Annotated in this window: 51 protein-coding genes (2 of these 51 only partly in view); 16 read left to right on the top strand and 35 right to left on the bottom strand. The window is 66.3% G+C overall.

All coding sequences use genetic code 11. The features are described 5' to 3' along the window. From U5760_RS24910 to U5760_RS24885, 6 genes are all read right to left on the bottom strand, one after another. Window positions 1-200, bottom strand: partial view of a sn-glycerol-3-phosphate ABC transporter ATP-binding protein UgpC gene (locus tag U5760_RS24910; protein WP_322014978.1) — the 5' end (the start) only. The gene continues 910 nt to the left of window position 1, outside the view; only the first 200 of its 1,110 coding nucleotides appear in the window; it begins with the start codon at window positions 198-200; its stop codon lies beyond the left edge, outside the window. A gap of 86 nt (window positions 201-286) precedes the next feature. After that, complete coding sequence (locus tag U5760_RS24905; protein ID WP_322014977.1) at window positions 287-973, bottom strand: HAD family phosphatase; 687 nt, start codon at window positions 971-973, stop codon at window positions 287-289. After that, a complete protein-coding gene (locus U5760_RS24900) occupies window positions 970-1,848 on the bottom strand; it encodes a carbohydrate ABC transporter permease (RefSeq protein WP_322014976.1) in 879 nt (292 codons plus the stop codon). Before U5760_RS24900 ends, U5760_RS24905 begins: the two co-directional genes overlap by 4 nt. Further along, on the bottom strand, window positions 1,845-2,765 hold the full coding sequence (locus tag U5760_RS24895; protein ID WP_322014975.1) for a sugar ABC transporter permease: 921 nt from the start codon (window positions 2,763-2,765) through the stop codon (window positions 1,845-1,847). The genes U5760_RS24900 and U5760_RS24895 overlap by 4 nt, the downstream gene beginning before the upstream one ends. A 171-nt stretch (window positions 2,766-2,936) precedes the next feature. Further along, window positions 2,937-4,262, bottom strand: a complete 1,326-nt coding sequence (locus U5760_RS24890; protein WP_415914172.1) for an ABC transporter substrate-binding protein — start codon at window positions 4,260-4,262, stop codon at window positions 2,937-2,939. Window positions 4,263-4,387: 125 nt separating this feature from the next. After that, the gene (locus U5760_RS24885; protein ID WP_322014974.1) at window positions 4,388-5,191 is read right to left on the bottom strand and encodes an L-iditol 2-dehydrogenase; all 804 of its coding nucleotides are present in this window, start codon (window positions 5,189-5,191) and stop codon (window positions 4,388-4,390) included. 350 nt (window positions 5,192-5,541) lie between these two features. Here U5760_RS24885 and U5760_RS24880 point away from each other — a divergent pair, with 350 nt between their 5' ends. The 3 genes from U5760_RS24880 to U5760_RS24870 are packed head-to-tail and all read left to right on the top strand — an operon-like array spanning window position 5,542 to window position 8,249. Then, window positions 5,542-6,471: a metal ABC transporter solute-binding protein, Zn/Mn family gene (locus U5760_RS24880; protein ID WP_322014973.1), complete on the top strand. Its 930-nt coding sequence runs from the start codon at window positions 5,542-5,544 to the stop codon at window positions 6,469-6,471. Between the two features lie 34 nt (window positions 6,472-6,505). Continuing rightward, entirely contained in the window at window positions 6,506-7,468 is a 963-nt protein-coding gene (locus tag U5760_RS24875; RefSeq protein ID WP_322014972.1) for an ABC transporter ATP-binding protein, read from the top strand. After that, on the top strand, window positions 7,461-8,249 hold the full coding sequence (locus tag U5760_RS24870) for a metal ABC transporter permease (protein WP_322014971.1): 789 nt from the start codon (window positions 7,461-7,463) through the stop codon (window positions 8,247-8,249). Before U5760_RS24875 ends, U5760_RS24870 begins: the two co-directional genes overlap by 8 nt. A gap of 74 nt (window positions 8,250-8,323) precedes the next feature. On the opposite strand, the gene fghA is transcribed toward U5760_RS24870, so the two are convergent. From fghA to U5760_RS24855, 3 genes are all read right to left on the bottom strand, one after another. Beyond that, window positions 8,324-9,169, bottom strand: coding sequence for an S-formylglutathione hydrolase (fghA, locus tag U5760_RS24865; RefSeq protein WP_322014970.1), 846 nt, complete (start codon window positions 9,167-9,169; stop codon window positions 8,324-8,326). A gap of 14 nt (window positions 9,170-9,183) precedes the next feature. After that, a complete protein-coding gene (locus U5760_RS24860) occupies window positions 9,184-10,290 on the bottom strand; it encodes an S-(hydroxymethyl)glutathione dehydrogenase/class III alcohol dehydrogenase (protein WP_322014969.1) in 1,107 nt (368 codons plus the stop codon). A 117-nt stretch (window positions 10,291-10,407) separates the two neighbouring features. Beyond that, window positions 10,408-11,892: a xylulokinase gene (locus U5760_RS24855; protein ID WP_322014968.1), complete on the bottom strand. Its 1,485-nt coding sequence runs from the start codon at window positions 11,890-11,892 to the stop codon at window positions 10,408-10,410. Window positions 11,893-12,420: 528 nt separating this feature from the next. Here U5760_RS24855 and U5760_RS24850 point away from each other — a divergent pair. Next, complete coding sequence (locus U5760_RS24850) at window positions 12,421-13,845, top strand: nucleobase:cation symporter-2 family protein (RefSeq protein ID WP_322014967.1); 1,425 nt, start codon at window positions 12,421-12,423, stop codon at window positions 13,843-13,845. Window positions 13,846-14,093: 248 nt separating this feature from the next. Here U5760_RS24850 and U5760_RS24845 read toward each other — a convergent pair whose 3' ends face one another. Genes U5760_RS24845 through U5760_RS24835 form a run of 3 tightly spaced genes read right to left on the bottom strand, consistent with a single transcriptional unit; the run spans window position 14,094 to window position 20,193 of the window. Further along, entirely contained in the window at window positions 14,094-15,629 is a 1,536-nt protein-coding gene (locus U5760_RS24845; RefSeq protein ID WP_322014966.1) for an efflux transporter outer membrane subunit, read from the bottom strand. Window position 15,630: 1 nt separating this feature from the next. Beyond that, on the bottom strand, window positions 15,631-18,903 hold the full coding sequence (locus U5760_RS24840) for an efflux RND transporter permease subunit (protein WP_322014965.1): 3,273 nt from the start codon (window positions 18,901-18,903) through the stop codon (window positions 15,631-15,633). Between the two features lie 15 nt (window positions 18,904-18,918). Beyond that, window positions 18,919-20,193: an efflux RND transporter periplasmic adaptor subunit gene (locus U5760_RS24835; protein WP_322014964.1), complete on the bottom strand. Its 1,275-nt coding sequence runs from the start codon at window positions 20,191-20,193 to the stop codon at window positions 18,919-18,921. A gap of 434 nt (window positions 20,194-20,627) precedes the next feature. Between U5760_RS24835 and U5760_RS24830 the strand changes: the two genes are divergently transcribed. Beyond that, window positions 20,628-21,278, top strand: coding sequence for a TetR family transcriptional regulator (locus tag U5760_RS24830; RefSeq protein WP_322014963.1), 651 nt, complete (start codon window positions 20,628-20,630; stop codon window positions 21,276-21,278). A gap of 41 nt (window positions 21,279-21,319) precedes the next feature. On the opposite strand, the gene U5760_RS24825 is transcribed toward U5760_RS24830, so the two are convergent. Further along, window positions 21,320-21,952, bottom strand: a complete 633-nt coding sequence (locus tag U5760_RS24825; protein ID WP_322014962.1) for an isochorismatase family protein — start codon at window positions 21,950-21,952, stop codon at window positions 21,320-21,322. A 223-nt stretch (window positions 21,953-22,175) separates the two neighbouring features. On the opposite strand from U5760_RS24825, the gene U5760_RS24820 reads away from it, so the two are divergent. Beyond that, a complete protein-coding gene (locus tag U5760_RS24820) occupies window positions 22,176-23,198 on the top strand; it encodes a helix-turn-helix domain-containing protein (protein ID WP_322014961.1) in 1,023 nt (340 codons plus the stop codon). Window positions 23,199-23,247: 49 nt separating this feature from the next. Here U5760_RS24820 and U5760_RS24815 read toward each other — a convergent pair whose 3' ends face one another. The 6 genes from U5760_RS24815 to U5760_RS24790 all read right to left on the bottom strand — a co-directional run bounded on the left by U5760_RS24815 (window position 23,248) and on the right by U5760_RS24790 (window position 28,979). Then, window positions 23,248-23,991, bottom strand: a complete 744-nt coding sequence (locus U5760_RS24815; protein ID WP_322014960.1) for a CoxG family protein — start codon at window positions 23,989-23,991, stop codon at window positions 23,248-23,250. 33 nt (window positions 23,992-24,024) lie between these two features. Continuing rightward, a complete protein-coding gene (locus U5760_RS24810; RefSeq protein ID WP_322014959.1) occupies window positions 24,025-24,399 on the bottom strand; it encodes a DUF427 domain-containing protein in 375 nt (124 codons plus the stop codon). A 201-nt stretch (window positions 24,400-24,600) separates the two neighbouring features. After that, window positions 24,601-25,095 (bottom strand): carboxypeptidase-like regulatory domain-containing protein, encoded by a 495-nt coding sequence (locus U5760_RS24805; protein ID WP_322014958.1) that lies wholly within the window; start codon window positions 25,093-25,095, stop codon window positions 24,601-24,603. Window positions 25,096-25,349: 254 nt separating this feature from the next. Then, entirely contained in the window at window positions 25,350-26,849 is a 1,500-nt protein-coding gene (locus tag U5760_RS24800; protein WP_322014957.1) for a DegQ family serine endoprotease, read from the bottom strand. A gap of 131 nt (window positions 26,850-26,980) precedes the next feature. Further along, on the bottom strand, window positions 26,981-28,282 hold the full coding sequence (locus U5760_RS24795; protein ID WP_322014956.1) for an ATP-binding protein: 1,302 nt from the start codon (window positions 28,280-28,282) through the stop codon (window positions 26,981-26,983). 34 nt (window positions 28,283-28,316) lie between these two features. Further along, window positions 28,317-28,979 (bottom strand): response regulator, encoded by a 663-nt coding sequence (locus U5760_RS24790; protein WP_322014955.1) that lies wholly within the window; start codon window positions 28,977-28,979, stop codon window positions 28,317-28,319. Between the two features lie 330 nt (window positions 28,980-29,309). Here U5760_RS24790 and dacB point away from each other — a divergent pair, with 330 nt between their 5' ends. From dacB to U5760_RS24775, 3 genes are all read left to right on the top strand, one after another. Beyond that, window positions 29,310-31,022, top strand: a complete 1,713-nt coding sequence (gene dacB / locus U5760_RS24785) for a D-alanyl-D-alanine carboxypeptidase/D-alanyl-D-alanine-endopeptidase (protein WP_322014954.1) — start codon at window positions 29,310-29,312, stop codon at window positions 31,020-31,022. Between the two features lie 250 nt (window positions 31,023-31,272). Then, window positions 31,273-32,211: a sterol desaturase family protein gene (locus U5760_RS24780; protein ID WP_322014953.1), complete on the top strand. Its 939-nt coding sequence runs from the start codon at window positions 31,273-31,275 to the stop codon at window positions 32,209-32,211. A 90-nt stretch (window positions 32,212-32,301) separates the two neighbouring features. Next, window positions 32,302-33,681, top strand: a complete 1,380-nt coding sequence (locus U5760_RS24775; RefSeq protein WP_322014952.1) for an SGNH/GDSL hydrolase family protein — start codon at window positions 32,302-32,304, stop codon at window positions 33,679-33,681. 106 nt (window positions 33,682-33,787) lie between these two features. On the opposite strand, the gene U5760_RS24770 is transcribed toward U5760_RS24775, so the two are convergent. The 8 genes from U5760_RS24770 to U5760_RS24735 all read right to left on the bottom strand — a co-directional run bounded on the left by U5760_RS24770 (window position 33,788) and on the right by U5760_RS24735 (window position 43,953). Beyond that, on the bottom strand, window positions 33,788-35,017 hold the full coding sequence (locus tag U5760_RS24770) for a Fic family protein (RefSeq protein ID WP_322014951.1): 1,230 nt from the start codon (window positions 35,015-35,017) through the stop codon (window positions 33,788-33,790). Between the two features lie 201 nt (window positions 35,018-35,218). Further along, window positions 35,219-36,262, bottom strand: coding sequence for an L-threonylcarbamoyladenylate synthase (locus U5760_RS24765; RefSeq protein ID WP_322014950.1), 1,044 nt, complete (start codon window positions 36,260-36,262; stop codon window positions 35,219-35,221). Window positions 36,263-36,274: 12 nt separating this feature from the next. Continuing rightward, window positions 36,275-37,492: a 5-(carboxyamino)imidazole ribonucleotide synthase gene (locus U5760_RS24760; protein ID WP_322014949.1), complete on the bottom strand. Its 1,218-nt coding sequence runs from the start codon at window positions 37,490-37,492 to the stop codon at window positions 36,275-36,277. Between the two features lie 176 nt (window positions 37,493-37,668). Further along, the gene (gene purE / locus U5760_RS24755; protein WP_322014948.1) at window positions 37,669-38,187 is read right to left on the bottom strand and encodes a 5-(carboxyamino)imidazole ribonucleotide mutase; all 519 of its coding nucleotides are present in this window, start codon (window positions 38,185-38,187) and stop codon (window positions 37,669-37,671) included. Between the two features lie 89 nt (window positions 38,188-38,276). Then, window positions 38,277-39,167, bottom strand: coding sequence for a phosphoribosylaminoimidazolesuccinocarboxamide synthase (locus U5760_RS24750; RefSeq protein ID WP_322014947.1), 891 nt, complete (start codon window positions 39,165-39,167; stop codon window positions 38,277-38,279). A 166-nt stretch (window positions 39,168-39,333) separates the two neighbouring features. Further along, a complete protein-coding gene (fba, locus tag U5760_RS24745; RefSeq protein WP_322014946.1) occupies window positions 39,334-40,398 on the bottom strand; it encodes a class II fructose-bisphosphate aldolase in 1,065 nt (354 codons plus the stop codon). Window positions 40,399-40,872: 474 nt separating this feature from the next. Continuing rightward, window positions 40,873-42,309 carry a pyruvate kinase gene (gene pyk, locus U5760_RS24740; RefSeq protein ID WP_415914171.1) on the bottom strand — a complete coding sequence of 479 codons (1,437 nt, stop codon included), beginning with the start codon at window positions 42,307-42,309 and terminating at the stop codon, window positions 40,873-40,875. A gap of 444 nt (window positions 42,310-42,753) precedes the next feature. Continuing rightward, window positions 42,754-43,953 carry a phosphoglycerate kinase gene (locus U5760_RS24735; protein WP_322014945.1) on the bottom strand — a complete coding sequence of 400 codons (1,200 nt, stop codon included), beginning with the start codon at window positions 43,951-43,953 and terminating at the stop codon, window positions 42,754-42,756. Window positions 43,954-44,465: 512 nt separating this feature from the next. Here U5760_RS24735 and U5760_RS24730 point away from each other — a divergent pair. From U5760_RS24730 to U5760_RS24700, 7 genes are all read left to right on the top strand, one after another. Continuing rightward, window positions 44,466-44,660, top strand: a complete 195-nt coding sequence (locus U5760_RS24730; RefSeq protein ID WP_322014944.1) for a zinc-finger domain-containing protein — start codon at window positions 44,466-44,468, stop codon at window positions 44,658-44,660. 259 nt (window positions 44,661-44,919) lie between these two features. Beyond that, window positions 44,920-45,945 (top strand): lipopolysaccharide heptosyltransferase II, encoded by a 1,026-nt coding sequence (gene waaF, locus U5760_RS24725; protein ID WP_322014943.1) that lies wholly within the window; start codon window positions 44,920-44,922, stop codon window positions 45,943-45,945. A gap of 73 nt (window positions 45,946-46,018) precedes the next feature. Continuing rightward, complete coding sequence (locus U5760_RS24720) at window positions 46,019-46,465, top strand: nuclear transport factor 2 family protein (RefSeq protein WP_322014942.1); 447 nt, start codon at window positions 46,019-46,021, stop codon at window positions 46,463-46,465. Between the two features lie 41 nt (window positions 46,466-46,506). Next, a complete protein-coding gene (locus tag U5760_RS24715; protein ID WP_322014941.1) occupies window positions 46,507-47,562 on the top strand; it encodes a YheT family hydrolase in 1,056 nt (351 codons plus the stop codon). Further along, on the top strand, window positions 47,555-48,160 hold the full coding sequence (locus U5760_RS24710) for a DUF2946 family protein (protein ID WP_322014939.1): 606 nt from the start codon (window positions 47,555-47,557) through the stop codon (window positions 48,158-48,160). The genes U5760_RS24715 and U5760_RS24710 overlap by 8 nt, the downstream gene beginning before the upstream one ends. 66 nt (window positions 48,161-48,226) lie before the next feature. Beyond that, window positions 48,227-48,706: a cyclic pyranopterin monophosphate synthase MoaC gene (gene moaC, locus U5760_RS24705; RefSeq protein ID WP_322014938.1), complete on the top strand. Its 480-nt coding sequence runs from the start codon at window positions 48,227-48,229 to the stop codon at window positions 48,704-48,706. Window positions 48,707-48,743: 37 nt separating this feature from the next. Continuing rightward, window positions 48,744-49,094 (top strand): nucleotide pyrophosphohydrolase, encoded by a 351-nt coding sequence (locus U5760_RS24700; protein WP_322014937.1) that lies wholly within the window; start codon window positions 48,744-48,746, stop codon window positions 49,092-49,094. Between the two features lie 53 nt (window positions 49,095-49,147). On the opposite strand, the gene U5760_RS24695 is transcribed toward U5760_RS24700, so the two are convergent. From U5760_RS24695 to recA, 8 genes are all read right to left on the bottom strand, one after another. Continuing rightward, window positions 49,148-50,938 (bottom strand): PglL family O-oligosaccharyltransferase, encoded by a 1,791-nt coding sequence (locus U5760_RS24695; RefSeq protein WP_322014936.1) that lies wholly within the window; start codon window positions 50,936-50,938, stop codon window positions 49,148-49,150. Between the two features lie 253 nt (window positions 50,939-51,191). Continuing rightward, window positions 51,192-51,788, bottom strand: a complete 597-nt coding sequence (locus U5760_RS24690) for a pilin (RefSeq protein WP_415914175.1) — start codon at window positions 51,786-51,788, stop codon at window positions 51,192-51,194. Window positions 51,789-52,012: 224 nt separating this feature from the next. After that, entirely contained in the window at window positions 52,013-52,729 is a 717-nt protein-coding gene (locus U5760_RS24685) for a TerC family protein (RefSeq protein ID WP_322014934.1), read from the bottom strand. Window positions 52,730-52,907: 178 nt separating this feature from the next. Further along, on the bottom strand, window positions 52,908-53,789 hold the full coding sequence (gene sucD, locus U5760_RS24680; RefSeq protein WP_322014933.1) for a succinate--CoA ligase subunit alpha: 882 nt from the start codon (window positions 53,787-53,789) through the stop codon (window positions 52,908-52,910). Window positions 53,790-53,883: 94 nt separating this feature from the next. Further along, window positions 53,884-55,050: an ADP-forming succinate--CoA ligase subunit beta gene (sucC, locus tag U5760_RS24675; RefSeq protein WP_322014932.1), complete on the bottom strand. Its 1,167-nt coding sequence runs from the start codon at window positions 55,048-55,050 to the stop codon at window positions 53,884-53,886. Between the two features lie 51 nt (window positions 55,051-55,101). After that, window positions 55,102-55,794: a DUF2889 domain-containing protein gene (locus U5760_RS24670; protein WP_415914170.1), complete on the bottom strand. Its 693-nt coding sequence runs from the start codon at window positions 55,792-55,794 to the stop codon at window positions 55,102-55,104. A gap of 116 nt (window positions 55,795-55,910) precedes the next feature. After that, entirely contained in the window at window positions 55,911-56,654 is a 744-nt protein-coding gene (gene recX, locus U5760_RS24665) for a recombination regulator RecX (RefSeq protein WP_322014930.1), read from the bottom strand. 7 nt (window positions 56,655-56,661) lie between these two features. Further along, window positions 56,662-57,182: the 3' end of a recombinase RecA gene (recA, locus tag U5760_RS24660; protein WP_322014929.1), read on the bottom strand. The gene runs 559 nt beyond the window's last position; only the last 521 of its 1,080 coding nucleotides appear in the window; the start codon falls outside the window, past its right edge — the gene reads right to left on this strand; its stop codon occupies window positions 56,662-56,664.

The following is a 57,182-nucleotide window of genomic DNA, read 5'->3' as shown; positions in this document are numbered from 1 at the left end:
ATGCGCGTGCCGTCGATGGCAAGGTCGCCGGCGCTGATGTCCTCCAGCCCCGCGATCATCCGCATGAGCGTCGTCTTGCCGCAGCCGCTCGGGCCGACGAACACGACGAATTCGCCGTCGCCGATATCGAGGTTCACATTGCGCAGCACTTCGTTGTCGTCGTAGCGCTTTGCCACGTCCCGCAGGATCACGCTTGCCATGATGTGTCTCCGTTCATTGCTCATGTGGGAGGGCGCCTACCCGGCACCCGCCCGCCATCATCCGTTACCGGCGCAAGCCGCGCCGCTCAATGCGACGTGGCTTGCGCCTTTTGCACCCAGTACGCCACCCGCGCGGGCAGCGTGCTCATGTCGTCGAAAATCTCCACTGCGCCGGCTTCGCGCAGCTCCTGGTCGTGCGCCTCGCCCACATGCGTGCCGCCCACGAAACCCAGCACGGTCATGCCCGCCGCACGCGCGGCGGTGACGCCCGCGAGGCTGTCCTCGACGACGATGCACGCCTCGGGCGCCACGCCCATGCCGTGCGCCGCGGCCAGATAGACATCCGGCGCGGGCTTGGGCTTCGCCACCTGATCGGCGCAATACACGCGTTCGCCGAAGAACCGGTCGAGGTCGTTGCGCGCGAGCACCGCCCGCACCACGGCCGTGTAGCTGTTGCTCGCGCACGCCCGGGTGAGCGTGATGGCGGCGAGCGCCGCGGCCACGCCCGGAAAGAGCGGCGCGGCCTGGGCCTCGCGCTCGGCCGCCACGCCGATCGCCGCGACATCGGCCGCCGTGAGCGTGCGCCCGAGTGCTTCGCCGGCGCCGCCCAGCACGCGTTCGATGCGCTGGCCGAGCAGCGGCATCACGACCGGCGCGACGTCGGCGCCGGGCCAGCGTGCTTCGAGTTCGCGCACGAGCACGCGCGCCGCCACGGCTTCGCTGTCGATCAGCACGCCGTCGCAATCGCAGATCAGTGCGGCAATCCCCGTCATTTGACCGCCCCGAACGTGAGGCCACGCACGAGCTGCTTCTGCGAAAGCCAGCCGACGATCAGCACCGGCGCCACCGCCAGCAGCGAGGCCGCGGAAAGCTTGGCCCAGAAGAGCCCCTCGGGACTCGAATACGAGGCGATGAACACGGTGAGCGGCGCGGCGTTCGAACTCGACAGGTTGATGCTCCAGAATGCTTCGTTCCACGAAAGGATCACGAGTAGCAGCGCAGTCGAGGCGAGTCCCGGCACCGCCATCGGCATGAGCAGATAGACGATCTCCTGCCACGTCGCGGCGCCGTCCATGCGGCCCGCTTCGAGAATGTCGCGCGGAATCTCGTTGAAGTACGTGTAGGCCATCCACACCGCGATCGGCAGGTTGATGAGCGTATAGACGATGATGAGTCCGCTCACCGTGTCGAGCAGCCCCGTGTTCTTCCACAGCAGGTAGATCGGCACGAGCACGCCCACCGAAGGCATCATTTTCGTCGAGAGCATCCACAGCAGCACTTTCTGCGTGCGCTGGTTCGGGAAGAACGCCATCGCATAGGCCGCCGGCACGGCGAAGAGCAGGCACACCACCGTCACGCCGGCCGAGATCAGCACCGAGTTCCAGGCGAACGCGAAGTAGTTGCTGCGCGCGAACACTTCACGGAAGCTGTCGAGCGTCGGCATGAAGAAGATCGACGGCACATAGGCCTGCTGCTCGGTCTTGAACGCCGTGATGGCCATCCAGAAGATCGGGAAGAAGAGCGCGAGCGCGATGATCCATGCCAGCACACCCGGCACCACGCGGCCGATGAACTGCAGCGGCGAAGAGCGGTTGACCGCGTGCGGCGACTCGGGCGCGCGGGCGGAAGAAGCGGTGATTTGGCTCATTTTTCGTACTCCCCTTTGAGGTTGCGCGCGAGCATGCGCACGAGGAAGAACGACACGATGTTCGCCAGCACGACAGCCAGAATGCCGCCCGCCGAAGCGATGCCCACGTCGAACTGCTGCAGGCCCATCGAGTAGATCAGGTAAGTGAGGTTGGTGGTCGCGTTGCCGGGGCCGCCGCCGGTCGTGGTGTAGATCTCGGCGAAGATCGACAGCAGGAAGATGGTTTCCATCATCACCACCACGGCAATCGCGCGGCGCAGGTGCGGCAGCGTGATGTAGAAGAACAGCGAGATGGCGCCCGCGCCGTCGATCTTCGCGGCTTCCTTCTGCTCCTGGTCGAGCGACTGGATCGCCGTGAAGAGGATCAGGAACGCGAACGGCAGCCATTGCCACGCCACGATCATGATGACCGCGGTGAGCGGATAGTCGGCGAACCAGTCGATCGGCGTGAGGCCCACTGCGCGCATCGCGATGGCCACGAGCCCGTACACCGGGTGCAGGATCATGTTCTTCCAGATCAGCGCGGACACCGTCGGCATCACGAAGAACGGCGCGATCGCGAAGAGACGCGCCACGCCCTGGCCGTAGAACTTGCGGTCGAACAGCACGGCCATCAGTACGCCGCCCACCACGGTGATCACGAGCACCGACACGATCAGTTCGAGCGTGTGCGCAATCGAAGGCAGGAACGACGGATCGGTCGCGAGGAATTTGTAGTTGTCGAGACCGGCGAATCCCTTCAGGTCGGGATTGAGCAGGTTATAGCGCGTGAACGAATACCAGATCGTCATCGCGAGCGGTATCGTCATCCACAGCAGCAGTACGGCAACGGAAGGCGACACCAGCCAGCGCGAGGCCGATTTTCGCGACTCGACCTGCTGGGACTGGGGACCACGGGCTCGATGGAGAACTGGCATGGGGAGATGGAGATGACGCATGATCGTGACCACCCTTTGCTTGGGCGCCGCGGGGAGCGGCGCTACTTCGTGTGACGCGGGCCGGCCGCCCGGGTGAGCGGGGCGGGCGGCTCGGCTGTCGCGTCGCGTTACTGCAGAGGCTACGGACTGCTTGCTGAATCCGGTCCCGGCTTACTTCTGGTAGCCGGCCTGGGTCACGGCGCGGTCGGCAGCGGCGTTGCCGGCCGCGAGCGCCTGATCGACGCTCATCTGCCCGGCCAGCGCGCCGGCGATGCTCTGACCGACCACGGTACCGAACGACTGGAACTCAGGAATGCCGACGAACTGGATACCCGTGTACGGCACCGGCTTGGCCGTCGGATGGTTCGGGTCCGCCGTCGTGATGGCCTTCAGCACGAAGTCCGAGAACGGTGCGGCGGCCTTGTACTCGGGACGCTGATAGGTCGAGGTACGCGTACCCGACGGCACCGAACCCCAGCCCTCGTCCTTCGCCACCATTTCGATGTAGTCCTTCGAGGTCGCCCATTCGATGAACTTCTTCGCGGCGTCCTGCGACTTCGACGACTTCGGCACGGCCAGCGCCCACGACCACAGCCAGTGCGAGCCGTTCGGCGTGACTTCGGTCGGCGCGGCGGCGAAGCCGATCTTGTCGGCCACCTGCGACTGCTGCTTGTTGTACAGAATGCCCGCCGCCACGGTCGCGTCGATCCACATCGCGCACTTGCCCGAGGACATCAGCGTCAGGTTCTCGTTGAAGCCGTTCGAGCTCGCTCCCGGAGGGCCGTCCTTCTTGAGCATGTCCACGTAGAAGTTCACGGCCTTCTTCCACTCGGGCGTGGTGAGCTGCGCGTGCCACTTCTCGTCGAACCAGCGGCCGCCGAAGGTGTTCGCCACCGTCGTCACGTAGGCCATGTTTTCGCCCCAGCCGGCCTTGCCGCGCAGGCAGATGCCGTAGGTGCCGTTAGCCTTGTCGGTGAGCTTGTCGGCGAAGTCGCGGATCTGGTCGTAGGTCGGCTGCTCGGGCATCGTGAGGCCCTTCGCCGCGAACAGATCCTTGCGGTAATAGGTCATCGAGCTTTCGACGTAGAACGGCAGCGCGTAGAGCGTGCCGTTGTACGAGAGGCCGTCGCGCGCCGTCTTCACGACGTCGTCGAGGTCATAGCTCGCGGGCAGGTTCGTCATCGGCACGATCCAGCCGCGCTTGCCCCACTGCGGCGCCTCGTAGGTGCCGATCATCATCACGTCGAACTGGCCGCTATTGGTCGTGATGTCCGTGGTGGCGCGCTGGCGCAGCACGTTCTCTTCGAGAATCACCCAGTTCAGCTTGATGCCCGGATTGGCCTTTTCGAAGGCCGGTGAGAGCTTCTTCAGCTCGATCATGTCCGGGTTGTTCAACATCGCGATCGTCACGGTCTGTGCGTGAACGGCGCTTGCGCCCGCGGCGGCGATGGCGCCCGCGCCAAGCATGCGCAATGCGGTGCGGAAGGCTGGTTTCATGACTTGTCTCCTGTGTTTGTTGCGTTGTTTGCTGCGTGGGTTATGGCTTCGTTGCTGCGTCGCGATTACATCTAGTCGCGGTTACATCTATATAGGCACTGCCGGTCGAAACGCGTCGTATCGCCTTAACTCATCCAGTTGCCGCCATCGACGTTGAGCGTCTGCGCGGTGATGTAATCGGCATCCGCCGACGCGAGAAAGAGCGCGGCGCCGGTGAGGTCGCCGGGCAGCCCCATGCGCCCGAGCGGCACAGCCTCGCCCACGAGCCGTTTCTTTTCGCCGAGCGGCCGGTTTTCGTAGCGCGCGAACAGCGCATCGACCTCCGCCCACATCGGCGTATCGACCACGCCCGGCGCGATGCCGTTCACATTGATCTTGTGATGCGCGAGCGCGAGCGCCGCCGACTGCGTGTAGCTCAGCACCGCCGCCTTGGTCGCGCAGTAATGGGAAACGAGGGCTTCGCCGCGGCGCCCGGCCTGCGACGACATATTGATGATCTTGCCGCCCTGGCCCTGCTCGACCATACGGCGCGCCACGGCTTGCATGAGGAAGAACATGCCCTTCACGTTGACGGCGAAGAGGCGGTCGTACACATCCCAGGATTCGTCGAGGATCGGGCGCATGTCGAACAGCGCCGCGTTGTTGAAGAGGATGTCGATGCGGCCGAACTGCTCGAGCGTCTGCGTCACGATGCGCTCGATGTCCTCGCGGCGGGTCACATCCGCGCAAACCGCATGCACGCGGCCCGGGTAGTCGCTGGCGAGTTGCGGCGCGATGGCGTCCACAGGTTTCACATCGACCAGCACACAGCGCGCACCCTCTTCCAGATAACGGCGCGCCACCGCCTCGCCGATGCCGCTCGCCGCACCGGTCAGCACCGCCACCTTGTCCTGCAAACGTCCTGCCGCCGGATTCGCGGTATGTGCCACAGGGTTGTCTCCCATATCGTTCGTGCCGTCGCTCGGGCCGCTGCTCCCAGGGTCAAGTGAGCGAACGCCCAACGTGTGAGCATTTGCTCTGTCGGTGGTCGAATGATCGGACACGCATGGGCGCATGTCAAGGCGGGCAAACGCGATTTAACGAGATTTCGATGGTGCAACGCGCAAGCTCCGACCACGCATACGGCTACGCACGGCGGAACAGCGCTGGGCGCGAGCGCTGACCCGGCTCGCCATCAATTGCGATACGTTATATCATTGCGCCTTCGCCTCATCCGGACCCGGCCGTCCCTGGGGCCAGAATGCTCCCGCCGTTCCCTTCCCTATCAAGGATAGAACTCATGATCACGTTGAACCCGGCGCGTGCGCGCCTGACGCAGAGGTCCGCGCGCGCCGTCGTCCGCCTCGCGGCCACGCTGACCGCCGCCTTCGGCTTCGCCCACGCGGCCTTCGCCGCAGACGCGGCCATCCCCGTCGTCGCCGCCGAGAACTTCTATGGCGACGTGGTCAAGCAGATCGGCGGCTCGCACGTGGACGTCACGAGCATCATGAGCAACCCCGACCAGGACCCGCACCTCTTCGAAGCCAGCCCGAAGACGGCCCGCGCGCTGCAGCACGCGCGCGTGGTGGTCTACAACGGCGCCGACTACGACCCGTGGATGGCGAAGCTGCTCGGCGCCACCCAGGGCGGCCAGCGCGTGACGATCGTCGCGGCGGATCTCGTCGGCAAGAAGGCCGGCGACAATCCGCACCTCTGGTACGACCCGCACACCATGCCGGCCGTCGCGCGTGCGGTGAACGCCGCGCTCGCCGCCGCAGACCCGGCGAACAAGAGCGTGTACGATGCGAACCTGGCCACGTTCCTCGGCTCGCTCAAGCCGATCGACGACAAGGTCGCGGCGCTGCGCGCGCGCTACCAGGGCCAGCCGGTGACGGCGACCGAACCGGTGTTCGGCTACATGTCGGACGCAATCGGCCTCGACATGCGCAACATGCCCTTCCAGATGGCCACGATGAACGATACCGAAGCGAGCGCCTCCGACATCGCCGCCTTCGAACGCGATCTGCGCGAGCGGCGCGTGCGCGTGCTGATCTACAACAGCCAGGCGACCGAGGCGCTCACGCGCCGCATGCTGGCGCTGGCGAAGCAGTCGAAGGTGCCGTCGATGAGCGTCACCGAAACCGAGCCGCCGGGCGCGACGTACCAGCAGTGGATGCTCAAGCAGCTCGACGCGCTGGATGCGGCGCTCGGCGCTTCGGCCCACAGCTGAATGGAGACTGGTTTGAGGCAGCAAGGATGACCCGATGACGATGGCAGTTCCCCCGGCCGGCTCCCCCGCCGGCCCGCACCCGGGCGCGTACCCGCATCAGCACGGACACGCGCAGCCGGTGCTCACGCTTGCCGGCGTATCGCTCGCGCTCGGCGAGCGCACGATCCTGCGCGACGCGAATTTCGCCATCCAGCAGGGCGAGTTCATCGGCGTGCTGGGGCCGAACGGGGCGGGCAAGACCACGCTCATGCGCGCGATCCTCGGTCTCGTGCCGGCCTCGCATGGCGCGATCCGCGTGCTGGGCGAACCGGTGGCGCGCGGCAATCCGTCGATCGGCTATATGCCGCAAACGCGCACCGCGCTCGCCAGCCGCCGCGTGCGCGGGCGCGACTTCGTCGCCATGGCCGCCGACGGCCACCGCTGGGGCCTGCCGCACACCAATGCGGCCACGCGCGCCGACGTCGCGCGCGTGCTCGATCTGGTCGGCGCAACGAAGCTCGCCGACCGCCCGCTTTCCGAACTCTCGGGCGGCGAGCGTCAGCGCCTCCTGCTCGCGCAATGTTTGCTGGGCGACCCCAAGCTGCTGCTGCTCGACGAGCCGCTCATCAGCCTCGATCCGCACCATCAGCGCGGCGTGGTCGAACTCGTGCGGCGCGTGCAGCGCGAGCTCGGCATCGCCGTGCTGTTCTCAGCGCACGAGCTCAACCCGCTCCTCAATGCGCTCGACCGCGTGCTCTATCTCGGCAACGGCGTGGCCGCGCTCGGCAGCGTCGATGAGGTCATCACGGGGCCCGTGCTCTCGCGGCTCTATGGCTCGCCCATCGAAGTGATGCGCATGAACGGACGCATCTTCGTGATGTCGGGCGACGTGGAGGTGGAGAAGCACGACCACGGCCACGAGCACGATCATGCGCACGAGCACGAGCACGAACACCCTCACCACGACCACGCCCCGGCGCGCGGCGGCAACGCACACGACCACACGCACGATGCTTGAATACGATTTCATGGTGAACGCCTTTGCGGCGTCGGGCATCGTTGCGGTGCTCGCGGGCATCGTCGGCTATTTCCTCGTGCTGCGCGGCCAGACCTTCGCGGGCCACGCGCTCTCGCACGTCGGCTTCACGGGCGCGACGGGCGCCGTGCTGCTCGGCGTTTCGCCGATGTGGGGGATGGTCGGCTTCACGCTCGCCGCCGGCGTTTCGATGGGCGCGCTCGGCGAAAAGCTCGCGGGCCGCGACGTGGCCATCGGCGTGATCCTCTCGCTGGCGCTCGGCTTCGGCCTGCTCTTCCTGCACTTCTTCACGGCCTATGCCACGCAGGTAACGTCGCTCCTGTTCGGCAACGTGCTGGGGGTGAACCGCGAGACCCTCGGCGCGCTCGCCGTGCTCGCCGCCGCCAGCCTCATCGCCCTCGGCGCGATCATGCGCCCCCTGCTGTTCGCCTCGCTGCAACCCGAGCTCGCGGAGGCCAAGGGCGTGTCGCTGCGACTCGTCTCGGTGCTGTTCCTCGCCATCGCCGCGCTCGCCGTGGCCGCGTGCACGCAGATCGTGGGTGTGCTGCTCGTCTTCACGCTGATGGTCGGGCCGGCCGCCGCCGCGCAGAATCTCACCACGCGGCTCGCGAGCGGCCTCGTGCTCGCCGCCGCGCTCGCGCTCGTTCAGGCGTGGCTCGGCGTGGCGCTCGCCTACTACACCGACTGGCCCACGAGCTTCTGGATCACCGCGCTTTCGGCGCTCGTGTATGGCGTGAGCCTGATCGGGCGGCGTCAGACCTGAAACGGCGTGCCTGATGTAAAAACGGCGTTGCACCGCGAGGCGCAACGCCGTTTTTCTTTCTCGCGCAGCCGGACTTACTTGAGCAGCACCCGCGCGTGATGCGCGATGTGATCCTCGATGAAGGTCTGGATAAAGAAGTAGCCGTGATCGTAGCCTTCGTGACGGCGCAGCGTCAGCGGCTGCCCCGCCGCGCGGCATGCGGCTTCGAACACGTCGGGGTTCAACTGGTTCGCGAGAAACGGGTCGGCCATGCCCTGATCGACCAGGATGCCCTCTTCGAACCGGTGCGCCGCGTGCGCTACGAGTTCGCTCGCGTCGTACGGCTTCCACGCCTCGCGATCGTCGCCCAGATAGCCGCTGAATGCCTTCTCGCCCCAAGGGCAACGCATGGGTGCGGCGATCGGCGCAAAGGCCGACACCGAGCGATAGATCGCCGGATTGCGCAGCGCGAGCACGAGCGCGCCATGCCCGCCCATCGAATGCCCGAAGATCCCCAGCCGCTCGCCATCGACCGGCAGACTGCCCGTGACCGCCTCGCGCAGCTCGTCGCGCACGTACGCGTGCATGCGCCAATGCTTCGACCACGGCTCGCGCGTCGCATCGACGTAAAAGCCCGCGCCGACGCCGAAGTCCCACGCCTCGGCTTCGCCCGGCACGTTGGCGCCGCGCGGGCTCGTGTCGGGCGAGATCAGCGCGAGGCCGTGCTTCGCCGCGTAGCGCTGCGCGCCCGCCTTGATCGGAAAGGTCTCTTCGGTCGAGGTGAGCCCCGCCAGATAAAACAGCCCCGGCACAGACTGCCTGCGCGCCTGCGGCGGGAGATACACGGAAAAACGCATCGGCAGGCCGATCGTCGCGGCGTCGTGCTGATAGATGCGCTGCACGCCGTCGCAGCACGCGTGTTCCTCGATCAGGGTCAGCATGGTGTCGCCCCGCTTCAGTAGAGCACGACCGAGCGGATCGACTCGCCCTGCTTCATCAGATCGAAGCCCTCGTTGATCTTTTCGAGCGGCAGCGTATGCGTGATGAGATCGTCGATATTGATCTTGCCTTCCATGTACCAGTCCACGATCTTCGGCACGTCGGTGCGGCCGCGCGCGCCACCGAACGCCGAGCCTTTCCACTGGCGCCCCGTCACGAGCTGGAACGGCCGCGTGCCGATCTCCTCGCCCGCGGCCGCCACGCCGATGATGAACGACTGGCCCCAGCCCTTGTGCGTGCATTCGAGCGCCTGGCGCATGAGCTTGACGTTGCCCACGCATTCGAACGAGTAGTCGGCGCCGCCATCGGTGAGCTGCACGATGTGATCGACCACGTTTTCGACTTCGTTGGGGTTGATGAAGTGGGTCATGCCGAACTGCTTCGCCAGCTCCACACGCTTGGGGTTGATATCGACGCCGATGATCTTGTCGGCGCCAATCATCTTCGCGCCCTGGATCACATTGAGGCCGATGCCGCCCAGCCCGAACACCACCACGTTCGCGCCCGCCTCCATCTTCGCCGAGTACACCACGGCGCCCACCCCCGTCGTCACGCCGCAGCCGATATAGCAGACCTTGTCGAAGGGCGCGTCCTCGCGGATCTTCGCCACCGCGATCTCGGGCACGACGATGTAGTTCGAGAACGTCGAGGTGCCCATGTAGTGAAAGAGCGGCTTGCCGTCGAGCGAGAAGCGCGAGGTCGAGTCGGGCATGAGCCCCTTGCCCTGGGTCGCGCGGATGGCCTGGCACAGATTGGTCTTGCGCGAGAGGCAGAACTTGCACTGGCGGCATTCGGGCGTATAGAGCGGAATGACGTGGTCGCCCTTCTTCAGCGTGCCGACGCCCGGCCCCACGTCCACGACGATGCCCGCGCCTTCATGGCCCAGGATCGCCGGGAAAATGCCTTCGGGGTCCGCGCCCGAGAGCGTGTAGTAGTCGGTGTGGCAGATGCCCGTCGCCTTCACCTCGATCAGCACCTCGCCCGCGCGCGGGCCTTCGAGATCCACTTCCTCGATCGTCAGCGGGGCACCCGCTTTCCATGCGACGGCGGCTTTGGTCTTCATGTGTTCTGCTCCTTGTGAAACGGTGTATCGGTATATCGGTGTGTCCATGCGCACTCTCGTGCGCTTCGCTGCGTTATGGCTGCGTTATGGCTGCGTTATGGCTGCGTTATGGCTGCGTTATGGCTGCGTTATGGCTGCGTTATGGTTGCGATGTGGCTGCGCCGCTGCGAACCAGGTCCGCGTGCGGCCATAAAGGTCGATGAAGCGTGCGTAACGGGCGGCAAGCGGTGCAGCAAACGCGGCCTCGCGGCGCGGCGACGCCACCCGCGTCGCCGTGGGCGCGAGCGCGGCGAGATCGGCCGCCTGCCAGTGACCGCAGGCCAGCGCACCCAGCATCGCGGCGCCGCGCGCGGCGGCGTTCGGGCAGTCGATCGCGTCGAGCTCGACATCGAGCGCGTCGGCCAGCAGTTGCCGCCAGCGTGCATCGACCGAGCCGCCGCCCGCGAGCTTGAGACGCGCGATGGGGGTGCCGCTTTCGCGGATCGCATCGAGCCCGGCTCGCAAGGCAAACGCGACGCCCTCGAAAGCGGCGCGCATGAGCGTGCCGCGCGTGTCGCCCAGCCCCGCGCCGAGCCAGCCGCCGCGCGCCGCCGGATCGAGCCACGGCGAGCGCTCGCCGCTCAGGTACGGCAGGAATGCGAGCGTAGCGGAAGGCTCCGCGCCGAAGGCTTCTTCGTACGCGCGGGGCCAATCGTATGACAACCAGCCGCGCGCTGCTTCGAGCGCCACACCCACGTTCTGCATGGCGGCCATCGTGTACCAGCCGCCGCTCGCCGAACGATAGCGATGCAGGCCGCGCCGGGCCGCCGGTTCGCTACGCGCCGTGACCAGAATCTGGCCGCCCGTGCCCGTGGTAATGAGCGCGTCGCCATCAAGCGCGAGGCCGCTGCCGAGCGCGGCGCACGGCGTATCGCCCGCGCCCGCCGCGAGCACGATGCCCGGGTTCAGGCCGAGCGCCTCGCCCGCCGCGGCCGAAAGCGTGCCGCTCGCCTCGCCCGAGGCCGCGAGCGGCGCGAACCAGCGCAGCGGCAAGCCGAGTCGCGCGATCAATTCGTGGTCCCACGCGCCATCGGGCGCGGCGAGCGCGGTCGCGCAGGCATCGGAGGGATCGGCGACGATCGCGCCGCCCAGCGCCACGCGCAGCCAGTCTTTGGGTTGCAGCGCCCAGCGCGTGCGCTGCGCGATATCGGCTTCGTTCGACATCACCCAGCGCAGCAGCGGCCCGGCCATGCCCGGTGCGACGGGATTGGGCTGCGGCTCGGGCCACGCATCCATCAGCGCGTGGGCGCGCGTATCCGGCCAGAGCATGGCGGAGCGCAAGGCCTCGCCGGCTTCATCGGTCAGCACGACACCATGCATCTGCCCGGAAAAGCCGATTGCCCGCACCGCGGCGCGCTCGCCGGCATCGAGCCGCGCGCAGGCCGCGCATAACGCATCCCACCAGCGCGCAACGGGAATTTCGGCCCAGCCCGGCTGGGGCGTATCGAGCGCATAAGGGACGCTCGCGGCCGCGCGTTCGACGCCCGCCTCGTCGACGATCGCAACCTTGAGCGAACCGGTGCCGAGATCGATGCCGAGAAAGCGCGCTTGCAGATGACTCATGGCGTATCGGGGGTAGGGAAAAGACCGTAAGACGATCATGATAGCGGGCACATGTGCTGCGTCGCGCCAAACCCGCAAACGACAGGAAATCCGGCCATTCGCGGGTTAACCCGGTGGAGTGCGACGCGCTGCAAAATCATCCACATGCAGATTGCGGAATATAGTTCATAAGACTGCGCCCATATGATGCAGCGAACGCGCGCCGCGCGTCGGGCCGCTCAGCTGGGCGCCATTCGGGTATCCGCCCGCACGACGGCATCGCGCACGCGCCGCAGCCACCGCGGATAAACGCCTGAAACATGGGGTTTTACGCCCTCGCGCGGCATGCGCGACACCGGCGCCGGCCCACCCGCGGAACACCATGGGCACGCCCCGCCCGGGATTCCGGCCCTCGTCGCGACGACTGGAATGCGCCCACGCATATCACCCCCGGAAAGCACGAAATAGTCCCCAGTGGTCTTGTTGGCGTTTTTCGTTCCGCATACCTTGGAGGCCACATTCCATACCAGAGTAACGGAGAGAGACACCATGCAACCCAACGAGAGGGACCCGGTCCATCCAGTCGACCAACGGCTGCCCACCGGCCAGCTGCTCACCCTCGGCATCCAGCATGTCCTCGTGATGTATGCGGGCGCGGTTGCCGTGCCGCTCATCATCGGCAGCGCCCTCTGGCTGCCGAAGGACCAGATCGCGTTCCTCATCAGCGCCGACCTGTTCGCCTGCGGTATCGCCACGCTGATCCAGACGCTCGGCCTGTGGATCTTCGGCATCCGCCTGCCCGTCATCATGGGCTGCACGTTCGCCTCGGTCGGTCCGATGATCGCCATCGGCACGGATCCCTCGCTCGGCATTCTGGATATTTTCGGCTCCACGATTGCCGCCGGGGCGATCGGCATCCTGATCGCCCCGCTGATCGGCAAGCTGCTGCGCTTCTTCCCGCTCGTCGTGGTGGGCACCGTGATTACGGTGATCGGCCTCTCGCTCATGGAAGTGGGCATCAACTGGGCCGCCGGCGGCGTGGGCAACCCCGACTACGGCAACCCCGTCTATCTCGGCCTCTCGCTGCTCGTGCTGATGCTGATCCTGCTCATCAACAAGTTCGGTCGCGGCTTCGTCTCGAACATCTCGGTGCTGCTCGGCATCGTCGCGGGCTTCGCGATTGCGTTCGGTCTCGGCCGCGTGAACCTCGACGGCGTCTCGAACGCGCACTGGGTGGGCTTCCCCATGCCGCTCCACTTCGGCGTGCCGGCGTTCCACATCCTGCCGATCGCGACCATGGTGATCGTGATGTTCGTGACCTTCATCGAATCCACCGGCATGTTCCTCGCCGTCGGCGACATGGTCGATCGTCCGGTCGATCAGCAAACGCTCGTACGCGGCCTGCGCGTGGACGGTCTCGGCACGATGATCGGCGGCATCTTCAACTCGTTCCCGCATACCTCGTTCTCGCAGAACGTCGGCCTGATCGGCATCACGGGCGTGAAGAGCCGCTTCGTGTGCGCGACGGGCGGCCTGATTCTGGTGCTGCTCGGCCTGTTCCCGAAGATGGCGCAGATGGTCGCCTCGGTCCCCGCCTTCGTGCTGGGCGGCGCCGGCATCGTGATGTTCGGCATGGTGGCGGCCAACGGCATCAAGGCGCTCTCGCGCGTCGATTTCGTGAAGAACCAGCACAACCTGTTCATCGTCGCGGTGAGCATCGGCTTCGGTCTCACGCCGGTGGTCGCGCCGCATTTCTTCTCGAAGCTGCCGCCCGCCCTCGCCCCGATCCTGCACAGCGGCATCCTGCTCGCTTCGGTTTCGGCGGTGATCCTCAACCTGATCTTCAACGGCGTGCGGAGCGAAAAGGCCGCCGAGCGCGATATCCGCCGCGCGGGCCACGACCTCGAAGGCCAGGCCGCGCACGACGGCGCGCAAGGCCAGAGCCACGAAATGCCGCGCTCGGCCGCGCATTGAGTTGACGCGAGAGGTGTCACGGCGACCACGCCGTGGCCTTTTGCTGGTTTGGCGCCACGGGAGACCGTGGCGCCTTTTTTGTTTGTGGCCGCGGGTATCCCGCTGCGCCCGGTGCCCTTTGAAACCGGCATAAAAAAACGCCACGGTTCTGAATGAACCGTGGCGTTTGCGTCTGTAGCGAGGCGGTGCAGATCGAGTCTCGCGACCCGATCTGCCTGCGCTCCTTACTGCGTTCCTTACCGCGCTGCTCAGCCCGCCGGTGCCGCCGAAGCCGCCACCGGCGCGCTCGCCGCACCGTAGTCGACCGGGGCATCGGCCGGACGCGGCGTCTCGCCCGCATGCTCGATCCAGCCGCCGCCCAGCGCCCGGTACAGATCGACCAGGTTGTTCTGCCGTGCCAGCTGCGTCTGGACCAGCGTCTGCTGCGCCGAGTACAGGTTGGTTTGCGCGGTCAACACCGAAAGGTAGTTGTCCACACCGTTCTTGTAGCGCAGCTCCGAAAGATCGAGGCTGCGCTGATTCGCGAACGTGTTGCGCTGGAGCGCCGCGATCTGCTGCTCGTACGTGCCGCGCGCGGCGAGCCCGTCCGCCACTTCGCGGAACGCCGACTGGATCGCCTTCTCGTAGTTCGCAATCTCGATGCGCTTCTGGACGTTCGCGAGCTGCAGGTTCGCGATGTTCGAACCGCCTTCGAAGATCGGCATCGTGATCTGCGGCGCGAAGCTCCACGCCGCCGTGCCCGCATGGAACAGGCCGCCGAGCGACAGGCTCTCCGTGCCGAAGGCCGCGGTGAGCGAGATCTTCGGGAAGAACGCCGCGCGCGCCGCGCCGATGTTCGCGTTGGCCGCGAGCAGCGTCTGTTCGGCCTCCATGATGTCCGGACGCCGCGTGAGCAGATCGGACGGCAGACCCGCCGGAATGTCGGTCAGCAGGTCCTGCGCGCCGAGCGGCAGCCCCGGCGGCAGATCGGCCGGCAGCGGCTCGCCGATCAGCAGCACGAGCGCGTTTTCGGCCTGCGCGCGAGCGCGCAGCTGCGCCTGCAGGTTGGCCTGCGCCGTTTCGACCACCGACTGCGCCTGGCGCAGGTCGAGTTCGGTGCCCGTGCCGTTGTCGAACTGGGCCTTCGTGATGTTGTACGAGTCCTGCGCGGTCTTCAGCGTATTCTGCGTGACCTTGAGCAGATCGTCGTCGGCCAGCATCGTCAGGTACTGCTCGGCCACCTGCGAGACGAGCGAGATTTCCGCCGCCTTGCGAGCCTCGGCTGTCGAGAGGTACTGCGCCAGCGCCTGGTCCTTGAGGCTGCGGATACGCCCCCAGAAGTCGATTTCCCACGACGCCTGCAGACCCACGTTATAGATGCTGTACGGGTTCTCGGAGAACTGCTGCAGGTCGCGCGGCGAGCGCGTGCGCGAGTCCGAACCCACGGCGTCGATCGACGGCATGAGCTGCGCGCGCGTGATCTGGTACTGCGCGCGCGCCGCCTCGACGTTGAGCACCGAAACGCGCAGGTCGCGGTTGTTCTTCAGCGCGATCTCGACGAGCTTCTGCAGGCGCGGATCGGTGAAGAAGTCGCGCCAGCCGATGTCGGTGGCCGCGGCGCCGCTGGCGCTGCGGCCGTTCGGCGCGCCGCCGGGCTGGCCCGGCTGCGTCGCATACACACCGCCCTCCGGGAAGGACTGCGACACCGGCGCCGCGGGCCGGTGATACCACGGCTCCATCGTGCAGCCCGCCAGAACCGTGGTGGCCACTGCGGCAGCCATTGCAATTGTGGATAGTTTTTGCATCTCAGTGTCCTTCCTTGCCCGGGCCATCGCCGCTACCGCCGCTGCCACCACTGCCACCGTTACTGCCGCCCGAGCCGCCCTGGGCGCCGGCGTTGCCGCCGTTCTCGCCGTCGTGGTCGTGCGCGTGGTGCGCTTCATAGTGCTCGAGCGCCGTTGCCGGATCTTCCTTCTCGCCCGCGAACTTCGCACGGATCACGACGAAGAACATCGGGATCATGAAGATCGCGAGGAACGTGGCGGTAATCATCCCGCCGATCACGCCCGTGCCGATGGCGTGCTGGCTCGCCGAACCGGCGCCGTTGCTGATCGCGAGCGGCAGCACGCCGAGGATGAACGCCATCGACGTCATCAGAATCGGGCGCAGACGCAGACGCGAGGCTTCGAGCGCCGCCTCGATCGGTCCCATCTTGCCGCCGACCTGCAGGTCGCGCGCGAATTCCACGATCAGAATCGCGTTCTTCGCCGAAAGACCCACGGTGGTCAGGAGACCCACCTGGAAGAACACGTCGTTCTCGAGGCCGCGCACGGTCACCGCCAGCAGCGCGCCGAGCACGCCGAGCGGCACCACCATGATGACCGCGAACGGAATCGACCAGCTTTCATACAGCGCCGCCAGACACAGGAACACGACGAGGATCGAGATGCCGTACAGGATCGGCGCCTGCGAACCCGACTGGCGTTCCTGGAACGAGAGACCCGTCCATTCGTAGCCGATGCCCGCGGGCAGCTTCGCCGCGATCTGCTCCATGGCCGTCATCGCCTGGCCCGTCGACTTGCCCACGCCCGCCTGGCCCTGGATTTCGACCGACGAAATCCCGTTGTAGCGTTCGAGCTTCGGCGAACCGTAGGTCCACTGGCCCGTCGCGAACGAGCTGAACGGCACCATCCCGCCCGAGCCGTTGCGCACGTACCAGATGTCCAGATCCGAGGGGTTCATGCGGAACGGCGCATCGGCCATCACGTATACCTTCTTGATCCGGCCGTCGGTGTCGAGGAAGTTGTTCACGTACGACGAAGCCCATGCGATCGAGAACGTCTGGTCGATCGCCGCCGCCGTCACGCCGAGCGCATTCGCCTTCTCGCGGTCGATATCGACCTTGTACTGCGGCGTGTCGTTCAGGCCGTTCGGGCGCACGAGCGCGAGCGTCGGATCCTTCGCAGCCATGCCGAGCAGCATGTTGCGCGCTTCCATCAGCTTGTCGTGACCCACGCCGCCGCGGTCTTCGAGTTCGAAGTCGAAGCCCGAGGCCGTGCCGAGTTCAGGAATCGAAGGCGGATTCACCGGAATCACCAGCGCGTCCTTGTAGCCCGCGTAGCGGCCGAACATGCGGCGCACGAGTGCCTGCACCTTCTGGTCGTCGTGCTGGCGCTCCTTGTAGTCCTTCATCCGCACGAACACGAGACCCGCGTTCTGGCCACGGCCCGCAAAGCTGAAGCCGTTCACCGTGAACACCGATTCGACGATGCCGCTTTCCTTGTCCAGCAGGTACTGCTCGATGTTGTCGAGCGTGCGCTGCGTGGTTTCCTGGGTCGAGCCGGAAGGCGTCTGCACCAGCACGAACATCGTGCCCTGGTCTTCATCGGGCAGGAACGACTTGGGCAGGCGCACGAACAGCAGACCCACCGCGACGATCACCGCGAGATAGATGATGAGCCAGCGCCCCGAGCGCTTGATCACGTGGTACACGCCGCTGTGGTACTTGTCGCGGCTCGTCTCGAAGGTGCGGTTGAACCAGCCGAAGAAGCCCTTCTTCTCTTCGTGATGGCCCTGCGGAATCGGCTTCAGGATCGTCGCGCACAGCGCCGGCGTGAGAATCAGCGCGACCAGCACGGACAGCACCATCGCCGCCACGATCGTGAGCGAGAACTGCCGGTAGATGGCGCCCACCGAGCCGCCCGAGAACGCCACCGGCACGAACACCGCGGAGAGCACGAGCGCCACGCCCACCAGCGCGCCGGTGATCTGGCCCATCGCCTTGCGGGTCGCCTCCTTCGGCGAGAGGCCCTCTTCCACCATCACCCGCTCGACGTTCTCCACGACCACGATCGCATCGTCCACCAGCAGGCCGATGGCGAGCACGAGACCGAACATCGAGAGCGTGTTGATCGAGAAGCCCACCGCCGCCATGATCGCGAAGGTGCCGAGCAGCACCACCGGCACCGCGATGGTCGGGATCAGCGTCGCGCGCAGGTTCTGCAGGAACAGGTACATCACGAGGAACACCAGCACGATGCCTTCCAGCAGCGTCTTGATCACTTCCTCGATCGACAGGCGCACGAACGGCGTGGTGTCGTACGGGTACTTCACGACGAGGCCGTGCGGGAAGTACTTCGAGAGCTGGTCGATCTTCTCGCGCACGAGCTTCGCGGTCTGCAGCGCGTTCGCACCCGTCGCGAGCTGGATGCCGAGGCCGGCTGTCGGCGAGCCGTTGTACTTCGTGTCGAAGTTATACGTTTCGCCGCCGAGCGAGATGCGCGCCACATCCTTCAGACGCACCTGCGAGCCGTCCTGGTTCACCTTCAGCAGGATGTTGCCGAACTCTTCCGGCGTGCGCAGCAGCGTCGATTCCGTGATGGTCGCCTGGAACGACTGCCCCGCCACCGCCGGCGTGCCGCCCAGCTGGCCGCCCGCGATCTGCACGTTCTGCGCGGCGATCGCATTGCTGACGTCGACCGGCGTCAGGCCGTAGTTGTTCAGGCGGTTCGGGTCGAGCCAGATCCGCATCGCGTACTGCGAGCCGAACAGCGTGACCGTACCCACGCCGTCGATCCGGCTGACCGGGTCTTCGACGTTCGACGCCACGTAGTTCGCGAGGTCGTACTTCGACATGCTGTGGTCTTCGGACACGAACGCGAGCACGAGCAGGAAGCTGCTGCTCGACTTCGTGACCTTGATGCCGAGCTGCTGCACCACCTGCGGCAGGATCGGCGTGGCGAGCTGCAGCTTGTTCTGCACCTGCACCTGCGCGATGTCGGGGTTGGTGCCCGCGGCGAAGGTCAGCGTGATCGTGGCCGTGCCCGAGTCATCGCTCGTGGACGAGAGATACAGCAGGTGATCGAGACCGCTCATCTGCTGCTCGATGACCTGCGTGACCGTGTCTTCGACCGTCTTCGCGGATGCGCCCGGATAGGTCGCCGAGATCTGGATGGCCGGAGGCGCGATGGTCGGGTACTGCGCCACCGGCAGCGTGAACACCGAAGCCACGCCCGCCAGCATCAGAATGATGGCGATCACCCATGCAAAAATCGGGCGATCGATAAAGAACTTTGCCATGAAACAGGCTCCCTGTTATTGCGCGGCGGAGGCAGCGGGCGCGGCGGACGCCGGTTGTGCCCCGGCGCCGGAAGCGGCGCCTGCGCCGGCCTGCGCGCTGGCGCTGGCCGACGTCGTCATGTCCGCCGACGGAGCGCCCGGCGGGGGCGGAGGCGGCAGACTGGCGGCAATCGCCTTCACTTCTGCGCCCGGGCGAACCTTTTCGGTGCCCTGAACGATCACGCGGTCGCCCGGATTCAGGCCGCTATCGACGATCCAGTCCTGGCCCTGCGTACCCGACGTCTGGATCGGGTGTATTTCCACCTTGTTGCTCTGGTTGACGACCAGCACCGTAGCCTGCCCCTTCTGGTCGTGCAGCACGCCCACTTGCGGCACGAGGAACGCGCGGTCGTTCATGCCTTCTTCGATGCGCGCACGCACGAACATGCCCGGCAGCAGCACGCGATCGGGGTTCGGGAAGAGCGCACGCACCGTCACCGAACCCGTGGTCTGATCGACCGTCACGTCGGTGAACTGCAGCTTGCCCTGCTCGCCGTAGCTGCGGCCGTCTTCGAGCACGAGCGTGACCTTGGCGGCGTTCGGGCCGCTCGTCTTCAGGCGCCCTTCCTGCACTTCGCGGCGCAGCCGCAGGCCGTCGAGGCTCGACTGCGTGAGATCGACGTACATCGGATCGAGCTGCTGCACGGTCGACATCAGCGTGGCCTGGCTCGCCTGCACATAGGCACCCGGCGTGACCTGCGAGATGCCGACCTGGCCCGTGACGGGCGAAATGACGTCCGTATAGCCGAGGTTGATCTGCGCCGTATCGACGGAAGCCTTGCCGGCATCGACGTCGGCCTGCGCCTGGCCCTGTGCCGCCACGGCGTTGTCATAGTCCTGCTTCGAGACGGCGTTGGCGGCCACGAGCACCTTGTAGCGCGCCACGAGTGCGTTCTGCGTGACAAGGTTGGCCTGGGCCTTGGCGAGCGCCGCCTTGGCGTTGTTGAGCGCGGCGATGTACGGCGCCGGGTCGATCTTGTAGAGACGCTGGCCCGCCTTGACGATCGAGCCTTCGGTGAATTCGCGGCGCAGCACGATGCCGTCCACCCGTGCGCGTACCTGCGCGACGAGGAAGGCGTTGGTACGGCCCGGCAGTTCGGTGACGACCGGCACGGCCGTCGGCTGAACCGTCACGACGCCGACTTCGGGCGTTTGTTGCGGCGGCGCTGACTGCTTCTGTCCGCATGCGGCGAGCACGATGGCGGCCGTCGCGAAACTGATTAGGCGGAATGGAACCCGTTCGACGCGCATGGAGCAACCTCTGTCTATAGCTGACAAAAAAGAGCATGCGGCGGCCCGCTTCGCGCGGGACGTCAACGCACGCCAGCATCTGGCAATACCTGACGGATAACCTTGACTTCCTGTATGCGCAGGTCCGCTCCGCGCATCCGTCCGGTTGGTTTGACGCGACGCCGCGACAGGCGGCATCGTGCATCGGGATTGTTATGGCCAGTTACGGCCACCTGGGCCAGTGACGGATATTAACCAAACATCAACAATTGAGATACCCAGGCGGCGGGGTGCTATTATAGATACATTCGCGAATGAATGTTAAAGAACGAATCTGCATCATAGAAGGGGCGCTCAAGTGGGATCTGCGCGTCCCACATGGCAGGCGCCGGGATCGTTGCGGCGAACGCTTACAAAAACCCCACAACTCTCGCAAGTTCACCCATCCTGAACCTATGGCTCGCCGCACGAAAGAGGAAGCGCTGGAGACGCGCAGCAAGATCCTCGACGCCGCCGAACACGTCTTCTTCGAGAAAGGTGTGTCGCGCACGACCCTTGCCGATATTGCCCAGGCCGCCGGCGTCACGCGCGGCGCGATCTACTGGCACTTCGAGAACAAGGGGGATGTCTTCACGGCGATGTTCGACCGCGTGGTATTGCCGCTCGACGAGCTCAAGGCGGCCACGGTCGATCCGTCCGAGCCAGACCCGCTCGGGCGCATCCGCGACCTGTGCGTGCTGTGCCTGCGCGACACGGCGTCGGACGCGCGGCGGCGGCGCGTGTTCGAAATCCTCTTTCTGAAGTGCGAGTTCGTCGAGGAAATGGGACCGGTGATGGCGCGTCACCAGTCCAATATGAGAGAGGGCCTCGCGAGCATCGAGGAAGGCCTGCGCAACGCCATGTCCAAAGGCCAGTTGCCCGCCGACCTGGATGCCGCGCGCGGCGCGCGCATCGTGCACTCGTTCGTCACGGGCATGCTGCACGACATGGCGATCCTGCCCGACGTGTTCGACGTCGCCACCTACGCCACGCGGCATGTCGAAGCCATGCTCGACATGCTGCGCTGCAGCCCGGCGCTCAAGCTGGGCGGCCGGGCATCGGGCTGATTCGATCTGGCCCGGTCTGACCCAGGCTGATTCAGTCTGACTCAGGCCACCGCTTTCGCGCGCGCCCGCTGGTTGGACGCATAGATGTTGTCGCCCGCGAGCGGGGCCGATGCCTCGACAGCGGCGATCCAGGCGTCCGTGCTCACCACGGCGGCGAAGCGCGACTGCATCACCACGCTGAACACGCGGTGAATCTCCTCTGCGCTGGCAAAACCGGCGTCGTTCTCGTAGGGCACCGAGCCCGTCGCATCTTTAAGGAACTCCACCTTGAGCCCCGCGTGCGTCGCTTCGAACACGGTCGAGGCGTCGCAGTTGTGGGTCATGTAGCCGGCCACCGTGATCGTGTCGATGCCGCGTTCGGCGAGCCATCCGGCGAGACCCGTGCCCGCGAACGCGCTGGGCAGCAACTTCTCGACATAGTGGTCGTGCTCGCGCGAGGCCACCACCGGATGCAGTTCGGCGCCCACGCTGCCGCGCGCGAAAATCGGCGCGCCCGCGGGCGCGAAGTTCTGCACGACCACCACCGGCACGGCGGCTGCGCGGGCGGCGTCGATCGCCCGGCCGATATGGGCGAGCGACGTCTCGACCGGGGGATATTCGATCGGCAGATCGCCGGTGACATACTCGTTCTGCACATCGATCACGATGAGTGCGCGGCGCGGATTCGAAGCCATGACTGTGTACCTCCTGGACCATGAGCGTTGCGTTGAGGGGATCGTCACGCCGCGAGAAGGACCAGCGGAACCCGCGCGGCTGCGATGGAAGGCATTGTCACGCGACGCTCCCGCCCTCGACAGTGGCCCGGACGACAACTTTCGCTAGAATTGGGCCATTCCTGCCCGGTGGCCTGTGCGACGTGAGCCACCGCGGCGGCCACCCGAGATCACGAGGATTGCGATGACCTCCCCTTCCCCTGCCTCACCTCCCGACGCTCGGGCAGCACCGGCGGAGCTATCGGCGGCGGCGGCCCCGCGCCGTGTCGCTGTGATCGCCTTCGACCGCATGATCCCGTTTCACCTTTCGGTGCCCTGCATCGTGTTCGGCGAGGACCGCAGCGAGGGCGGCGTTCCGCCCTTCGAGCTGCTCGTGTGCGCGGCGGAGCCAGGGCCGCTCACCACCACCGCGGGCTTTACGGTCGGCGCGGCGCACGGGCTCGAGGCGCTGCGCGAAGCAGAAGTGGTCGTCGTTCCAAGCTGGCGCGACACCGAAGAGCCGCCGCCCGCCGCGCTCGTGCAGGCGCTGCGCGAAGCCCATGCGCGCGGCGCGATCCTGGTCGGCCTGTGTCTCGGCGCATTCGTGCTCGCCCACGCGGGCCTGCTGGACGGCCGCCCCGCCACCACGCACTGGGCCGCGGCCGACGCCTTCGCGCGCCAGTTCCCGCGAGTGCGCTTCGACCCGGACGTGCTCTACGTCGACGACGGCGACCTGCTGACCTCCGCCGGCACCGCCGCGGGGCTCGACTGCTGCCTGCATCTGCTGCGGCGGCTGTGCGGCACGCCGGCGGCGAACTACGTCGCGCGGCGTCTCGTCGTGCCGCCGCACCGCCAGGGCAATCAGGCGCAGTTCGTCCAGCAGCCGGTCGCGCCGCGGGGACGCGGCGACCGCCTCTCGGGCCTGCTCGACTGGATCCGCGCCCACCTCGACGCGCCGCACACGCTCGATTCGCTTGCGAGCCGCGCGCTGATGAGCCGCCGCACCTTCACGCGCCAGTTCCGGCTGACCACCGGCTCGACGGTCACGGCGTGGCTGCTCGGCGAGCGGCTTGCCCGGGCGCAGCATCTGCTGGAAACGACGGATCAGCCGATCGACGCGATCGCCCAGGGCGCGGGCTTCGGCTCGACCGCGTCGTTGCGTGCACACTTTCTGGAGGCGTTCAGGACGTCGCCGTCGTCGTGGCGGCGCGAGTTCCGCGGGCTGTAGCGGAGCATTCCGGGCGCGCGCCCGGAATGCTCAGTGGACGCAGCAAGCGTCAGCCGCCGGTGAAGAATCGCGCGGCGTAAAGCAGCAGCGCGACGAAGAAGATGAGCGCCGCCCAGGCCCAGTTGGGCATCGCATGCGGCGTCGGTTCGTGCCGCAGCGTGCTCGCGGCACGGCCGGAGAGCGTGCCGCCGTGATGCTGCGGCAGCAGATGCGCGCGCCGTGCGACACCCGAAAGGCTGATCGGCCGCAGGAACACATGCGTGCGTCGCGGCTCCTTGCCCGCGACGCGGTTCGGCGCCTTGCCGTGCTTCGCTTCGATCACGGCGCAGAATTCGGTGAAAAAGTCGTCGGCGACTTCGTGCAGCGCGTTTTCGAGCTGGCGCGAAGGCAGTTCGGCAAGCGGCCCCGTGAGCGTCGCCCAGACCGAATAGTCGATGCGCGTGCTGGTGCCCTTGCGGATGCCGGCCGGGCCGCCGGGATGGTCGTCGGCGCGCAGCGCGACGTCGATCTGGCCGCGCAGCGAACCGATGCCGTCGGCGCGCGCGCGAAAACTCAGCACGCGGCGCGGCGAAATCGGCAGCTGCGACGTATCGTTGGCGATGTGAGCGCGCACTTCGTAGCGCGCACGCAACGGCCCGAGCGGCACGGTGAGCGTGAGCGCATATTCGCCGGGCGCGAGGCGCCTGAACGATTCGCAGTGCTCCATGCTGGCGCGCACGAGCGCGTTGTCCTGCAGCGCCTCCCAGACGGCGGACGGTGCAAGCGGAATACGTAATGCGTCGTTCAGTTCCATGGCGGCTCCCCCCGAATGCACGCTCGTGACTGGTCAGGATGTCTGATCGATGCGGTCCACGCGCGACGCGTAAAACGCCAGATAACCCTTGATGCCGCTTACGCTTTCGAGCGGCGCCTCGTAACTCCACGCGATGTCTTCGACGCAGCCGTCCTCGGTGCGCAGATGGAAGTACGCCGCTTGACCCTTGTACGGGCAGTGGGAAGTGCGAGAGGAGCGTTCGAGCCGCGCCATGTTGACATCGGCGCGCGGGAAATAGGCCACGTCGGGATAGCCGGTTTCGGAGAGCGTCACGGCCGCAAGCGTATCGGCGATCGTAATGCCGCCGTGAATCACGCGCATGCGGTGACGGTTTGCTGCAAGGCCGATGCGATGACCGGCGTCGTTATCGTCCGACCTGTTCGACATGTTCGCCATGTCCGGCTCCCTGACGGATTCGCGGCGGCGCCGCCGTGGCGCCCCCGCGTGGCCAGCCGGTCTCTGCCCGCTGGGCCAACGCTCCCCGCACGGCAACCCAGCGCCTCGTGCGGTGCAGGACTGGACGTCATCCGATGAACGCCCGGCCCGTGCCTTCATTATCGGCCAAACCGCGACCGATTGCGCAAGCGTTTACCAGTTGAACGACGCCCTGGCGCTGCCGTTCGCGCCGACCGTCACCGCCGCCGTCTTCGCCACGCCTGCATGGCTCACATGAACCGTGTAGCGGCCCGGCGGCACCTTGACGAGCATGTAGGGGCCGCGCGAGGTGGTGTCGAGGACGTCCGCGCCGTGCGCGTCGACGATCTTCACGCGCACGTCGGCCAGAAACTCGCCGCCGCGGCCCGTGAAGCGCAGCGCGATCGGCCATTGGCGCTCGGCGTGCTGCAGCGCCTTCGATTCGTCCTGGCCCACGCCGCCCGAGACGAACGAGACGTCGCCCTGCTGCTGGATCTGCGGCAGGCCGGTGCCGTTGGCGTTGCCGGCACTCGTGTTGTCGCTCGTCGAGCCGCCGACCGTGCCGTTGGCGTCGTTTTGCTGCGCCGCAGCAGTGCCAGCGAGACCGACGGCGAGCGCCGCAGCCAGCAGGGCCGAAGCGACGGGGCGCGTAGAGAAGGATGTTTTCATTGTGTTCGCTCCTGACAGGTTGCTCGGAAGATGAGCGGCGCAAGCCACGTGCCCGCCTCGTTCGAGAAGTCCGGTACAAGAACACATATAGACGATCTCTGTGTCAAATGCAGGCTGGCCGGCCCGCCCCGCCCGACGAACGCCGAAAACGACACTGCCGCCGGGGCGCGAGGCCAACGGCGGCAGCGGGAAATGGCAAGCGGGAAGCGGGGAACGATCCGGCGTTCGGGCCGGATCGCCCCGAGAGGCGGCGATCAGCCCAGATCGACCGGCACGAAGATCTGCGCGTTGTCGCGCTGGATCAGCAGCGCGATGCTGTTGCCGGCCTGCGCGATCATCTGCTTGAGCTGGTCGGCGCTCGACACCGGGCGGCCGTTCACAGCGAGAATCACGTCGCCGGGCTGGATGCCGGCGTTTTCCGCCGCGCCGCCCGCCTGCTCGACCATCAGGCCGTGATCGAGCGAAGCGTTGCTCTTCTCGTCCGGCGTGAGCGGGCGCACCGCCACGCCGAGGCGCCCCTGCATCTGCGCGTTCTGCCCGTCGCTCGACGCCACCTTCGTGTCGGCGAGCGAGCCGATGGTCGCGTTCACCGTTTTGGTGGACTTGTCGCGCCAGAACTGGATGTCGGCCTTGGTGCCGGGCTTCAGGCCCGCGATCATCGAAGGCAGATCGGACGAGTCGCCCACCTGCTGGCCGTTCACCGAGAGGATCACGTCGCCGGGCTTCAGGCCCGCCTTCGCCGCCGGGCCGCCCGCGTCGACCGAACTCACCAGCGCGCCGCGCGGCTTGTCCATGCCGAACGAATCGGCGAGCGTCTGGTTCATCGACTGGACCGCCACGCCAAGACGGCCGCGGCTCACGTGGCCCGTCTTCACGAGTTCGTCCTTGACCTTTATCGCCTCGTCGATCGGAATCGCGAACGAAAGGCCCTGGAAGCCGCCCGTCTGCGAGTAGATCATCGAGTTGATGCCGATCACCTCGCCCTGCAGATTGAAGAGCGGGCCGCCCGAGTTGCCGGGGTTCACCGGCACGTCGGTCTGAATGAACGGCGTGTAGTTCTCGTCGGGCAGCGAGCGCGACTTCGCGCTGATGATGCCCGAGGTCACGGTGTTGTCGAAGCCATAGGGCGAGCCGATCGCGACCACCCACTGGCCCACCTTGCTCTGGTGCGGGTCGCCGATCTTCACGGTCGGCAGATCCTTCGCGTCGATCTTCAGCACGGCCACATCGGACTGCTTGTCCGCGCCCACGACCTTCGCCTTGTATTCGCGCTTGTCGGTGAGCTTCACGGTCACGACGTTCGCGCCGTCCACGACGTGCGCATTCGTCAGGATATAGCCGTCCGGGCTGATGATGAAGCCGGAGCCGAGGCTCGTGCTGGGCGAGTCGGACTGGCCGCCGTCGCCGTCACCGCCGCCGCCGCCGCCGGGCATGCCGCCGTAGAAGTGCTTGAAGAACTGGTAGAACGGATCGCTCGGATCGATGGGCAACTGCTGCGGGCCGCTGCGCATGGCAGCCTGCTTGACCACGTGCTTCGCGCTGATGTTGACGACCGCGGGGCCATAGGTCTCGACGAGGCCCGAGAAGTCGGGAATACCGGTCTTGGCGGCGGCTTCCGCCGGCATCATCGCGGCCTGGGCCGGCGCGATGACCTGCGGTGCGGGCACGTCCCGGCGCCCCGCCACGTAGCCCGCCGACAACGCGACGGCAACGGCGATCGCCACGGCACTGCGGGTAAAGACTTTTGCGTTCATTGCGGACTCCTTCAAGCGGGGTACTGTCACGACGATACGAAGACTACGGGGTGTCGCTTAAAAGAGTCTTAAGCACGTCGGGGCACGCCCGGGAAAGTTCCCCTGACTTTTGTCGGAAGCGGTCGATGCGCTCAAAAACGGACCTCGACCTGCAGGCCGCCCGCGGCCGAATCGTCGAGCACGATGTCGGCGTCGTGCTGGTCGGCGATCCGGCGCACGATCGCGAGCCCGAGGCCGGTGCCCGACACGTCGGTGCGCGCACGCGCGGCGCCTGCCCCCACGCGATAAAAGCGATCGAACACGCGCGAGCGCTCTTCCACCGGAATGCCCGGCCCGCTGTCCGCAATGCGCACCACGGGATGTCCGTCGTCCACGCGCAGGCTCACGTCCACCCGGCCGCCCTGCGGCGTGTATTTCGTTGCGTTGTCCAGCAGATTGTTCAGCATCACGCGCAACGCATCGGCGTCGCCGTGCACGGTCGCGGGCACGCTGCCCTCGATGCCGAGATCGACGCCGCGCTGCTGCGCGACGGGTGCACAGGCCGCGACGCAATCGTCGAGCAGCGCGTGCAGATCGACGCTGCGCGCGCGCGCATGCCCATCGGGCTCGGAGCGCGCGAGCGCGAGCAACTGCTCGGCGAGGCGCGTCGCGCGCGTGACGCCCGCCTGCAGATCGGTGAGCGCTTCGCGGCGCGTTTCATCGTCCTTTGCGCGCGCAACCAGTTGCGCCTGGATCTGCACGGCCGCGAGCGGCGTGCGCAACTCGTGCGCCGCATCGGCGACGAAGGCTTTTTGCGTGTCGAGCGCCTGCGCGAGACGCTCCAGCAGCGCATTGAGCGCATGCACGAGCGGCGTCACTTCGCGCGGCAGTCGTTGCTCGGGCAACGGATCGAGCGCCTCGGGATGGCGCGTATCGAGCGCGCGCGCCACGCGCGAAAGCGGCGCGAGCCCGCGGCCCACGACGAGCCAGACCGCCAGCCCCAGAAAAGGCAGCAGCACGATGAGCGGCCACAGCGTGCGCAGCGCGACATTCGCGGCCAGCCGGTTGCGAACCGAAACCGGCTGCGCGAGCTGCACCACGTTGTCGCCCACGATCGCGCCATACACGCGCCAGTCGCCGCGATCGGTGCGCTCGGTCGAAAAGCCGAGCTCGGCGCGCGGCGCGAGCGGCGCACGCGGATGCGAGTAATACATCAGGACACCGTTGCGATTCCAGATCTGCAGAACGATGCCCTCGTCGCCCGTATCGCGCGACGTGAGGATTTCGTTGAACGGCTCGGAGGGCAACGCCTCGGCGATCTCCTGCAACTGGTAATCGAACAGTTCGTTGGCCTCGGCCAGCGCCTGGCGGTAGATCAGCCAGCCGGCGAGCCCCACGCCCGCCACCACGATCGCGAGCAGCCAGAACAGCAGTTGTCGTCGAATGGAACTCATCGGCGCGCGTGTCTCCCATGCAAAGCCAGTCGCGTCATGCTTCTTTCGCGATCATGTAGCCAAGGCCGCGCACGTTGCGGATCAGATCGGCGCCGAGCTTCTTGCGCAGGGCGTGGATATAAACCTCCACGGTATTGCTGCCGATCTCTTCGCCCCAGCCGTACATTTTCTCCTCGAGCTGGCTCTTCGAGAGCACCGCGCCCGGCCGCGCGAGCAGCGCCTCGAGCAGCGCGAATTCGCGCGCGGAGAGCGCGATCGGCACGCCGGCCTGAGTCACCTGGTGCGAGGCCGGATCGAGCGTGATCGAGCCGTGGCGGATCGTCGAGTCGCTGCGGCCCGACTGGCGGCGAATCAGCGCGCGCATGCGGGCGCCGAGTTCGTCGAGATCGAAGGGCTTGATGAGGTAATCGTCCGCACCGGCGTCGAGCCCCTTCACGCGATCGGCAATCGCATCGCGCGCCGTGAGGATCAGCACCGGCACCGAAAGGCCACGCGCGCGCAGCGTGCGCAGCACGTCGATCCCGTCGCGCCTCGGCAAGCCCAGGTCGAGCAGCATGAGATCGTAAGGTTCGCCGCTCACGGCCGAGAGGGCCGACTCGCCGTCCTCGACCCAGTCCACCGCAAAGCCTTCGCCGCGCAGCGCCTTGCGCACGCCCTCGGCGATCATGCGGTCATCTTCGACTAGCAGTATTCGCATCGTATTCAATTGGCGAGGCGGCGGGCCGCCCTCGCTCGGGTTCCGACAGATGGGAATATTCTAGCGCCTCATTCCATGCCGCCGATCCAACTGCCGGTTCAACCCGTGATCCGACCGCCGATTTAATCGCCGGGTGGAATGAGCGCAGCCTTTTGTTGCCTGGTTTGCGCGCGCGCCACGCGAGGTCTTTACAATGGGCGCTTTTGCGGCGAACGGCGCCGCGACGCGCATGAGGCTTACAAAATGCGTATCGCGCCGCGTCGTGTGCCATGCCCCAATTTCGCGCCTGCGCGCGCCCCTTGCACTGCCCGTTTCCGTCCGACGCTCCACATGCCCGCCGCCTTGTTGTCCGCCTCGATGCCTTCCGCGCTGTCCCGTCTTCGTTACCTGCTTCGCCGCCGCGCGCCGCGCGCGGTCGAGCGCGCTGTCGCCCGCACTGCCGCCCACCCCGCCCGCGCTGCCAACGCGCGCGCCACGGCGACCCGCCCGCACGCGCTGCTCGCGATCCGCTTCGCCTGCGCAACCCTTGCGGCGAGTTTCGCCACGGTGCCGCCCGCCTACGCGCAGCCCGCGGGCGCGCGCCTGCCCACGGTGAACGTGAGCACCTCGCTGCCGCCCTCGGTGATGGCCGGGCTCGAGCACGCCCATGTACCGCTTTCGGCGGTGAGCGTGGTGATCGAAAAAGTGGGCGACCGCCAGCCGAGCGTCGCCGTCAACGCGGGCCAGCCGATGATGCCCGCCTCCACGATGAAGCTCGTCACCACGTGGAGCGGCCTCTCGATGCTCGGCCCCGACTATCGCTGGAAAACAAGCGCCTACACGGACGGCGAAGTCGATGCCGCCGGCACGCTGCACGGCAATCTCTACATCAAGGGCACAGGCGACCCGAAGCTCGTTCCGGAAGAGCTGATCGACCTCGTGCAGAAGATCCGCGCGGCGGGCATCGCGCGCATCGAAGGCACACTCGTGCTCGACAAGAGCGAATTCGACGCCTCCACGCGGGACCTGCCCTCGTTCGACGGCGACGAAAGCGCACCCTACAACGTCGGCCCCGATGCGCTGATGTACGCATTCAAGTCCGTGTCGTTCACGTTCCAGCCGTCGCGCGAAGGCGTGTCGATCGACGTCGTGCCGCCGGTTGCGCAATGGCAGATCGACAACCATATCCGCGAGCGCGGCGGCGCCTGCCGCGGCCTGCTGCCTTCGCCGCAGATCGCCCCCGGCCAGAACGGCCTCGTCACGGCCAGCTTCGACGGCAACTATGCGCTCGGCTGCGGCGAGCGCACGCTCAACATGGCCGCGCCCGTCGATCACAGCACCTTCTTCGCCGACGGCTTCCTCGCGCTGTGGCAGCAGGCGGGCGGCACCTTCGGCGGCACCGTGCAGGACGGCGTGGTGCCGCCGCGCGCGCGCCTCGTCGCCGTGCACGAAAGCCCGCCGCTCGCCGACGTGGTGCACGACATCAACAAGTTCAGCAACAACGTGATGGCGCGCAATCTGTTCCTCACGCTCGGCGCGGTGGAAGGCAAGCCGCCCGCGACCACGACGAAGGCAGCCACCGCCGTCACCACGTTCCTGCGCAGAAGCGGCCTCAACATGCCCGAGCTCGTGCTCGACAACGGCTGCGGCCTTTCGCGCGAAGAGCACATCAGCGCGCTTTCGCTCGCGAGCCTCTTGCAGGCCGCGAACGCGAGCCCCGTGGCGCAGCCGTTCATCGATTCGCTGCCGGTGGCCGGCGTGGACGGCACGATGCGCAACCGCTTGACCAATGCCTCGGTGGGCGGCAACGCGCATATCAAGACCGGCACGCTGCGCGACGTACGCGCGATTGCGGGCTACGTCGCCGCGCAAAGCGGCGAGACGTGGATCGTCGTGAGCATCATCAACGACTCGCACGCGGAAGCCGCGCGCGAAGCCCACGACGCGCTGCTCGAATGGGTCTACAAGGGCATGCCCGAGGAAGCGCCCGTGTATGTGGAAGCGCATCCCAAGCGGGCCGCGAAGCATCTCCGTAAAAACCCGCAACGCCATACCGCACACTGAGCGCACACTGAGTCCGCACCGGGCTCACCTCCCTCGCGCCGCCCGTCCCGCGGGCGGCGGACCGAAGTTTTCCTCTAGCAAAGCCACGTGAGACGCGCGCGTTAGACGTGTACCCTGACGAGCATTGTCCGGCGGCGCACGCGCCCCGGACCGCCTGCGGCCCATGCCGGCGCGACAGGACAAACGCAAGGACAACAACGCCGCGCTGCAATGCAGCGCCGCTACCGGGACGAAGAGGAGGACGAGGCTCATGCAGTTCGATGCGCAATGGCTGCTGCTCGCGCTCGCCCCCGTCTTTCTCGCCTGCATCGGCTGGGAGGCCTGGCACCTCGCCCGCACGCGCCCTGGCGGCGCGCTCTACAGCTGGCCCGATACGCTCTGCAACGCCGCGCTCGCGCTCATGCACCAGGGCGCCGACAAGCTCGCCTGGCTCGTCGCCATTCCGGTCTATGCCTACGTCTACCGCCATTTCCGCCTCGTCTCGTGGCAGCCGGGCTGGATCGCGTGGCTCGTGCTGTTCGTCGCCCAGGACTTCCTCTATTACTTTTTTCATCGCGCGAGCCACCGCGTGCGCTGGCTCTGGGCCGCGCATGTGGTCCATCACTCGTCGGGGCGGCTCAATCTTTCCACGGCGTTCCGACAGAGCCTCATGTACCCCATCGCCGGCATGTGGGTGTTCTGGATTCCGCTCGCCGTAATCGGCTTCACGCCCACGCAGATCGTGGGCATCGTGCTCGTCAATCTCGCGTTCCAGTTCTTCGTGCATACCCAGGCCATCGGCAAGCTCGGCTGGCTCGAATACGTGTTCAATACGCCGTCGATGCATCGCGTCCATCACGCGCGCAACGATCGCTATATCGATCGCAACTACGCCGGCGTGCTGGCCATCTGGGACCGGCTGTTCGGCAGCTACGTCGAGGAAGAAGCGGGCGACCCACCCGTGTACGGCATCGTCGAGCCGCTCAACACCTATAACCCGCTGAAGGCGACCTTCCACGAGTGGCTTTCGATGGCGCGCGACCTCGCGCGGGTGCGCGGCTGGCGCGCGCGTTTCGCCGCGGTTTTCGCGCCGCCCGAGTGGGCCGCGCGACTTCATGCGCAACAGCTGGTGCCGGTTGCCGCCGGCGGCGTGCCTCAAAACAACACCAGGGGCGAGCAGGGATCGCGCGAACCCGGAAAGATTCGGTAGTCTGTCGGCCTTGCCCCAAGGGGAACCGCAAGACAGGGCGGACCGGCATTACATGGCATCAAAGGCCACAACAGAGGAGATGAAGTGAACATGAAGCATCGAGCACCGGGACACCGTACGCTGCTGCGCACGACGCAGATCGCCATCGCGAGCGCGACCTTCGCGCTGCTGGCCGCCTGCGGCGGCGGCAGTGGTGGCAGCAACAGTTCGAGCACTCCGCCGTCTGGCGTCAATATGCAAGTGGTGGCCTTCGGCACGAGCCTCTCCGACGCGGGTACGTATTCGCCGCAGATCGGGCCGGGCTTCGGCGGCGGCCGCTTCACGACCAACCCGGGCGAAGTCTGGACGCAGAAGGTGTCCGAGTACTTCGGCAACACGCTCTCGCCGGCCTTCGAAGGCGGCTTCGGCCTGCCGCTGACGGCGACGGGCGGCCTCGACTACGCCCAGGGCGGCGCGATGGTCTATACGGGCGGCGTGAGCAACACCAACGCCGTGATTCCGGCCGCGAGCGAGCAGCCGGTCACGTGGCAGGTGACCCAGTACCTGGCGCAGCATACGAGCTTCAATGCGAATCAGCTCGTGCTGGTCGAAGGCGGCGCGAACGAAATTCTCGGTCTGCTCAGCTCGAACGGCGCTGGCCTGACGGCGTTCGGCACGGCGCTCGCCGCCCCGGCGTTCCAGGCGCTCCTCGCGAGCCCGACCGCCCAGGCGGCCGCGGTAGCGAGCCTCGAAGCGCAGGGCTTCACGGCCGCGCAGGCCCAGGCCCTCGTGCCGGCTGCCCTGCTGCTCCAGTACATCCAGAGCGATGCGAACGCCGCCACCGACTTCGCCTCGGTGATGCCGATCCTCAACGCGGCGGGTGAACTGGCGACCATCGTCAACACGCAGATCGCGGGCACGCCCAAGGTCGCGGTCGTCACGGTGCCCGATATCGGCAAGACGCCGGCGGCGATCGCAGCCGATGCGGCGGCCAACGCCACGCCGGGTTCGGCAAGCGCGCCCGACCAGGCACTCTCGCTCATCACGGCCGCCTACAACCTCACGCTGCTGAAGGGTCTCGCGCCGTCGATCGCGGCCAAGAAGGTCATCCCGATCGATACGTTCTCGTGGCTCGATTCGACGCTCCAGAACGCCGCGAGCCTCGGCTTCACGGTGACGAACACGAGCACGGCCTGCAACCTCGCGCAGATGCAGACCGACGCGACGAACTTCGCGCTGGCCAACCCGCAAGCGACGCTCGGCCTGCCGGCTTCGACGCCGCCGGCGGAACTCCAGGCCGCGGCGGCCGAGTACGGCAGCAGCTTCGCAAGCTCGCTGTTCTGCTCGCCGCAGACGCTGACGGCAGCCAATGCACCGACGACCTATATGTTCGCGGATCTCGTGCACCCGACGACCGAACTGCACGTGCAGTATGCGTCGTATGTGGAAACGCAGCTGGCGGCAGCGGGTATCGGCAAGGCACCGCAGTAAGGCTCGCGCACCGGGTTGCGCCGGCGCAAAACGAAACACCCCACGCGCTTTGAGTGCGTGGGGTGTTTTTTATTCGGGAGCTGGAAATCCGGATTCGTGTTGAAACTCAGACGACGGACGATTCCGCCTCTGGCCAAAGCCGCGGAAACAGCCAGCGAAAAAGGGAAATCGGCAGCGCGAGTTCCACCGGACCGCGCGGACTGCGCGAAGTCAGGATACCTGTCTTCAGGAGATCCGCCAGCACGCGATCGGCCGTGCGATCGGCAAACCCGGTCATGGCCTTGAACTGGGCCCGCTCCATCGACTCCACCGTCCCGAGGATAGCTAGCGGAAACGCAGCGCCCGGACGAAGGTAACGGGTTTCCGGCAATTGCCCTAACGCAGCAAGCATCTGGGCAAGACGCGTTTCGAACGCGACGAGATCGAGCATGCTGCCCATGAATGTGATCTGGTCTATGCAAACGTTCAGGAAATATTCGAGAAACGTAACGAGCCCAGACTCGGAGAGGTTGCCCCGGCCATCGAGATCACCCTTGCGCGGCTGATCTGCCGCAATCAGTGCTTCGTAGTACTGCGGCTGCGAGCGGGCAAATCCACGCATGGGCGACCAGAGCCCATGTGTGAGCCCGAGCGACGCCAGACCGATATGCGTGTGCAAGCGTGCCGTACGGCCGTTTCCATCGAGGAATGGATGGATCCACGCCAGGCGATGATGCGCCGCGCCAAGCGCGATCAACGCTGTTTCGCCCGCCCGCGCATGGCGATAGCCGTTGTGCCATGCATCCAGGAACGCCGGAATCGAAGCGGGATCGGGCGAGATATGCCGCCCCACCTGCACACCGCCGGTACGCCATTCGCCCGCCAGAACCTGCGCCACCTTACCGTCACCCTCTTGCTGAAAGAGGTCATCCGGTTGCAATTGATCGTGCAAATGACGATGGATCGCCCGTACGGTATCCGCTTCGAAAAATGTGCCGGCATCGAAGGATGCCCAGGCTGTTTCGCTCCAGCGCTCGGTCTCGATATGCGCGAGGGCAATACGTTGACGGCGGGCTTCATCGGGCTTGCCGGAGAAGTCCTGCTGCATGGCACGCTCGATTAGCAGCGGCTCGGTATGCTGGCCTTCGATCTTGTTCGTGTAATACGAGTTCATCGGCCGCAACGCTTCGCGCAACAGGGTGCGCAGCCTTGGCATCCCATGCGCCGCAAGGTCGCCGGCCCCAGCGATCACCTGGGCAGCAAGGACACGCAGCCCGTCGAGCTTATGCTCGCCTGGCAGGAGTGGCTGCATCTGGTGAGGACTGTCGTAGGGATAACGACGGGTAGGCTGCGTCATGAAATCCGGAGGCCGCAGCTTGCAGGCATATCAAGTTGTGGCGACTATTTTTCTCTGAATAGAACAGCAATCTATCACAAAAAAATGATCCATAACAATCACTTACCAATAATCAAGAAAAATATGGCGATTACGATGGCGACTCTACTGGCGACTAGGGAAAACATCCAGGCCGGGCTCGCAAACACCGCCGCAGTCCCCCTACTCCTGCGCCTCGAACGCCGCCGCTGCCCGTCCAAGCCGGTCGTTCACGGCAATCCATTCGATCGTCTCCGGCAGTTTTTCGATGAGGATGCGCGCGACATTCGCGCGATCGAGTGCGCGCAGCAAGCCATAAAGCTCGCGCGCATAGGCTTGGGGATCCTCAGGCGCGGCAACGAAATGCACACCGGGCGCGCTCGCCCATGCCCCTGCTCGCGAAGCGCGTGCCACCAGCGCCACCGCCTCGCCCTGCGAAGCGGCTGCCGCAAGCATCGGCTCCAGCGCTTCGAACGGCAGCAGCGCGAGCGGCGTGCGCGGCGCATAGTGCGCCTTCAGCGTGCCGGAGGCGCGCGGCGCCGTGGCATCCGACCCGTCGGGCAAGCGCGGCGCCTCGCCCAGCACCTGCGCGATATCGTGCGGCGTGATATGCCCCGGCCGCAGCAGCGCCGGAAAGCCGCGCGAGAGGTCGAGTATGGTCGATTCGATGCCGACGTCGCTTGCGCCACCGTCGAGCACATGCACGGCCGCGCCGAACTCGTCGCGCACGTGCTGCGCCGTGGTGGGGCTCACATGGCCGAAGCGGTTCGCCGAAGGCGCCGCCACGCCGCCATGACCGCCCCGACGCTTCGAAAACGCCGCGAGCAGTTGCTGCGCCACCGGATGCGACGGGCAGCGCAGGCCCACGGAGTCCTGCCCTCCGCTCACGGCGTCGGGTATGCGCGGATGACGCTTCACGATCAGCGTAAGCGGGCCGGGCCAGAATGCCGCGACGAGTTTGCGCGCCGCTTCGGGCCACTCGGCGGCCCAATACTCGGGGTCGCCGTCCGGCGGCAGATGCACGATCACCGGATGGTTGGCCGGCCGCCCCTTCGCCGCGTAGATGCGCGCGACGGCGTCGGGATTGGCGGCGTCGCCGCCGAGGCCGTAGACGGTCTCGGTCGGAAAAGCGACGAGCTCACCCGCATCGAGCAGCGCGGCGGCGGCGTCGATCTCGGCATCGCTCAAGGGCAGCGAGGCAGCGGAATGTTGCGGCTGATCGGTCATGACGCCCCGCTTTCAGCTCGTGACGATGTGCAGGAGGCGCGCGCAATCGCGTGCCGCCGTGCGGGCTTCGTCGAGCGTCGGCGCCGTGAAGTTCACGTGGCCCATCTTGCGGCCCGGGCGGGCGTCTTCCTTGCCGTACAGATGCAGGCGCGCGGCCGGCATGGCGGCCACCTGGTCCCACGGCGGCGTGACGGGCGCCGCGCCTTTCTGGGCTTTGGCCTCGCCGGCACCGGCCGGAAACCACACGTCGCCGAGAATATTGAGCATCACGGCCGGCGAGTGCTGGCGCGGATCGCCCAGCGGCATGGCCGTCATCGCGCGCACCTGCTGCTCGAACTGGCTCGTCGCGCACGCATCGGTCGTGTAGTGACCCGAGTTGTGCGGGCGCGGCGCCATTTCGTTGGCGACGAGCGAGCCGTCTTCGAGGATAAAGAATTCGACGCACAGCACGCCCACATAGCCGAGCTTCGCCGCGATCTGCAGCGCCGCCTGCTGGGCCTGCTGCACGAGCGCCGGGCTCGCATCGGGAGCCGGGACGATGGTGTGCGACAGCACGCCGTTGCGGTGCGTGTTCTGCGCGAGCGGGTACACCGCGCTCGCGCCACGGGCGCCGCGCGCGATCAGCGCGCTCACCTCGAACTTCAGCGGCAGGCGCTTTTCCAGCACGCACGGCACGCCGCCGAGCGCAGCGTGTGCTTCGCGCACTTCGTCGACATTGCCCACCCGCACCTGGCCCTTGCCGTCGTAGCCGAGGCGCGCAGTCTTGAGGATGCCGGGCAGCACGGCGGCGAGCGCGGCATCGTCGATGCCGGCAAGCGCCTGCGACGACTCGATCACCACGTGCGGCGCCACCGGCACGCCGGCCGAGGCGATAAAGCGCTTCTCGGCGATGCGGTCCTGCGCCACGGCCACGCAGCGTCCGGCCGGGCTCACGAAGGTCGATTTCGCGAGGAAATCGAGGCTTGCCGCGGGCACGTTCTCGAATTCGGTGGAGACCGCCGCACACAGGCGCGAGAGTTCGGTCAGCGCGGCTTCGTCTTCGTAGGCTGCGCGCAGATGGCGGTCCGCGACGGTGCCCGCGGGGCTCGCGGGATCGGGATCGAGCACGGCAACGCGATAGCCCATCGCCTGGGCCGCGAAGCAGAACATGCGGCCGAGCTGGCCGCCACCCACCATGCCCAGCCAGGCGCCGGGCAGGATCGGTGAAACCGGGGTGTTGTCAGGATTCATTTGAGCCTCCGCCGGGCCGCCAGGGAAGCGCGCCGGGCGAGCGTGGGGTTCTTGTCAGTTCAAAGGTCGGTCACGGCTGGCCGCGCAGCAGGGCGCAGCGTGGACAGGCCGGGGGCAACGCAGCGCTACAACGTCGAGGCGGCACGGCGAAATCGCGGCCGCCCCGACGGCGACGCTTACAGCGCCGGCAACACCATCGCGTGCGCGGCTTCGTTCTGGCGCACGCGGAATGCAGCCAGCTTGTTCGCATACTCGACGTCGGTGCCGCTCAGGATCGAGACGGCGAAGAGCGCCGCATTGGCCGCGCCCGCCTCGCCGATGGCGAAGGTCGCAACCGGCACGCCCTTGGGCATCTGCACGATCGAATGCAGCGAATCCACGCCCTTCAGGTACTTGCTCGCGACCGGCACGCCCAGCACGGGCACCGTGGTCTTGGCCGCCAGCATGCCCGGCAGGTGCGCCGCGCCGCCCGCACCCGCGATGATCGCGCGCAGGCCGCGTTCGCGGGCCTTTTCCGCGTACTCGAACATTTCGTCGGGCATGCGGTGCGCCGAGACCACCTTCGCCTCGTACGCGAGCCCGAACTCCTGGAGGATCGCGACCGCGTGCTTCATCGTTTCCCAGTCGGAGCTGGAGCCCATCAGCACGCCGACGAGCGGCGCCGCGTGCTGGTGAGCCGTCTGTACTTCACTCATGTGCTTCCTTTCCTGCCTTGATGTGGGCCGTGCGCGCCGTTACGCCGGCCGCATTGAGCCAGCCGCGTCAAGCCAACCCGCGTTCCGCGTTAAGCCAGCTTCTGGCCGGTGAGGCGCTCGAGCGCCTCCTGATACTTCGCCGAGGTCTTCTCGACCACTTCGTCGGGCAGCTTCGGCGCCGGCGGCTCTTTCTTCCAGTCCTGGGTTTCGAGCCAGTCGCGCACGAACTGCTTGTCGAACGACGGCGGGTTCGAGCCCACCTGGTACTGATCGGCCGGCCAGAAGCGCGACGAGTCGGCCGTGAGCGCCTCGTCCATCAGATAGAGCTGGCCGTGGTTGTCGAGACCGAATTCGAACTTCGTGTCGGCGATGATGATGCCGCGCGTGGCGGCATAGTCGGCCGCTTCCTGGTACAGCTTGATCGAAATCTCTTTGATGGTGCGCGAGAGCTCGGTGCCGATGCGGCGCTCCATCTCTTCGTAGGTGATGTTCTCGTCGTGGTGACCCATTTCGGCCTTGGCCGCCGGCGTGAAGATCGGCTCGGGCAGCTTCTGCGCATTCTGCAGGCCCGGCGGCAGCTCGACGCCGCACACGGCGCCGCTCGCCTGGTAGTCCTTCCAGCCACTGCCGGCCAGATAGCCGCGCACCACGGCTTCCACGAGGATCGGCTCGAGACGCTTCACCACCACCGCGCGGCCCTTCACCTGCTCCACTTCGTCCGGCGCCACGACCGTCTCGGGCGCGATACCCGTGAGGTGGTTCGGCACGACGTGCTTGAGCTTTTCGAACCAGAAGTCGGCCATCTGGTTGAGCACCTGGCCCTTCCCCGGAATCGGCTCGCCCATGATCACGTCGAACGCCGAAAGGCGGTCGGTGGTGACGATCAGCAGCTTGTCGTTGCCCACGGCATAGTTGTCGCGGACCTTGCCGCGGCCGAGAAGCGGCAGCGAGCGGAGCGTGGATTCGTAGAGGGTAGACATCGTCGTGATTCGCTATGAAAGCTATGAAAGCGTGGCGGGACCGGCATGAAAACCGGACCAATAGGGTAAATCAAAGGGTAAATCAAAAAGCCTGTCGCCGTTTCCCCAACTGGCGGAAACGGCGACGATCCTGCATGGGCGGCTAAGCGGAGTTCCCGCTCGCCGGTTAGCGAACGATCTGCGCGAGCTCGCCCGACTTGTACTTCTCAGCGATCTTGTCCAGCGACACCGGCTTGATCTTGCCCGCCTGGCCTTCGCAGCCGAACGCCAGATAACGGTCCACGCACACCTTCTTCGCGGCTTCGCGAGCCGGCTTCAGGTAGTCGCGCGGATCGAACTTCGACGGGTTCTGGTACATGGAGCGGCGAATCGCGCCGGTAATGGCCAGACGCAGGTCCGTGTCGATGTTGATCTTGCGCACGCCGTGGCGGATGCCTTCCTGGATCTCCTCCACCGGCACGCCGTAGGTTTCCTTCATGTCCCCGCCGAATTCGCGGATTTCCGCGAGCAGCTCCTGCGGCACCGACGACGAACCATGCATCACGAGGTGCGTATTCGGAATGCGCGCGTGGATTTCCTTGATGCGCTGGATCGACAGGATGTCGCCCGTCGGCTTCTTCGAAAACTTGTACGCGCCGTGCGAGGTGCCGATGGCGATCGCCAGCGCGTCGCACTGCGTGAGCTTCACGAAATCGGCGGCCTGCTCCGGATCGGTCAGGAGCTGCTCGCGCGTCATGGTGCCTTCGGCGCCGTGACCGTCTTCCTTGTCGCCCTTCATCGTTTCCAGCGAACCGAGCACACCCAGTTCCGCTTCCACCGTCACGCCGATCGAATGCGCCATTTCGACGACCTTGCGCGAGACTTCGACGTTGTATTCGTACGATGCCACCGTCTTGCCGTCGGCTTCGAGCGATCCGTCCATCATGACGCTGGTGAATCCGCTGCGAATCGCCGCCATGCAGACCGCCGGCGACTGGCCGTGGTCCTGGTGCATCACGACCGGGATATGCGGATACGACTCCACTGCCGCTTCGATCAGGTGGCGCAGAAACGGCTCGCCCGCATATTTGCGCGCACCCGCCGACGCCTGCATGATCACCGGCGCGCCGACCTGGTTGGCAGCTTCCATGATGGCCTGCACCTGTTCCAGGTTGTTCACGTTGAACGCCGGCAAGCCATAGCCGTGTTCAGCCGCGTGGTCGAGCAATTGACGCATTGAAACGAGAGGCATTGTGCTACTCCTTTGATATGAAACGAAATCCTGCGTTTCGCCGGCCATCTGACGCGGCCGGTCGAGGGCAGCCTGGCGGCCGCCGCCCGCGTGACAAGTTGCGGGCTCAATTTCGGGATTTTATCGCGAAGCGGCACCGTTCCCGGGACCTTCCGCGTAATTGGCACGAAAATGGCGTGTCGGTGTCGCAAACGCGTGTCACAAACGCGTCAGAAACGGCACGCAGGTGCAAAAGAGATTGACAGCTTGCACGCGGCGCTTCGCGGAACCCGGCGGCATTGGAGACGAAAAAGCGCTCAAGCGTGCCGAACGTCGTGCAAATGGTGCTCAACTGGCGCTCAGATAGCACCCTCCTGAATCCAGTCCGATACCAATGTGACACCGGCCTGGCACCAGCTCCGGCAAAGGAGGCGCTTCCCCCGCCCGCCCCGTTGTGCACAGATCGGGCAGGAAGAAGCGTTGAGGACTGCGTCGTTACAGCACGTCGCCCACGCGGACGATCTTGAGCGTATTGGTGCCGCCGGGCTGGCCCATCGGCTCGCCCACGGTCAGGACGACCATGTCGCCGTGCGACGCGTAGCCCTTGCTCACCACCACTTCGATCGCCTGCTGGAGCGCCGTGTCGCGGTCGCTGCTCGTGTCCAGATGCAGCGGCGTGACATTGCGGTAGAGCGACATCGCGCGCTCGCTGCCCTGACGCGGCGTGAGCGCGAAGATCGGCACGTGGGTCCAGTGACGCGACATCCACAGCGCCGTCGAACCCGACTCCGTCAAGGCGACGATCGCCTTGGCGCCCAGGTGATAAGCCGTGAAGAGCGCGCCCATGGCGATCGACTGGTCGATGCGCGTGAAGGTGCGGTCGAGGAAATCCTTGTCGAGCTCGCTTTGCTCCGACTTCTCGGCTTCGAGGCAGATCGCGGCCATCGCTTCGATGGTCTGCACCGGGTACTTGCCCGCTGCCGATTCGGCCGAGAGCATCACGGCGTCGGTGCCGTCGAGCACGGCGTTGGCGACGTCCGAGACTTCCGCGCGCGTCGGCACGGGTGCGTGGATCATCGACTCCATCATCTGCGTGGCCGTGATGACGAGCTTGTTCGACTCGCGCGCCATGCGGATCATGCGCTTTTGCAGCGCCGGCACCGCGGCGTTGCCCACTTCCACGGCCAGGTCGCCGCGCGCGACCATGATGCCGTCCGACGAATCGAGGATTTCCTGCAGCGCCGGAATCGCCTCGGCGCGCTCGATCTTCGCGATCATCTTGGGCTTGATGCCGTACGGCGCGCCCGCGATATTCGCGAGCTGGCGCGCCATTTCCATGTCGGTGGCGTTCTTCGGGAACGACACGGCCACGAAGTCCACGCCGAGCGACATCGCCGTGCGGATGTCCTCCATGTCCTTCGCGGTCAGCGCGGGTGCCGTGAGGCCGCCGCCCTGGCGGTTGATGCCCTTGTTGTTCGACAGGTCGCCGCCGATCTTCACGGTCGTATGAATCTCGCTGCCGATCACGCGCGTGACGTCGAGCACGATCAGGCCGTCGTTGAGCAGCAGCACGTCGCCCGGCTTCAGGTCGCGCGGCAGGTCTTTGTAGTCGAGGCCCACGCGCTCGTCGTTGCCGAGTTCGCATTCGGCGTCGAGGATGAAGGGCTGGCCCGGCTCGAGCGTGGTCTTGCCGTTCTCGAACTTGCCGACACGAATCTTCGGGCCTTGCAGATCGGCCATGATCGCGACTTCGCGACCGGCCCTGCGGGCGCATTCCCGTACGGTTTCGGCACGCTGGCGGTGGTCGTCCGCCGTGCCGTGCGAGAAGTTAAGGCGCACCACGTCCAGTCCCGCTTGAATCATCTTCTGCAGGACGTCCGGCGTGCTGGATGCCGGACCGATGGTGGCGACAATCTTGGTGGCGCGATGCATGAATCTCCTCGTCTGGAAAGGATCGCTGGAAGAAGCGTTGCTGCGAGACGGGCTGGCCGGCGCATCCGCACGTGCGGTATGGCCGGAACGCGCGCCGGTGAGTCCCGGCGTCGCTTTGTGTGACGGCGCCGCGGGGGCGTTCGCCGTCGGGGCGGCAGGCGCGGGGGTCGCCGGCGCGCCATCGCGCGCCGCGCCTCCGGCTGCCGCCGGGGATGCTGCGTCCGCCAGCACCGCCACCGGCGCTTCGGACGGTGCCGCGCCGGCGAGCGCCGGCACAGCGGGTGTTTCATGCGTGGCGTCCGGTCCGGGCGCATCCTGTGCGCCAGCCACCGTCGTCACCGTGCCCAGGGGCGCCTCGCGCCCCGCTGCGGACACCGCGCGCGCTGCACCGCGCGCACGGGCCGTCTTTGCGGCTGCCTTTGCCGCCGGGGCGCGCGGCGCCACTTAACCAGCCGCCCGCGTTTCGAGCACTTCCACGGCCGGCAGCGTCTTGCCTTCGAGGAATTCGAGGAAGGCGCCGCCGCCCGTCGAGATATAGCTGACCTTGTCCTGAATACCGTACTTCGCGATGGCCGCGAGCGTGTCGCCGCCGCCGGCGATCGAGAACGCACCCGAGTTGGCGATCGCATCCGCGAGCGTCTTCGTGCCGTTGCCGAACTGGTCGAACTCGAACACGCCCACCGGGCCGTTCCACACGATCGTGCCGGCCTGCGCCAGTTGCGAGGCGAGGGCCTTCGCGGTCTGCGGGCCGATGTCGAGGATCAGGTCGTCGTCGGCGACGTCGGCCACGGCCTTGATTTCGGCCCTGGCGGTCGGCGAGAACGCCTTTGCGGTCACGACGTCGCTCGGAATGGGCACCGAGGCGCCGCGTGCGCGCGCCGCTTCGATGATCGTCTTCGCTTCGTCCACGAGGTCGGCTTCGGCGAGCGACTTGCCGATCTTCAGGCCTGCCGCCAGCATGAACGTATTGGCAATGCCGCCGCCGACGATCAACTGGTCCACCTTCTCGGCCAGCGACTTGAGGATCGTGAGCTTGGTCGACACCTTCGAGCCCGCGACGATCGCCACGAGCGGGCGCTTCGGCGCGCCGAGCGCCTTGCCGAGCGCGTCGAGTTCGGCCGCGAGCAGCGGGCCCGCGCAGGCGATGGGCGCGTACTTCGCGATGCCGTAGGTGGTGGCTTCGGCGCGGTGCGCCGTGCCGAATGCGTCGTTCACGTAGATGTCGCACAGCTGCGCCATCTTCTGGGCGAGCTCGTCCGAATTCTTCTTTTCGCCCTTGTTGACGCGGCAGTTTTCGAGCAGGACCACCTCGCCCGGCGCGACGTTCACGCCGTTCTCGACCCAGTTCGCGACGAGCGGCACGTCGCGGCCGAGCAGTTCCGCAAGACGCTTCGCGACGGGCGCGAGCGAGTCTTCCGGCTTGAACTCGCCTTCGGTCGGACGGCCGAGGTGCGACGTGACCATGACGGCGGCACCCGCGTCGAGCGCGGCGCGGATGGCCGGCACGGAGGCCCGCACGCGGGTGTCTTCGGTGATGTTGCCGTGATCGTCCTGCGGCACGTTCAGGTCGGCGCGGATGAACACCCGCTTGCCCTTGAGTTTGCCTTCGGAGATCAGATCGGAGAGACGCAGAACCTTGTTCATGGACTTGACTGTGCGTGATGGTGGGAAGGCGTTGGCAAAGCGATGCGAAGCGGCACTTCGGGGCTCGGGCGGCACGGCGCGGGATCCGGTCTGACACTGTCTCGGGTCGCGGCTCGTTACCCAGCTCGTTACCCGACAGACTCCGGCATCGAATTGCGAGATCGGTATTTTAGCCGATAGCCAGGTCGATCAGAGACGGCCTCGGGCGAATGTCCCGTATTTGGGCGGCTGCTGCGGGGTTGCGCGATTTTTTTCACGTTTTTGTCGTATTTTTTTACGGGAACCGGAGGAATACGTCCGCCTTGCTTGCATATCGCTTTCAAAAAATGCCGGCTGAGCCCCGGGCAACGCTGGCATAAACCGATTGTGCGATGCAGCAATGCGCGCCCGCGAGCCTCCGTGCCGACGCCAAATGACGCTAAAATGTGCGCTTTGCCGCCGACGGTGACTTGCGCAGTCCACGCGCACCCCGGCCGCGGCTTTACAACACGAGCATTACGAGAATTGTCCTCATGAGCGAAATCAAGGAAATGCCGCTGGTCGAACTCTCGGCCAAGGATCTGCCCGCGTATTGCCCGAATCCGTCGATGCCGCGCTGGAGCAATCATCCGCGCGTCTTTATCGACGTGACGCATGGCGAAGCGCGCTGCCCTTACTGCAGCACGCGCTACAAGCTGCGCGAGGGCGAGGTCGTGCGCGGCCACTGAGCAAGCGCGGCGCCGGTTTTTTTTCGCGCTTCTTGAACGCTTGCTTCATGCTTGTTTCGCGAAAGTGCCGCTTACGCCCGCCCCGTGCCTCTGCCCTTGTTTCGCTTTGCTCCGCCCGCTTGATACACACTTGCTACACGCTTGTCACACGACCGCGGGCGATCGCCGCCAACGCGCCCCTGCGGCGCGTTTCTCCGCTAACCGCGTTCCCGCGCTCAAGGCGCGCGGAACCTTTGCCACTTCCGGACTCTGACACCCGATGCGTCGCGCGCTGGTAATCGCACCGAACTGGATCGGTGACGCACTGATGGCGCAGCCGCTTCTTTCGCGGCTCGTGAAACTGCACCCGCGCATCGTGATCGATGCGCTCGCGCCCACATGGGTTGCGCCCGTACTCGAGCGCATGCCCGAGATTCGCGACGTCTACGCCACCGACCTCGCCCACGGCAAGCTGCAACTGCTGCGCCGCTGGCAACTGGCCGGCGACCTGCGCGAGGTGCGCTACGACGCCGTCTACGTGCTGCCGAACTCGCTCAAGTCCGCGCTGATCCCGTGGCTCGCGAATATTCCGCTGCGTATCGGCTACACCGGCGAAAATCGCTACGGCCTGCTGAACGTGCGTCACGCGAATCCGCCGAAGGACGAGCGGCCGCCCATGGTCCGGCATTACGCCGCGCTCGCGTGGGCGCCCGGCGCCACGGTGCCCGACGATCTGCCGATGCCGCGCCTCGAATCGGATCCCAACGAGGCTTCGCGCGTTTCCGCACGCTTCAATCTCGATACGCGCGTGCCGCTCCTCGTGTTCTGCCCGGGCGCCGAGTACGGTCCCGCCAAGCGCTGGCCGCCCGAGCACTTCGCGGCGCTCGCGCAGATGGTGGGTCAGTCGTTCCCGTACACGCAGATCGTCGCCCTCGGCTCGCCGAAGGATGCACCGCTCGCGCAGGCCATTGCCGAGCGCACCCCGAACGTGCGCAACCTGTGCGGGCAGACCGCGCTCGGCGAAGCCTGCGCGCTGATCTCGCGCGCCAACGCCGTGGTGACCAACGATTCGGGTCTCATGCACGTGGCCGCCGCGCTGCGCCGCCCGCTCGTCGCGCTCTACGGTTCGACGGATCCGCGCCACACCCCGCCCTTGTCGGAACTCGCAAAGGTACAATGGCTTCATCTCGATTGCAGCCCGTGCTTCCAGCGCGAATGCCCGCTCGGGCATCTGAACTGCCTGCGCGAACTGAGCCCGGAGCAGGTCTTCGGCGATCTGCGCGGCATGCTGCTCGGCCAGCGCTAGCGGATGCGCCTCGAAGGGGCGCCGCCAGTCTCGATTCGCCAACCCGCGCCCCGGCGCACCAGATCAACGAGCCATGCCACGTTTTGCCCACATCTTCGAAGCCGCCGCGGATACCCTGAACGCGTATTACCAGGCCGTCGCCGAAGTCAACATCGATAGCTTGATGGGGCTGTGGATCGACGAGGAATTCGTGAGCTGCATCTGCGCGGACGGCTCGCATCTGCACGGCCTGTCGAGCATTCGCAGCGGGCTCTCGGCACAGCTCGAAGCGGCGCCGGTCTCGATCGAGCCGCTCGACATCCGCGTGTACGACAGCCTCGGCACCGTGGTCTATGCCATCGTGGAGGCGCATCGCCCGGTCGATCCGCGCGCCATCCCCGCCATGGTCTTCACGACCTACGTGATGGTTCACGAGCGCGGCGAATGGCGCATCGCCCATATTCACGCGAGCCGCATGCCCGACGAGGCCGCGACGCAGTTTTCCGCCAAGCTGCGCCACGGCCAGGGCGCGCTGCACTGATACGCCCTCTGAGTCATCCAGAGACACCTTTAGGCGCCGTCATGAGCACGACCGGGGACCCATCCGCCGACACGCGAGCGACGGCAGCAGTCATCGAAACCCTCCCACCCACGGCGCGAGGCGCCTACCGTGCGCCCTTCTGGCTGCCCGGCGCGCACGCGCAAACCATCGTCCCTGCCCTCTTCTCGCGTCCGCCGCTGCCTCTTTACCGGCGCGAACGCTGGGACACACCGGACGGCGACTTCATCGAACTCGACTGGGCCGAACCCGCGCCGGGTCAACCGCGTCCCGCACCGGACGCGCCGCTCTTCGTGCTCTTTCACGGCCTGGAAGGCGGCTCGGGCTCGCACTATGCACGGACGATGGCGGGCGCCGCCGTGGCGCTCGGCTGGCACGCGGTCGTACCGCACTTTCGCAGTTGCAGCGGCCCGCTCAACCTGCTGCCGCGCTTCTATCACCTCGCCGATGCCAACGAAGTGAACTGGATGCTGCGCCGCTTCGCCGCGCACCATCGCGGTCCACTCGTGGCGGCGGGCGTCTCGCTCGGCGGTAATGTGCTGCTGCACTGGCTCGCGCAGCAGCGCGAAGATGCAGCGATCGTCTCGGCCGCAGCCGCGATTTCGGCGCCGCTCGATGTCCATGCGGGCGGCAGAATGCTCTCGCATGGCTTCGGCATGGTCTATACGCGCAGCTTCCTCAAGACGCTCAAGATCAAGGCGATGCAGAAGCTCGAACAGTATCCGGGCCTCTTCGATGCGCAAGCCATGCTCGCGAGCCGCACGATGGGCGAATTCGACAACGTCGTCACCGCGCCCCTGCATGGCTTTCGCGACGTGCAGGACTACTGGACCCAGGCGACGATCCGGCCGCTCCTTGGCGAGATCGCCGTGCCGACGCTCGTGCTCAACGCGCGCAACGATCCCTTCCTGCCCGGCCATGCACTGCCCGGCCGTCATGAAGTGAGCGCCGCGGTCGAACTGGAACAGCCCGACCACGGCGGCCATGTCGGCTTCATGACGGGACCGTTTCCCGGCCGTTTCGGCTGGCTCGCTCAGCGCGTGACCCGCTGGCTTTCGGACTTCGTTTCCCATGGATGAACTCGTCAAGCAGGCGCTCGCGCGCTGGCCCAACGTCCCCCATTGCACCGGCTGGCTGAGGCTCGACGCGCGCGGCCACTGGCGCCTGCGCGACGAGACCGACCAGGCCGCCGGCGCCGCGGGTACGGCGATCCGGCACGAGGCGCTGATCGGCTTCATCAACCGCAATTACGAGCGCGATGCGCGCGGCCAGTGGTATTTCCAGAACGGCCCACAGCGGGTGTACGTCGAACTGGAGTACACACCGCTCGTCGTGCGGCTGTCCGCCGATGCGAACGGTGTGCTCGCGTTGGCGGACCAGGCCGGGCAGCCGTTCGTGCCGGCTCAGGTGTGGGTGGATGAAGCGGGATCGGTGCTGTTCGCCGATGCCCAGCCGCCGCGCGTGGCCTTGCTCCACGATCACGACCTCGATCTCTTCACCGATCATGCCGCGCTCGCCGAAGACGGCAGCAGCGGCACTTTCGCGTGGCGCACCGACGCCGTGCTGCCCATCGCGCCGATCCTGCGTGGCGATGTGCCTGCGCGTTTTGCCTTCGTGGCGAGCCCGGAAAAGGCAGCGGCGGCAGAGGCAAACGGCACGGCGCCCAAAGCCGATTAAGCGACTTTCACGCCCGGCGCCCGCCCACCGCGCTGCTATGATGGCAACCGCAACTGAGAGCCCACCATGCCAGAACTGACTCATTTCGATGCGGCCGGCGACGCCCATATGGTCGATGTCGGCGACAAGGCCGAGACCAAACGCATTGCCGTCGCCCGCGGCACCATCCATATGCTGCCCGCCACGTTCGCGCTGATCCGCGACGGCGCGGCGAAGAAAGGCGACGTGATCGGCGTCGCACGCATCGCCGCCATCCAGGGCGCGAAGCGCACCTCGGATCTGATCCCGCTATGCCATCCGCTTGCGATCACGCGCGTAAAGGTGGATTTCGCGCTCGACGAAACGCTGCCCGGCGTTCATTGCACGGCGCAGGTGGAAACCTTCGGCCGCACGGGCGTGGAGATGGAAGCGCTCACCGCCGTACAGGTGGGGCTGCTCACGGTCTACGACATGTGCAAGGCGGTGGATCGCGGCATGACCATCACCGACGTGAAGGTGATGGAGAAACATGGGGGGAAATCCGGAGACTGGGTGGCGCAAGGCTGACGCGCCGCGCACCTTGTCCGCTCGACGGGAAAGGAATATGACGATCGACGAACTGCTCGAACAGGTGCTGGCGTTTCGCGACGAGCGCGACTGGAAGCAGTTCCATACGCTGCGCAACCTGATCGTCTCCACCAGCATCGAGGCCGGGGAACTGCTCGAAACGATCCAGTGGAAAACCGACGCGGAAATCGAAGCCCTGCTCCGCGATCCGGAGCAGCTTCGCGGCCTCCGGCACGAATGCGCCGATGTCTTCCTCTACCTGCTGCTGACCGCCAACACAGCCGGATTCAACCTGCTCGATGCGGCCGCCGAGAAGCTCAAGCTCAATGCCGAACGCTATCCGGCAGACAAGGCACGAGGCAAGGCCACGAAGTACTCCGAACTGTGATCCGGCGATGACTTTGTGAGGTCGACCGCCCGGCAGCCGGCCTCGTCCGGCCATCAATCGTCCGAATCGTCGTCGTCCTCGTCGACCGCCTTCGCCGGCACGCCGTACTGCTTCACCAGCTCGGCCTTGAAGTCCTTGAGTTGAGGCTGCTCATCGCACAAGCCATAAAGCGAAGCCTGCTGGGCCGGCCAGTCGTGCAGCTCGGTCGAGAAGATCTTCAGCCGCGCGACTGTATCCAGCGCGCCCGCCGTATCGCCGTCGAGCGCCTGCAGCACCGCGTAGCGCCGCAGCACGGTCTCTCCCGGCAGCAGCGCGATCGCGCGCTGGTGCGCCGCGAGCTTGGCGCCGAGATTCGCCGCATTCATCGGCATCAGCGTGGCCATGCCGTAGTCGCCCCATGCGCTGAAGAGGAACGACGGCGCGTCGCGGTACTCATCGGCCGGATGCTCGCCGTAATAGAGCACTTCGGCGCGATGATAGTCGCGCAGGATCGGATACAGCGACGCAATCCCCCCGAACACCACAATCGCAAAGGCGCCGAACGACAGCCCGCGCGGCACGGCGCGCAAGGGTTTCGTTTCGAGGATGCCGAACACGAACATCGCCGGCAGCAGGAAGAACATGTACTGCTGCGGATATTCGACCAGCGCATGCATGACCAGCACGCCGATCAACATGAAACCGAACACGCGCTCGGGCGTATGCGGCACGCGCAGCGCCCGCACGAACCACGCGATCAGACCCAGCAGCACGATTGCGCAGCCGATCACGCCCGTTTTCGCGAGCAGATCGATGAAGATGTCGTGGGAGTTGTTCGCGATCTCGACGCCGCCGAGCGCGCGCGCGAGCTCGAACTGGTGAATCGGGAAATCGCCCCAGCCTACGCCGAGCAGCGGATGCAGCTTGAACATCGCGATGCCGTAGCGCCACAGGGCAATGCGCGGCGCGATCTGGCCTGCGTCCTTGAAGCGGTCGGCCGCCGACTGGTCGAGCTGCAGCTGATAGTGGACGTTGGCCCAGCGCACGAACGCATTCAAGCCAATGAAGATCGCAAGCAGCACGAGCGGCAGGAGCCAGTTGCGCAGGCTGCGCCCGCCTGCCAGCGAGCCTTGGCGACGCGCGAGCGCGAGTGCGATCCACAGCCCGGCAACGACGATCACCCCCATCTGCAGCCAGGGCCCGCGCGAAACGGTCAGTGCGAGGCCGCCGGCGTAGACCGCGGAAAGCACGGCCCACACCACGAGCGAGAGCCGACGGGTCTGCACGAGAAAGAGCCCGGCCGCCATTGCGAACGCGATATAGGTGGCGAGGTGGTTCGCTTGCGCCATGTTGCCGAACGGACGGCGATCGACCGTAACGTTGTAGGCGACGACGAGCGGCGTGACCTTCGCTTCGAGGTGAAAGAGCTGCACGACCTGGCAAAACACGGCAAACATCCCGCCTACCATCAGCGCCGCGGCGGCCCAGACCATCGCCGTCTCGGTCTGACGCGCACGCGCAATGCCGTAGCCCGCGTGAGTCACCATCAGGGCCGCCAGCAGGTAGCCGGCACCCAGCCAGTTGAGCGAAGGCTGCGCTACCGGCATTGCGACGATCTGCACCACCAGCAGCAGACCGAACGCGAACGGCACCAGCGCGACGGCGGGTGAGGCGAATTCGATCGGGGGCCGCGCCGATAGCGTGAGCATCACGACCGACGCCCCGACCAGCAGCCATAACGTCAGGGATACGTATTCGGCATAGAACGTCGGGATGGGGTACGTGTGGCCAACGACCGCATAAGGCAGCGTCAACGCGACAGCCAGCAAGAAGAACGTAAGATAGCGCGCAAAATTGGAGGGCATGGGTAAGCGGGGGCATCAGCAACCGGCGCACTATACAAGACTTTGCTCGCCATTTGCGGCTGCGGCTGTTGCAGCGGCACCGGTTTGCGGTTTTTGTCGCCCGATCCGTGTCGCTGCGCCTTCACTTGCATCGTGCGCCGCCTGTCACGGCGGCGCACGTTCCCAACCTGCGCGTCATCCTGCATCCACGCGTGACGATCCGCTGCCTGTGCGGCGCTTTCCTACCTCACGCCTCACACGCCGTCACACCCCTTCAGGCACGACACTCCGGCGGTGCGAGATTCGACGGCAGGGTTGCGGCTTCCACCGGCGCCGGGCCGGCACCGGGCGCGCCCAGCGAGGAGCCCGTCTTGCCGCCCGCGAAGCACTCCCACGTGAGCGTGCCCGACTGCATGCTGCCTTGCGCGAGCGCGACGCGCGCGGTGGGGGCATCCGCGTTATCGGGTACCGAGGGCACGAGTACGAGCGTATTGCTTCCGGACGGCGCGACGCGCGTGGTGAACGCGATCGTGATCTGACCGGTCGCGTCGTCGATCTGCAACGATTCGATGTTGCGCGTGGCCGGTGGCGTGGCGTAGCCGGCCGAGAACGCGTTGCCGCTCGCCGCGTTTTCCGCGACGGCGAGCCGCGCCGAAGACGCGAGCGAGAGTCCCTCGCCGACGCGGCTGCGCGCGAGGTAGTCCTGATAGGCGGGAATGGCATAGGCGGCAATCACACCGACGATGGCGAGCACGATCATCAGCTCGATCAGCGTGAACCCATGGGGGGCAAGACGGGATGAAAAACGACGCACCAGCCGCGCAAACCTGGCCGAAGCCAGCGCGGCAAGACGCGAAGACGCCTGAAACAAGAACCCGCCCGAAGTAACGGCAGGCAGGCTGGTGGCGAGAACGGATACGATCATCATCAGGGCTCCTGAAACAAGAAACGCCTGCTCACAACAGCGAGCAGGCGTTCTGATCGTATCGACGCGTCCGGCTTCGCGGCAGTCAGCCGAATGGCATAGGCCGCGCGGGCGTTTCTTTCGATTTCAATGCGGGTTTCAATGCAGATTTCAGTGCAATCGTCTTGCCGTCAATGCGAATTCGCGGGCTGCGCACGCCGCGCGTTGCGGCGCTTGAGTGCATACCCCACCAGCACCACGAACACCGCGCCCGCCACGCACATGCCGTATTCGGCGAGCGGCGTGTCGAGCAGTGGCCAGCGGTCGCCGGCCGGATCGTTGACGATCAGCCCGCCCGCGATCCAGCCGAGCAGCGCGGCGCCCAGCGTGACGATCACGGGATAGCGGTCCAGCAATCGCAGCACCAGCTGGCTGCCCCACACGATGAGCGGAATGCTCACCATAAGGCCGAAGATCACGAGCCCGAACCGGTGCGCGGGATCCGCCGATTCGGAGGCTCCCGCGATCGCCACCACGTTGTCGACGCTCATCACGGCATCGGCGACGATGATCGTCTTGATCGCGCCGAGGAGCTTGTCGGCGGGCTTGACGTTGGCGTGCTCGAGATGCGCGGGCGCAAGGAGACGCACGCCGATCCACAGCAGCAGCAGGCCACCCGCGAACTTGAGCAAAGGCACGTTGAGCAGCACGACGGCGAACGCGATCAGCACGACCCGCAGCACGATGGCGCCCGCCGTGCCCCAGAGGATGCCGCGCATGCGCTGCTTCGCCGGCAAATCGCGGCACGCGAGCGCGATCACGACGGCATTGTCGCCGCCAAGCAGGATGTCGATGACGATGATCTGAAGAACAGCGCCCCAGTGGAGCGTGGCGAGAAACTCGAACATGTGATGGGGCGGCTTGACGGGCCGGATTGAGAGATCCAGGGACCGATAAAAAAGCGAGGGGCCATGACTGGCTCCCTCGCTTTTGTCCGGAAACCTCGTGAAAGGATTCCGCAAGCATATCAAAAAACGCCGGCTACCCGCATCGACGTGCCGTGCGGGCGCCGGCGATTTTCGAAAATTACAGGATCGACTTCAGCAGACGGCCCATTTCCGACGGGTTGCGCGTGACCTTGATGCCGCACGCGTCCATGATTTCCAGCTTCGCGTCGGCCGTGTCCGCACCGCCCGAGATCAGCGCGCCGGCGTGGCCCATGCGCTTGCCCGGAGGCGCCGTGACGCCCGCGATGAAGCCAACCACCGGCTTCTTCATGTTGTCCTTGATCCAGTGGGAAGCGTTCGCTTCGTCCGGACCGCCGATCTCGCCGATCATGATCACGGCGTCCGTATCCGGATCGTCGTTGAACATCTTCATGACGTCGATGTGCTTCAGACCGTTGATCGGGTCGCCGCCGATACCGACCGCCGACGACTGGCCGAGGCCGAGCGCGGTCAGCTGCGCCACGGCTTCATACGTCAGCGTGCCCGAACGCGACACGACGCCGATGCGGCCCTTCTTGTGGATGTGACCCGGCATGATGCCGATCTTCAGCTCGTCCGGCGTGATCGTGCCGGGGCAGTTCGGGCCGAGGAGCAGCGTCTTGCGGCCTTCGCGGCGCATGCGGTCCTTCACTTCGATCATGTCGCGAACCGGAATGCCTTCCGTGATGCAGATCGCGAGATCGAGGTCGGCCTCGACGGCTTCCCAGATCGCAGCGGCAGCGCCTGCCGGCGGCACGTAGATGACCGAAACAGTCGCGCCGGTGGCTTCTTTCGCGTCACGCACGTTCGCGTAGATGGGAATGCCCTCGAAGTCCTCGCCGGCCTTCTTCGGGTTCACGCCCGCGACGAATGCTTCGCGGCCGTTGGCGTATTCACGGCAGGCGCGCGTGTGGAACTGACCGGTCTTGCCGGTGATGCCCTGCGTGATGACCTTGGTGTCTTTGTTGATCAGAATCGACATGTATTGACCTCTGTTTGCCTGGCGTCGCGCGTCGCGGGGGCCGCCTCGAAAGCCGCCTTCGCGCCGCCGCTACGCCATTCGTATCCGGTGAAAATTACTTGCCTTCGGCAGCTGCGACGACCTTCTGCGCAGCCTCTTCCATGCTGTCTGCCGAGATGATCGGCAGGCCCGAATCGGCCAGCATCTTCTTGCCGAGGTCCTCGTTCGTGCCCTTCATGCGCACGACGAGCGGCACCTTCAGGTCCACGGCCTTCGAAGCCGCGATCACGCCTTCCGCGATCACGTCGCAGCGCATGATGCCGCCGAAGATGTTCACGAGGATCGCCTTCAGGTCCGGGTTCTTCAGCATGAGCTTGAACGCTTCGGTGACCTTCTCGGTCGTGGCGCCGCCGCCCACGTCGAGGAAGTTCGCCGGCTCGCCGCCGAACAGCTTGATGGTGTCCATCGTCGCCATCGCGAGGCCTGCGCCGTTCACGAGACAACCGATGTTGCCGTCGAGCGAGATGTAGGCGAGGTCGAACTTCGAGGCTTCGATTTCAGCCGGATCTTCTTCGTCCAGGTCGCGGTAAGCGACGATTTCCGGATGGCGGAAGAGGGCATTCGCGTCGAAGTTGAACTTCGCGTCGAGTGCGATGACCTTGCCGTCGCCCGAGACGTTCAGCGGGTTGATTTCGGCCAGCGACGCGTCGGTTTCCCAGAATGCCTTGTACAGGCCCTTCAGGATCTCGCGCGCTTGCGGAATCGAAGCTGCCGGTACGCCGATCTTCGCGGCCAGGTCGTCGGCCTGGGCATCGAGCAGGCCCGTTGCCGGGTCGACGATGACCTTGTGGATCAGTTCCGGGTGCTTTTCGGCCACTTCTTCGATGTCCATGCCGCCTTCGCTCGAACCCATCAGAACGATCTTTTGCGACACGCGATCCACGACGAGGCTGACATACAGTTCCTGCTTGATGTCGGCGCCTTCTTCGATCAGCAGACGGTTGACCTTCTGGCCTTCCGGACCGGTCTGGTGCGTGACGAGCTGCATGCCGAGGATCTGGTTCGCGTATTCGCGGACCTGTTCGAGCGTCTTCGCAACCTTCACGCCGCCGCCCTTGCCTCGGCCGCCAGCGTGAATCTGCGCCTTGACGACCCACACCGGGCCGCCCAGCTCTTCAGCGGCCTTGACCGCGTCATCCACCGAAAACACCGGGATGCCGCGCGGCACCGCGACTCCGAATTTCCGCAGGATTTCCTTACCCTGGTACTCGTGAATCTTCATGCGTGATTCCCTTCAGTCTGAGAGTTGGAGTGAACTTCGATTCCGCTGTTGTTATTCATGCGGGGCGGCTGCGGTCCTGCCCTCGTGGCCCGGACCTTCGTCGCCGCGCACGCCGGCAGCTTCGGCGCCGCGTTCGACCGAACGCGGCACGTGGCCATACCAGCGCGGATAAAACTGCTTCACCGCCTCGCCGTCGAACCGCAGCGCATGGCAGCGGCCCAGCTGGAAAGGCGGTTTTTCGCCGGCGGCATCGCCGTCGGCGGTCTTGCCGATTTCCGGTCCGGCATCGTCACCCGACCCGTCCTTGCCGCCCTTCCAGACCACGCCGACGAATGCCTGCACCGCGGCCGTGGGCAGCACGCCCAGCATTTCCGTGAGGTGCGTGCAGCCCGCCGTGCCGGCAAGGCGACGGCCGGCTTCGCGGCGAAAGTTCTGGAGGAGATTGAGCCCGATAAGGGCACGATAGGCGGGATTGGCGTTCTGGCACTGACCGTCGTAGGGAACCCAGTCGGACGACGCTTCGGCGTCGACGACGTTGAGCTTGCGATCGATCGTGATGCGGAGCCAGAGTTCATGGATCGGTAGACCCTTGGGCCGGACACCGGCCGCGAGCGGCACGTCGCGCGGCTTGTGATCCGTCAGACACGCGTCGATGTCCCAGAAGCCGTCTTCGCGCTCATAGGCGACCGCCCGGATTGCGCGCTGGTGGCGCAGTTGGCGGGGCACGGGCGGGGAAAGCGGCATGCTGAGGCTAAGACCGGATGGAAAACCTCTCGATTTTAGCATACCGGGTATTTGGGACTGGGCCGAACCCGGCAGAACACACAGTCGGCTCAGGGACTTACACGCGCCTTGCAGGCTCAATTTTCCGACCAGTCGTCCTCGATACCCTTCAGGATCTTGCCGATGATGCCCATCGAAAAGCCGCGAGCGGCGAGAAAGCGCGCCTGACGCGCGCGTTCGGCCGGTGTTTCGGGCAACTGGCCATACTTCTTCTGCCAGACGGCGCGGGCGCGGACGAGTTCGGTCTCGCGCAATTGCGCACTCACCTCTTCGACGAGCGTATCGCCGACGGCATGGCGCTTGAGTTCGCTGACGATGCGGGTGGCACCGAGCCGCGCGGCGCGGCGGTGAACGATGCTTTCGGCAAAGCGCGCGTCGGAGAGCCAGCCCTCGCGGACGAGCGAATCGAGCAGTACCTCGAGCGCGTCGGCGTCGTCTGTGAACGGCATGAGCTTGCGAGAGAGTTCTGCGCGGCTGTATTCGCGCCGCGAAAGATAGCCGAGCGCGCGGCCTTTGAGCGAGGGGCCAGGACGCCGGGAGGAAGGAGAAGCTTCGCCGGAGCGCGCGGAAGGTGCGCGTGCCTTGCGGGATTCGGAACTGCGTCCGAAGCGGTCCGACGACGACGCAGGGTCCGCCGATTCGAAATTGCCGAACGACGATTCGAACTCGTCGAAGGACGAGCCGAGCGGCGCGCCCTTCTGCTCGACGGGCTCGAAGGGCTCGAGCGGACCGCCAGGCGCGCGAGGATCGCGCGGGCGGCCCGCTTCGGGTGGCGCCAGAGAGTCTGGAGGCGCCGATGCGGACCTGCCCTTGCGAATCACAAGCGGATTACTCCTCTTCGTCCGCGACTTCGACTTCGCCGGAATCGTTGGCGTTTGCCGGCATCGCGTTCACGCCGAGCGATTCGCGGATGCGATTTTCGATCTCGCGGGCAATATCGGCGTTCTCGCGCAGGAATTCGCGCGCGTTGTCCTTGCCCTGGCCGATGCGCTCGCCGTTATAGCTGTACCACGCCCCCGCCTTGTCGACGATCTTGGCCTGTACGCCGAGGTCGATGATTTCGCCCTGGCGCGAAATGCCTTCGCCGTAGAGGATGTCGAACACGGCTTCGCGGAACGGCGGCGAGACCTTGTTCTTGACGACCTTCACGCGCGTTTCGCTGCCGATCACTTCGTCGTTCTTCTTGATCGAGCCGATACGGCGAATGTCCAGACGCACCGACGCGTAGAACTTGAGCGCATTGCCGCCCGTGGTGGTTTCCGGGTTGCCGAACATCACGCCGATCTTCATGCGGATCTGGTTGATGAAGATGACCATGCAGTTGGTCTTCTTGATCGTGCCCGTGAGCT

It is taken from the genome of Paraburkholderia sp. J12 (genome assembly GCF_905220215.1).
Classification (GTDB): domain Bacteria; phylum Pseudomonadota; class Gammaproteobacteria; order Burkholderiales; family Burkholderiaceae; genus Paraburkholderia.
This window is presented reverse-complemented; position numbering and strand designations above follow the sequence as displayed.

Excerpts from the sequence above, each read along its gene's own strand:
- U5760_RS24905 (WP_322014977.1), bottom strand. The coding sequence starts at position 973 with ATGACGGGGATTGCCGCACTGATCTGCGATTGCGACGGCGTGCTGATC.
- U5760_RS24900 (WP_322014976.1), bottom strand. The coding sequence starts at position 1,848 with ATGAGCCAAATCACCGCTTCTTCCGCCCGCGCGCCCGAGTCGCCGCAC.
- U5760_RS24895 (WP_322014975.1), bottom strand. The coding sequence starts at position 2,765 with ATGCCAGTTCTCCATCGAGCCCGTGGTCCCCAGTCCCAGCAGGTCGAG.
- U5760_RS24890 (WP_415914172.1), bottom strand. The coding sequence starts at position 4,262 with ATGAAACCAGCCTTCCGCACCGCATTGCGCATGCTTGGCGCGGGCGCC.
- U5760_RS24880 (WP_322014973.1), top strand. The coding sequence starts at position 5,542 with ATGATCACGTTGAACCCGGCGCGTGCGCGCCTGACGCAGAGGTCCGCG.
- U5760_RS24875 (WP_322014972.1), top strand. The coding sequence starts at position 6,506 with ATGACGATGGCAGTTCCCCCGGCCGGCTCCCCCGCCGGCCCGCACCCG.
- U5760_RS24870 (WP_322014971.1), top strand. The coding sequence starts at position 7,461 with ATGCTTGAATACGATTTCATGGTGAACGCCTTTGCGGCGTCGGGCATC.
- fghA (WP_322014970.1), bottom strand. The coding sequence starts at position 9,169 with ATGCTGACCCTGATCGAGGAACACGCGTGCTGCGACGGCGTGCAGCGC.
- U5760_RS24860 (WP_322014969.1), bottom strand. The coding sequence starts at position 10,290 with ATGAAGACCAAAGCCGCCGTCGCATGGAAAGCGGGTGCCCCGCTGACG.
- U5760_RS24855 (WP_322014968.1), bottom strand. The coding sequence starts at position 11,892 with ATGAGTCATCTGCAAGCGCGCTTTCTCGGCATCGATCTCGGCACCGGT.
- U5760_RS24850 (WP_322014967.1), top strand. The coding sequence starts at position 12,421 with ATGCAACCCAACGAGAGGGACCCGGTCCATCCAGTCGACCAACGGCTG.
- U5760_RS24845 (WP_322014966.1), bottom strand. The coding sequence starts at position 15,629 with ATGCAAAAACTATCCACAATTGCAATGGCTGCCGCAGTGGCCACCACG.
- U5760_RS24840 (WP_322014965.1), bottom strand. The coding sequence starts at position 18,903 with ATGGCAAAGTTCTTTATCGATCGCCCGATTTTTGCATGGGTGATCGCC.
- U5760_RS24835 (WP_322014964.1), bottom strand. The coding sequence starts at position 20,193 with ATGCGCGTCGAACGGGTTCCATTCCGCCTAATCAGTTTCGCGACGGCC.
- U5760_RS24830 (WP_322014963.1), top strand. The coding sequence starts at position 20,628 with ATGGCTCGCCGCACGAAAGAGGAAGCGCTGGAGACGCGCAGCAAGATC.
- U5760_RS24825 (WP_322014962.1), bottom strand. The coding sequence starts at position 21,952 with ATGGCTTCGAATCCGCGCCGCGCACTCATCGTGATCGATGTGCAGAAC.
- U5760_RS24820 (WP_322014961.1), top strand. The coding sequence starts at position 22,176 with ATGACCTCCCCTTCCCCTGCCTCACCTCCCGACGCTCGGGCAGCACCG.
- U5760_RS24815 (WP_322014960.1), bottom strand. The coding sequence starts at position 23,991 with ATGGAACTGAACGACGCATTACGTATTCCGCTTGCACCGTCCGCCGTC.
- U5760_RS24810 (WP_322014959.1), bottom strand. The coding sequence starts at position 24,399 with ATGTCGAACAGGTCGGACGATAACGACGCCGGTCATCGCATCGGCCTT.
- U5760_RS24805 (WP_322014958.1), bottom strand. The coding sequence starts at position 25,095 with ATGAAAACATCCTTCTCTACGCGCCCCGTCGCTTCGGCCCTGCTGGCT.
- U5760_RS24800 (WP_322014957.1), bottom strand. The coding sequence starts at position 26,849 with ATGAACGCAAAAGTCTTTACCCGCAGTGCCGTGGCGATCGCCGTTGCC.
- U5760_RS24795 (WP_322014956.1), bottom strand. The coding sequence starts at position 28,282 with ATGAGTTCCATTCGACGACAACTGCTGTTCTGGCTGCTCGCGATCGTG.
- U5760_RS24790 (WP_322014955.1), bottom strand. The coding sequence starts at position 28,979 with ATGCGAATACTGCTAGTCGAAGATGACCGCATGATCGCCGAGGGCGTG.
- dacB (WP_322014954.1), top strand. The coding sequence starts at position 29,310 with ATGCCCGCCGCCTTGTTGTCCGCCTCGATGCCTTCCGCGCTGTCCCGT.
- U5760_RS24780 (WP_322014953.1), top strand. The coding sequence starts at position 31,273 with ATGCAGTTCGATGCGCAATGGCTGCTGCTCGCGCTCGCCCCCGTCTTT.
- U5760_RS24775 (WP_322014952.1), top strand. The coding sequence starts at position 32,302 with ATGAAGCATCGAGCACCGGGACACCGTACGCTGCTGCGCACGACGCAG.
- U5760_RS24770 (WP_322014951.1), bottom strand. The coding sequence starts at position 35,017 with ATGACGCAGCCTACCCGTCGTTATCCCTACGACAGTCCTCACCAGATG.
- U5760_RS24765 (WP_322014950.1), bottom strand. The coding sequence starts at position 36,262 with ATGACCGATCAGCCGCAACATTCCGCTGCCTCGCTGCCCTTGAGCGAT.
- U5760_RS24760 (WP_322014949.1), bottom strand. The coding sequence starts at position 37,492 with ATGAATCCTGACAACACCCCGGTTTCACCGATCCTGCCCGGCGCCTGG.
- purE (WP_322014948.1), bottom strand. The coding sequence starts at position 38,187 with ATGAGTGAAGTACAGACGGCTCACCAGCACGCGGCGCCGCTCGTCGGC.
- U5760_RS24750 (WP_322014947.1), bottom strand. The coding sequence starts at position 39,167 with ATGTCTACCCTCTACGAATCCACGCTCCGCTCGCTGCCGCTTCTCGGC.
- fba (WP_322014946.1), bottom strand. The coding sequence starts at position 40,398 with ATGCCTCTCGTTTCAATGCGTCAATTGCTCGACCACGCGGCTGAACAC.
- pyk (WP_415914171.1), bottom strand. The coding sequence starts at position 42,309 with ATGCATCGCGCCACCAAGATTGTCGCCACCATCGGTCCGGCATCCAGC.
- U5760_RS24735 (WP_322014945.1), bottom strand. The coding sequence starts at position 43,953 with ATGAACAAGGTTCTGCGTCTCTCCGATCTGATCTCCGAAGGCAAACTC.
- U5760_RS24730 (WP_322014944.1), top strand. The coding sequence starts at position 44,466 with ATGAGCGAAATCAAGGAAATGCCGCTGGTCGAACTCTCGGCCAAGGAT.
- waaF (WP_322014943.1), top strand. The coding sequence starts at position 44,920 with ATGCGTCGCGCGCTGGTAATCGCACCGAACTGGATCGGTGACGCACTG.
- U5760_RS24720 (WP_322014942.1), top strand. The coding sequence starts at position 46,019 with ATGCCACGTTTTGCCCACATCTTCGAAGCCGCCGCGGATACCCTGAAC.
- U5760_RS24715 (WP_322014941.1), top strand. The coding sequence starts at position 46,507 with ATGAGCACGACCGGGGACCCATCCGCCGACACGCGAGCGACGGCAGCA.
- U5760_RS24710 (WP_322014939.1), top strand. The coding sequence starts at position 47,555 with ATGGATGAACTCGTCAAGCAGGCGCTCGCGCGCTGGCCCAACGTCCCC.
- moaC (WP_322014938.1), top strand. The coding sequence starts at position 48,227 with ATGCCAGAACTGACTCATTTCGATGCGGCCGGCGACGCCCATATGGTC.
- U5760_RS24700 (WP_322014937.1), top strand. The coding sequence starts at position 48,744 with ATGACGATCGACGAACTGCTCGAACAGGTGCTGGCGTTTCGCGACGAG.
- U5760_RS24695 (WP_322014936.1), bottom strand. The coding sequence starts at position 50,938 with ATGCCCTCCAATTTTGCGCGCTATCTTACGTTCTTCTTGCTGGCTGTC.
- U5760_RS24685 (WP_322014934.1), bottom strand. The coding sequence starts at position 52,729 with ATGTTCGAGTTTCTCGCCACGCTCCACTGGGGCGCTGTTCTTCAGATC.
- sucD (WP_322014933.1), bottom strand. The coding sequence starts at position 53,789 with ATGTCGATTCTGATCAACAAAGACACCAAGGTCATCACGCAGGGCATC.
- sucC (WP_322014932.1), bottom strand. The coding sequence starts at position 55,050 with ATGAAGATTCACGAGTACCAGGGTAAGGAAATCCTGCGGAAATTCGGA.
- U5760_RS24670 (WP_415914170.1), bottom strand. The coding sequence starts at position 55,794 with ATGCCGCTTTCCCCGCCCGTGCCCCGCCAACTGCGCCACCAGCGCGCA.